Origin of the sequence: Oceaniferula flava, assembly GCF_016811075.1 — a bacterium.
Taxonomy (GTDB): Bacteria; Verrucomicrobiota; Verrucomicrobiia; order Verrucomicrobiales; family Akkermansiaceae; genus Oceaniferula; species Oceaniferula flava.
This window is the reverse complement of the sequence record NZ_JAFBGL010000002.1, coordinates 1-57,671: the sequence shown is the minus strand read 5'-3', so window position 1 is coordinate 57,671 and position 57,671 is coordinate 1. Positions and strand designations below refer to the sequence as shown.

General features: G+C 55.5%; 43 protein-coding genes, 1 tRNA gene and 1 pseudogene (1 of these 45 running past the window's edge). 14 read left to right on the top strand and 31 right to left on the bottom strand.

Annotated elements, in window-relative coordinates:
- The 3 genes in view from JO972_RS03325 to JO972_RS03315 are tightly spaced (at most 12 nt apart) and all read left to right on the top strand, a layout consistent with a single transcriptional unit that may run on beyond the window.
- Positions 1 to 593 carry the 3' portion of a hypothetical protein gene (locus JO972_RS03325; RefSeq protein ID WP_309488583.1) on the top strand. It extends 172 nt beyond the left edge of the window, so 593 of the gene's 765 nt are visible here — the last part of the coding sequence; its start codon lies off the left edge, out of view; its stop codon occupies positions 591 to 593.
- A gap of 12 nt (positions 594 to 605) precedes the next feature.
- Positions 606 to 1,319, top strand: coding sequence for a hypothetical protein (locus JO972_RS03320; protein ID WP_309488582.1), 714 nt, complete (start codon positions 606 to 608; stop codon positions 1,317 to 1,319).
- On the top strand, positions 1,316 to 4,564 hold the full coding sequence (locus JO972_RS03315; RefSeq protein WP_309488581.1) for a VIT domain-containing protein: 3,249 nt from the start codon (positions 1,316 to 1,318) through the stop codon (positions 4,562 to 4,564). The genes JO972_RS03320 and JO972_RS03315 overlap by 4 nt, the downstream gene beginning before the upstream one ends.
- Here the strand turns inward: JO972_RS03315 and JO972_RS03310 are convergent, their stop codons facing one another.
- A complete protein-coding gene (locus JO972_RS03310) occupies positions 4,565 to 5,428 on the bottom strand; it encodes an MYG1 family protein (protein WP_309488580.1) in 864 nt (287 codons plus the stop codon). It lies immediately after the preceding gene.
- A gap of 102 nt (positions 5,429 to 5,530) precedes the next feature.
- On the opposite strand from JO972_RS03310, the gene JO972_RS03305 reads away from it, so the two are divergent.
- Positions 5,531 to 7,012 carry a pentapeptide repeat-containing protein gene (locus JO972_RS03305; protein WP_309488579.1) on the top strand — a complete coding sequence of 494 codons (1,482 nt, stop codon included), beginning with the start codon at positions 5,531 to 5,533 and terminating at the stop codon, positions 7,010 to 7,012.
- A gap of 13 nt (positions 7,013 to 7,025) precedes the next feature.
- On the opposite strand, the gene JO972_RS03300 is transcribed toward JO972_RS03305, so the two are convergent.
- From JO972_RS03300 to JO972_RS03215, 18 genes are all read right to left on the bottom strand, one after another.
- Entirely contained in the window at positions 7,026 to 8,603 is a 1,578-nt protein-coding gene (locus JO972_RS03300; RefSeq protein WP_309488578.1) for a glycogen synthase, read from the bottom strand.
- Between the two features lie 170 nt (positions 8,604 to 8,773).
- Positions 8,774 to 9,868, bottom strand: a complete 1,095-nt coding sequence (locus JO972_RS03295; RefSeq protein ID WP_309488577.1) for a transglutaminase-like domain-containing protein — start codon at positions 9,866 to 9,868, stop codon at positions 8,774 to 8,776.
- A 110-nt stretch (positions 9,869 to 9,978) separates the two neighbouring features.
- On the bottom strand, positions 9,979 to 10,752 hold the full coding sequence (locus JO972_RS03290) for a cytochrome c oxidase subunit II (protein WP_309488576.1): 774 nt from the start codon (positions 10,750 to 10,752) through the stop codon (positions 9,979 to 9,981).
- A gap of 63 nt (positions 10,753 to 10,815) precedes the next feature.
- Complete coding sequence (locus JO972_RS03285) at positions 10,816 to 11,007, bottom strand: hypothetical protein (protein WP_309488575.1); 192 nt, start codon at positions 11,005 to 11,007, stop codon at positions 10,816 to 10,818.
- A gap of 28 nt (positions 11,008 to 11,035) precedes the next feature.
- On the bottom strand, positions 11,036 to 11,230 hold the full coding sequence (locus tag JO972_RS03280; protein ID WP_309488574.1) for a hypothetical protein: 195 nt from the start codon (positions 11,228 to 11,230) through the stop codon (positions 11,036 to 11,038).
- Positions 11,231 to 11,270: 40 nt separating this feature from the next.
- The gene (locus JO972_RS03275; protein ID WP_309488573.1) at positions 11,271 to 11,609 is read right to left on the bottom strand and encodes a cytochrome C oxidase subunit IV family protein; all 339 of its coding nucleotides are present in this window, start codon (positions 11,607 to 11,609) and stop codon (positions 11,271 to 11,273) included.
- A gap of 71 nt (positions 11,610 to 11,680) precedes the next feature.
- Positions 11,681 to 13,276 carry a cytochrome c oxidase subunit 3 gene (locus JO972_RS03270; RefSeq protein WP_309488572.1) on the bottom strand — a complete coding sequence of 532 codons (1,596 nt, stop codon included), beginning with the start codon at positions 13,274 to 13,276 and terminating at the stop codon, positions 11,681 to 11,683.
- A gap of 37 nt (positions 13,277 to 13,313) precedes the next feature.
- Positions 13,314 to 15,161, bottom strand: a complete 1,848-nt coding sequence (locus JO972_RS03265) for a cytochrome c oxidase subunit I (RefSeq protein ID WP_309488571.1) — start codon at positions 15,159 to 15,161, stop codon at positions 13,314 to 13,316.
- Positions 15,162 to 15,223: 62 nt separating this feature from the next.
- On the bottom strand, positions 15,224 to 15,961 hold the full coding sequence (locus tag JO972_RS03260; RefSeq protein ID WP_309488570.1) for a c-type cytochrome: 738 nt from the start codon (positions 15,959 to 15,961) through the stop codon (positions 15,224 to 15,226).
- A 44-nt stretch (positions 15,962 to 16,005) separates the two neighbouring features.
- Positions 16,006 to 16,740, bottom strand: a complete 735-nt coding sequence (locus JO972_RS03255) for a cbb3-type cytochrome c oxidase subunit II (RefSeq protein ID WP_309488569.1) — start codon at positions 16,738 to 16,740, stop codon at positions 16,006 to 16,008.
- Between the two features lie 44 nt (positions 16,741 to 16,784).
- Complete coding sequence (locus JO972_RS03250) at positions 16,785 to 18,278, bottom strand: cbb3-type cytochrome c oxidase subunit I (RefSeq protein WP_309488568.1); 1,494 nt, start codon at positions 18,276 to 18,278, stop codon at positions 16,785 to 16,787.
- Between the two features lie 33 nt (positions 18,279 to 18,311).
- Entirely contained in the window at positions 18,312 to 19,184 is an 873-nt protein-coding gene (locus JO972_RS03245; RefSeq protein WP_309488567.1) for a c-type cytochrome, read from the bottom strand.
- A 45-nt stretch (positions 19,185 to 19,229) separates the two neighbouring features.
- Entirely contained in the window at positions 19,230 to 20,579 is a 1,350-nt protein-coding gene (locus JO972_RS03240; protein WP_309488566.1) for a hypothetical protein, read from the bottom strand.
- A gap of 33 nt (positions 20,580 to 20,612) precedes the next feature.
- On the bottom strand, positions 20,613 to 21,233 hold the full coding sequence (locus JO972_RS03235; RefSeq protein WP_309488565.1) for a c-type cytochrome: 621 nt from the start codon (positions 21,231 to 21,233) through the stop codon (positions 20,613 to 20,615).
- 115 nt (positions 21,234 to 21,348) lie between these two features.
- Positions 21,349 to 21,900, bottom strand: a complete 552-nt coding sequence (locus tag JO972_RS03230) for a DUF3341 domain-containing protein (protein ID WP_309488564.1) — start codon at positions 21,898 to 21,900, stop codon at positions 21,349 to 21,351.
- 59 nt (positions 21,901 to 21,959) lie between these two features.
- Positions 21,960 to 23,423, bottom strand: coding sequence for an NrfD/PsrC family molybdoenzyme membrane anchor subunit (nrfD, locus tag JO972_RS03225; protein WP_309488563.1), 1,464 nt, complete (start codon positions 23,421 to 23,423; stop codon positions 21,960 to 21,962).
- Between the two features lie 45 nt (positions 23,424 to 23,468).
- Positions 23,469 to 26,903: a TAT-variant-translocated molybdopterin oxidoreductase gene (locus tag JO972_RS03220; RefSeq protein ID WP_309488562.1), complete on the bottom strand. Its 3,435-nt coding sequence runs from the start codon at positions 26,901 to 26,903 to the stop codon at positions 23,469 to 23,471.
- Positions 26,904 to 26,942: 39 nt separating this feature from the next.
- Positions 26,943 to 27,566 carry a cytochrome c3 family protein gene (locus tag JO972_RS03215; RefSeq protein WP_309488561.1) on the bottom strand — a complete coding sequence of 208 codons (624 nt, stop codon included), beginning with the start codon at positions 27,564 to 27,566 and terminating at the stop codon, positions 26,943 to 26,945.
- Between the two features lie 491 nt (positions 27,567 to 28,057).
- On the opposite strand from JO972_RS03215, the gene JO972_RS03210 reads away from it, so the two are divergent.
- From JO972_RS03210 to JO972_RS03185, 6 genes are all read left to right on the top strand, one after another.
- Positions 28,058 to 28,888 (top strand): glycosyltransferase family 2 protein, encoded by an 831-nt coding sequence (locus JO972_RS03210; RefSeq protein ID WP_309488560.1) that lies wholly within the window; start codon positions 28,058 to 28,060, stop codon positions 28,886 to 28,888.
- Positions 28,889 to 28,901: 13 nt separating this feature from the next.
- Positions 28,902 to 30,113 (top strand): glycosyltransferase, encoded by a 1,212-nt coding sequence (locus JO972_RS03205; protein WP_309488559.1) that lies wholly within the window; start codon positions 28,902 to 28,904, stop codon positions 30,111 to 30,113.
- Positions 30,114 to 30,150: 37 nt separating this feature from the next.
- The gene (locus JO972_RS03200) at positions 30,151 to 31,290 is read left to right on the top strand and encodes a TlpA family protein disulfide reductase (RefSeq protein WP_309488558.1); all 1,140 of its coding nucleotides are present in this window, start codon (positions 30,151 to 30,153) and stop codon (positions 31,288 to 31,290) included.
- A 215-nt stretch (positions 31,291 to 31,505) separates the two neighbouring features.
- Entirely contained in the window at positions 31,506 to 32,255 is a 750-nt protein-coding gene (locus JO972_RS03195) for a PEP-CTERM sorting domain-containing protein (protein WP_309488557.1), read from the top strand.
- A 184-nt stretch (positions 32,256 to 32,439) separates the two neighbouring features.
- A complete protein-coding gene (locus tag JO972_RS03190) occupies positions 32,440 to 35,742 on the top strand; it encodes a sialate O-acetylesterase (RefSeq protein WP_309488556.1) in 3,303 nt (1,100 codons plus the stop codon).
- Positions 35,743 to 35,797: 55 nt separating this feature from the next.
- Positions 35,798 to 37,384 carry a Na+/H+ antiporter NhaC family protein gene (locus tag JO972_RS03185; RefSeq protein WP_309488555.1) on the top strand — a complete coding sequence of 529 codons (1,587 nt, stop codon included), beginning with the start codon at positions 35,798 to 35,800 and terminating at the stop codon, positions 37,382 to 37,384.
- Here the strand turns inward: JO972_RS03185 and JO972_RS03180 are convergent.
- The 3 genes from JO972_RS03180 to JO972_RS03170 all read right to left on the bottom strand — a co-directional run bounded on the left by JO972_RS03180 (position 37,307) and on the right by JO972_RS03170 (position 40,405).
- Positions 37,307 to 38,623: an MFS transporter gene (locus JO972_RS03180; protein WP_309488554.1), complete on the bottom strand. Its 1,317-nt coding sequence runs from the start codon at positions 38,621 to 38,623 to the stop codon at positions 37,307 to 37,309. The two genes, JO972_RS03185 and JO972_RS03180, sit on opposite strands and share 78 nt — an antisense overlap.
- 70 nt (positions 38,624 to 38,693) lie before the next feature.
- Entirely contained in the window at positions 38,694 to 39,665 is a 972-nt protein-coding gene (locus JO972_RS03175; protein WP_309488553.1) for a YihY/virulence factor BrkB family protein, read from the bottom strand.
- A gap of 92 nt (positions 39,666 to 39,757) precedes the next feature.
- On the bottom strand, positions 39,758 to 40,405 hold the full coding sequence (locus JO972_RS03170; protein WP_309488552.1) for a DUF2959 domain-containing protein: 648 nt from the start codon (positions 40,403 to 40,405) through the stop codon (positions 39,758 to 39,760).
- Between the two features lie 148 nt (positions 40,406 to 40,553).
- Here JO972_RS03170 and JO972_RS03165 point away from each other — a divergent pair, with 148 nt between their 5' ends.
- Both JO972_RS03165 and JO972_RS03160 read left to right on the top strand, forming a co-directional pair.
- Positions 40,554 to 42,635 carry a sensor histidine kinase gene (locus tag JO972_RS03165; protein ID WP_309488551.1) on the top strand — a complete coding sequence of 694 codons (2,082 nt, stop codon included), beginning with the start codon at positions 40,554 to 40,556 and terminating at the stop codon, positions 42,633 to 42,635.
- Positions 42,628 to 43,293: a response regulator gene (locus JO972_RS03160; protein ID WP_309488550.1), complete on the top strand. Its 666-nt coding sequence runs from the start codon at positions 42,628 to 42,630 to the stop codon at positions 43,291 to 43,293. The genes JO972_RS03165 and JO972_RS03160 overlap by 8 nt, the downstream gene beginning before the upstream one ends.
- Before the next feature lie 80 nt (positions 43,294 to 43,373).
- Here JO972_RS03160 and JO972_RS03155 read toward each other — a convergent pair whose 3' ends face one another.
- Positions 43,374 to 44,168 carry a PEP-CTERM sorting domain-containing protein gene (locus JO972_RS03155; RefSeq protein WP_309488549.1) on the bottom strand — a complete coding sequence of 265 codons (795 nt, stop codon included), beginning with the start codon at positions 44,166 to 44,168 and terminating at the stop codon, positions 43,374 to 43,376.
- A 374-nt stretch (positions 44,169 to 44,542) separates the two neighbouring features.
- Here JO972_RS03155 and JO972_RS03150 point away from each other — a divergent pair, with 374 nt between their 5' ends.
- A complete protein-coding gene (locus JO972_RS03150; protein ID WP_309488548.1) occupies positions 44,543 to 48,127 on the top strand; it encodes a hypothetical protein in 3,585 nt (1,194 codons plus the stop codon).
- A gap of 52 nt (positions 48,128 to 48,179) precedes the next feature.
- Complete coding sequence (locus tag JO972_RS03145) at positions 48,180 to 48,914, top strand: hypothetical protein (protein WP_309488547.1); 735 nt, start codon at positions 48,180 to 48,182, stop codon at positions 48,912 to 48,914.
- A gap of 75 nt (positions 48,915 to 48,989) precedes the next feature.
- Here the strand turns inward: JO972_RS03145 and JO972_RS03140 are convergent, their stop codons facing one another.
- The 8 genes and pseudogenes from JO972_RS03140 to JO972_RS03105 all read right to left on the bottom strand — a co-directional run.
- Positions 48,990 to 49,790 carry a glycosyl hydrolase gene (locus JO972_RS03140; protein WP_309488546.1) on the bottom strand — a complete coding sequence of 267 codons (801 nt, stop codon included), beginning with the start codon at positions 49,788 to 49,790 and terminating at the stop codon, positions 48,990 to 48,992.
- A 52-nt stretch (positions 49,791 to 49,842) separates the two neighbouring features.
- Positions 49,843 to 51,876 carry a serine/threonine-protein kinase gene (locus JO972_RS03135; RefSeq protein WP_309488545.1) on the bottom strand — a complete coding sequence of 678 codons (2,034 nt, stop codon included), beginning with the start codon at positions 51,874 to 51,876 and terminating at the stop codon, positions 49,843 to 49,845.
- Positions 51,876 to 52,535: an RNA polymerase sigma factor gene (locus JO972_RS03130; RefSeq protein ID WP_309488544.1), complete on the bottom strand. Its 660-nt coding sequence runs from the start codon at positions 52,533 to 52,535 to the stop codon at positions 51,876 to 51,878. Before JO972_RS03130 ends, JO972_RS03135 begins: the two co-directional genes overlap by 1 nt.
- A gap of 96 nt (positions 52,536 to 52,631) precedes the next feature.
- The gene (locus JO972_RS03125) at positions 52,632 to 53,234 is read right to left on the bottom strand and encodes a DUF1287 domain-containing protein (protein ID WP_425498275.1); all 603 of its coding nucleotides are present in this window, start codon (positions 53,232 to 53,234) and stop codon (positions 52,632 to 52,634) included.
- 532 nt (positions 53,235 to 53,766) lie between these two features.
- A tRNA-Tyr gene (locus JO972_RS03120) sits at positions 53,767 to 53,852 on the bottom strand.
- A 519-nt stretch (positions 53,853 to 54,371) separates the two neighbouring features.
- The gene (locus JO972_RS03115) at positions 54,372 to 55,838 is read right to left on the bottom strand and encodes a sugar transferase (RefSeq protein WP_309488542.1); all 1,467 of its coding nucleotides are present in this window, start codon (positions 55,836 to 55,838) and stop codon (positions 54,372 to 54,374) included.
- 215 nt (positions 55,839 to 56,053) lie between these two features.
- On the bottom strand, positions 56,054 to 56,845 hold the full coding sequence (locus JO972_RS03110; protein WP_309488541.1) for a glycosyltransferase family 2 protein: 792 nt from the start codon (positions 56,843 to 56,845) through the stop codon (positions 56,054 to 56,056).
- Between the two features lie 343 nt (positions 56,846 to 57,188).
- A pseudogene (locus JO972_RS03105) lies at positions 57,189 to 57,671 on the bottom strand (adenylyltransferase/cytidyltransferase family protein); the annotation flags it as partial.

Below are 57,671 nucleotides of genomic sequence, written 5' to 3'. Positions count from 1 at the left end.
CCGTGATGTCAGATGCCACCGCTAGCAAAGGCGACACCGTTCTGCGTCAGGCCGTCGCCAAGCTGATGCAAAGCGGCAAGGCCAAGCTCATCGAGAACCAGATGTTAGTCGCCCGCAGTGGAGAGAAGGCGACCGTAGAATCGATCCGTGAGTTCATCTACCCCACCGAATACGAGCCACCAGAACTTCCCAACACCATCAAGATCGAAAAAGGTGCTGAGAGTAAAATCGCCAGCAAAGAGTTCGCCACCGGCCCCACCCCCACGGCCTTCGAGACCCGCAACCTCGGCTCAACCTTGGAAATCGAACCGACCATTGGCGACAGCAACAAAACCATCGACGTCCGGCTCTCCCCAGAAATCACCTATCATGTGGAAAATACAGTCTGGAGCGAGTGGAAGGACAAACATGGGGAATCCAACATCATGATGCCCGTTATTTATACGTTAAGGGTTAACACAGCGGTCACCCTCGCTAATGGAAAACCCACACTCATCGCGGCGCTATCACCCAAGGACGACAAAGGAGTGACCGATACCTCACGGAAGGTCCTCGTCTTTCTCAAAGCTGACGTGCTGGTAATCGGGCGCTAACAACCTCTCGCAATGAGATCGTTCCTAACAGCCACTCTGCTCATTCTAACACTAGCGCAGCCGCTGGTGGCGGATGTGTCAGGCTCTAGAAATGTGCGATTGCAGACGGAATGGATCGAGATCCAGCGAGACACCTTAGCCCAGCTCACCTCTGGAAAAGGCGGCCTTGGCAAAAACCTCCACGCCGCTGTGCAGCCACTGATCGCGAACAAACAAGCCAAGATGGTGCATAGCTCGCTGGTTCTCGCACGTTCCGGCCAACGCTGCACGATCCAATCCGCGCGCGAAATCATCTCCCCGACCGAGATCACAGGAAGTGGGCTCAGTGGCTCGATAACCCAAGAAGACATCAAGAAGTTCAACCGCTCGCTCAGAGCGGTCCGGCCCCACCCTCTGGCATTTGAGACTCGCAACGTCGGCTGCATTGTAGAAATGGAGCCCACGCTAGGAGAACATCACAAGATCATTGATCTCTACTTCGATATTCGGTGGATTCAAATGCCCAGCATCTACCGCTGGGTCACGCACAAGGATCAGTGGGGACAAGCAGACATCAAACGCCCGATCTTCTACACCTTGCGCAGCCGCAGCGCTCTCACACTTTACAATGGGCATTCGCAATTCGTCTGTAGCTTCAATGCGATGAACGCCGAAGGCAAAGCCGACCCAGCCCGGCTGTTATTGTTATTCGTCAAGGCCAGCGCCCAGCTTTTACCAAACCCATGAAATCTCTCAGCCTTTTCTTTTTCCTAGCTCTGCTACTCGCATCCGCCCAAGCAGCCACGCCGAAGATGTGGGTGAAAACCGGGGGAAATCGGATACCGCTACGCATCGACACCATCAAGGCGGATGTCACCATCACCGGCAGCATTGCCGAGACTGTTCTAACACTTCGCTTCCGCAATGAAACAAACCGCATGCAGGAAGGCGAGTTTGTCATGCCGCTGCCAGAAGGATCGACCGTTTCCCAATATGCCCTCGAAGTAAACGGTGCACTGCGTGATGGCGTGGCGGTGGAGAAAAAGCAGGCACGGCACGCCTATGAGACGATCAAGCGGCAGATGATCGATCCGGGCATCGTCGAACGCGAGGCGGGAAACATCTACCGCACCAAGGTCTTCCCTATTCCAGCGAAGGGAACGAAGCTAGTAAGGATCGCTTACATCGAGCACCTAACAGAGCATCAAGGAAAGCTCCACTACAGCCTGCCCACCGATTACCCAGGTTTGATCAATGACTTCCGCTGCACCATCCAACACAATGGAGAAGCGAGCATCAAGGCGCCCGGCCTAAGTTTCAAAGCCACGGCACGAAATTCCTCGCAAGCCTCTGCGACGAACCAAATACTCCCCAAGACCATCGCCGTCACCTGTCCACAAAACGCTGGTTCAAGAGCGTGGTTAGAGAGGCACGGAAATCGTTCCTATTTTCTGATCAACACTGCCAAACCAGCGGATATCAAAGAGAGAAAACGTATCGCACCCAAACACATCAACCTCATCTGGGATGCGTCCGAATCCCGCAGCTACCAGCCGCTGAAACAGCAGTTGGAAATCCTCGACCGATACTTCAAAAAGATCCCCAACACCCGAGTCACCCTGCAAATTTTGCGCAACACCCTGCAAGACGGCGGAACGTATCAGATCAAGGAGTCAGATTGGAAAAGGCTCAGAACCACGCTGGAAAACATCCTCTACGATGGCGCCACTCACTACCCCTCGGTGGCCCAGCTCCAGAAAGAGGCGGACCTGACTCTGCTGTTCACCGATGGCGACTTCGCCCAGAACCTGACGCTCAACACCCAGCAGAACAGCTTCATTTTCCACTCATCGAACGTCTCAAACATCAACCCGGTGGCTCGCAATGGACTGGTGGAAACCATCAACTGGCAGAACTTACCGATCGAAAAAGTAATTCACCAGATGACCCATACGCAGTTCAAGATGCAGCCGCTGAAGCTGCCCAGTCTGACCGTGATCGCCAAGCAGGTGAACGATCGGCAAATCTTGTTAGGCCGCTGCGATGGTGAGCCAACCGACTTCACTGTCAGCTACCGGAATGCCAATCGAGAAACGATCCGCCAGAACGTATCAACCTCTACCAACAGACTCGATGGAACCTCACTGATCAAACGTTTCTGGGCGCAGGAACAGTTGGGGGTTCTGGAGAGAAGCTCAGGTGATCAGAAAAGAATCATCGCCCACTGCCGCGAACACGGGCTAGTCAGTGATCACACCTCGCTGATTGTGTTAGAACGATTCCGTGACTACGTGCGCTTCAATATCCCGCCGCCAGAACCGGAGATCAAAGCGCGCTGGAAAATCGCACGTAAAAAGTTCAATACTAAAACACCGAGCCCAGAGGAGCATAACGACCGCATCAATGCCCAGTGGTATGCTCGGCTCAGTTGGTATCAGAAGACCTACAGCTGGTTCAGCGAAAGTATGATGGCGTGTGCGCAGCAAACGTCGATCTGGATGAATGCCGTGGACCAGGTTTTTGCGAAATCCGACCTCGATCTCCAAACCTACGCGGTGATCGAAACATGGCAGCGGAAAACCAAAGCGCTCGCCGCCGCCGATCAAGAGCTCAAGTCAGGCAAGGGTTATGACGACTGGAATAAGCAGCAGATCCAGCTGATGAAGGACTGGGACAAGTTTTCCAAACTTCAGCCAAAACGGAAACCCGGCCAGCCACTCGCGATTTCCGTGCGCGGCCTAGTGCTCAACCCGGACACCTATCGTAGCGATGAGCCACTCACTCTGAAACAATCGCTCGATCTTGCCGGAGGTCCCAGCTACCTTGGTTCGCTGCAATACGTCAGCCTCTACCGCAATGCCGGGGTGCTGACTTACAATCTCCTGAGCGAGCAATACCGTGATGTTACCCTGAAACCAGGTGACATGATTGTGGTGGAGCCAGAACCCTATGATTCATCTGGAGATGTGGATCCCTTTTTCGCCGGTGATGACAGCCCTAAGGTCGACCCTCGTAAAGCCCCCGCCGTCACTCAGAAACAACCTCGATACACCACACTAGGCGGCGGAGCTGGTGCCGATCCATTTGGTGGAGGAAAATCGACAGCCAGTGATGCCGATGACATGGCGATCAAGATCACCCGCCCCGTAGCAGCCGAGCTCAACACCGAGGCGATGAAGCGCTTTGAGCAGTCGTTGCAAAGTCGTGAAGATGCACAGCGCGCCTATGCGGCTTTGAAAGAGAAGCAGGAATACACCCGCTCATTCTACATTGATGCCGCCCGCATTCTCGCCAAGCACGGCCACACAGATCTAGCCGAGCAAGTGCTTTCCAACATCATGGAAAACCGATCCAGCTCCGACAGCATGGACCGAGCCTTCGCTTACTGGCTTGGTGACATCGGCCTTCTCAAGCCGGCACTCGCAAAACTGATGGAATTGAGGAAATCCGACCCAAGCAATGCCATCAACCAGCTCGATGTCATCCGCTACCGGCACCAGCTGGAGCCAACATGGGACGCCGCCACGGCTTACCACGACCTCACTTTTCTCACCAGCACAAGGGCGACACAAGAACCTCGAATCCTGGCACTCACCGAGCGCAATGCCTACAGTTCAGCGACTCAAAAAAAGACCTATCAGAAACACACTCAAAACCTGAGCACGGACCTGCGCTGCGTGATCTACTGCGCCGACCCATCAGTGAAGTTTTCTACCACCACCGATGAACCGGACAGTAATAGAACAACGCGCTGGAGTGACTCCAGACAGGGTGGCAAGATTTCAGTTTACCCAGGCATGCATGAATACATGCTGAAACGTGCGATGCCGGGGACCTACACGATTAAGTGTAACGCGAGGCAGCCTGTGACAGTCCAGGTTGCGCTCTACAGCCACTGGGGAAAGCCTGAACAAAGCTGTCAGTGGAGCACTATTTTGTTAGGCCGTGAGGATACCACTGCTGCGGAATACACGCTGGAGTTCAAGCGTTAATTATCCCCAAGCACCGGCCAGTTGCTCTTGCAGTCGAGGCACCTCGGTGGCGCTGGTTTTGCAAAGGAAGCCACTGTTGTGCGCGAAATGCACATCGGCATCTTCCTCGATGCGGGTGAAATCCAGCTTCGGGTGGTCGTTGAAACGAGCCAGACCAAAACCCTCGCCGCGACTGTCCGGGTAGACCATGGCGGCAATTTCTTGATCCAGATTGTTGACCAGAATGTAACGCGCGAGGCCGCTGGAGGCATCGTCGAGCGGGTCGTCCAATCGTGGGAAATAAAGCGCACTGAAGGTCTCGTCACCGGAGTCAATCTCCCAGCGCTGCACATGCTGGCCGACGGTATCGAGTCGCGTTCTGACATCGCGAAGGTATTCTAACAAATCACCGCCGATCATTTTCATCAGCTCGTAAATCACTTCACCAGGTTGATGTTTTTCCGCTTGGGCGAAACGGCGCAGCACGGTGATATCGATGGGTGAATTCATTTTGGAAATCACCTCGCGCTCGACGCCCAGCCACTCGGCGGTCTTTTTCGGTCCGCGGGTATCAAACCACTCGGCCGGCTCCAACCAATCGCAGAACATCTTGGCGTCCTCGTAAATCCCGAGATGCTGCAGCACCAGGGTGAGGGCACAGGTCGGTGGATAGTCGCGCGGGAACTGGTGGTGATCGAAGTTACTATTCTCCGGCTCATGCACATGCCCGACGTCCACCACGGCCACGCTGGGGTCTTTCAACTCCTCCTCGCAGGGATCTTTGCGGTAGATCGGCACGTTGTGCTCAGCGACTAACAGACTACACGCCAAAAAGTCGTCCTTATGCGCCCCTCCAGGGTGGGTGATGATGGAGTTGATGTTCATGGGGCGTGCATAGGGAGGATGGGCAGGTGTGTCCATCATAACCCCACAGAGTGCAGTCGATTGGAGCTGCAATGTCGGCGGCAGGCATTAGACTGCAGCACCATGCGCTGGCTCTCTTCCCTCATTCTATGGCTCCTACTGCAGGCGAGCGCTCCCCTCCACGCGGCCATTCCACGGGCAGACATCGTTGCTTACGTCACTGCTGAGAGGGCAGCGGAGCGCGTGCCGGACATCACCGGACATTTTGGCAACGACCTCTGGGGCAGCGATTTTTCCAAACTCAATCTGGCTGGCGTGGATTTCAGCCATGCTGATTTGGGCGACTGCAAGTTCCACGATAGTGACCTGAGAAAAAGCACTTTTAGCTCCGCGCATCTCTATCTTGCCGAGTTCTTCGATACCGACTTGAGGGGCGCTGACTTTATAGGATGTAGCTTAGACCGTTGCCATTTTGACCGAGCCGATCTCCGAGAGAGTCTTGGGTTTGGACTCGATTTTGTGATGGGAGTGACGGCCAAAGGAGCCAACTTATCCGGCCTCAGCTTCGCACGATGCGATCTCGCCTCCACCGACTTCTCGGGCGCCGATCTCAGTCGCTGTGACTTCACCTTGGCCAATGGCGTTGGTGCCAAGTTCACCGGAGCGAATTGGTCGGGTGTCATGGCGAAGGAATTCTTCGTGCTTGGTGCCCGCGGGCTGACGCAGGCGGATTTGGACACGCTGGATCAAGCGGGTGCGATCGCCTCCGCAACCTCGATGCAGGCAGCGGTCGACCGAGGTGTCAGCTTCGTGGGGAGAAAACTCGACGGGGCGCAGCTGAATGACCTCAACCTCGAGGGGGTGGATTTCTCAGATTGCGACCTTCGAGGCGCCAATTTCACCAACTCCAAGCTCAAGCATGCGCAATTCGTTCGCAGCGAGCTTGCCTTTGCCCAGTTCCATCATGCCTCGATGCAGCAGGCCAATTTCACCGAGGCTCATGCCCATGGGGTCAATTTCAGCCACGCCGACCTGACGGCGGCCGAGTTCAGGCACGCCAACGTTTCCTACGCGCACTTTAAGGGCTCCCAGCTCACTGGAGCACGGTTTGTTAGGGCGAAGGTCGAGCGCAGTAACTTTGAATCCGCCGTCGGCAGCCCCACTCCCCCGCTCGCCAAGCTGCAAGAGAAGTCCGGATATGCAGTCCATCAGCTCCGAATCCAACTACTGGACGCCGTCCTCGCTATAGCGCCGCTGCTCGGGCTGCTGGCGTTCATCATCATGATCATCGCAGCGGTCGCGATGTGGAAAAACCCCGCCCTACACCCGTGGACCAAATTCTTAATCCTGATAAGCTTTGTGAACCTGCTGGCAGCTCCCTTGCTTGCGGTCGCCGTCATGAGCAGCGCGGCAATTGCCGTCAGCCTGCTGGCCTTTCTGGGCACCGGCAGCATCGTCTGCACGGTGGGCATCCTCCTCGGCATCAGTCGCCTTGCTCAGGGGCAGAAAAAACCTGAGTGGCCGAGCATCATCTTTTTTGCCGCATCGCCATTTCCAGGCATCGGCATCGGCGCCGTTCTCCTGAATGCCCTGGCCTCGGTCTGACCATCGACGAGCCTTAGCCTCCTACTTTGCAACCTAACATCGTCTCGTATCGATTGATGTAGGCGGCCGCGGTGGTGGTGTGATTGAAGCGGGTGGCGGATTCGCGCATGATGCGTGCGAGCACATGCTGCTTCTCCTCGTAAGACCGTTTGAAGAAACCAATCGCTTCGTTGATGCCCCAGCGCAGACCTTCCGGGCTGTAGTGCTGGAAGCGGAAGCCATTGCCCTGGCTGCAGTCCTGGTGCAAATGCTCCACCGTATCGTGGATGCCACCGGTATCGTGGGCCACCGAGAGTGTGCCGTATTTCGGACTCACCATCTGCGGCAGTCCGCAGGGTTCGAAGCGTGAGGGCATGATCATGAAGTCAGCTCCGGCGTAACCGAGACGTGAAAGGTCCTCGTCAAAATCAACCACCGCCACGCGCCCAGCCAGTCCGTGCATCTTCACGATGTTTTCAAAATGCGTCTTGAAAGTTCCGTTGGCGATGATGGCGACTTGCAGATCGACATCAGAGTAGTCGGCCACCGTTTGGTAAAGGATATCAGCAAACAGCTGGCATCCTTTTTGCATGGGATCGAGTCGCGATGGCCAGAACAGCACGGGAGCGTTCGGGTTCACGTTTAGCCCGGTGGCTTCCTGCAGTCGACGCTTGTTCGCTGCCTTCCCCTCCATGACGTTTTCAGCGCTGTATTTGAACGCAAGCGAGTCGTCCGTCAAAGGATCATAAGAAACGTCAGGGGCGTTCAAGATGCCACTCGCACAGCCGGCGTAGTGTTTGTTCGCGAGCTCGTTTTTGATCGAGTCAGGTACAAAGTCGTGACGCCCCTCCACCACTTCGTAGAGGAAGGTTTCACTGACGGTGTTGACGTGGTCGGAGGCAAAGATCCCCGAAGCTAACAGATCAGTCGGGTTATGGATGCGTGATTCTTCGTAGGAGTATGGCGGGCGTTCGAAAAAGAGATGTTCCCAGAACTCAGCGGCGTCAATGCCGCGATCCTCGATCTCGGCCATGGTGACTTTTTCCGTGTGGATGTTATGAAGGGTGATCAGGCTGGGGATGTCGAAACGCTTGGCCACGGCTGGGATTAGCCCCGTCATCCAGTCGTTACAGTGGATCAAATCAGGCCGAACCTGCGGGATGATGTGATTGATCACCTCACGCTGGAATGCGAGTGAGACGCGCAAGTTCTCATCGGCATAAATTTGATCCCGGTGATAGAACACCCGGTCCTCTGCCAAGTGAATCCGCTCCTTTCCCAAGTTCTCCCGCACCCGACTGTATTCCCGGTCGTGGTGAGCTTGGACGTCCATATTAAACATCCGGCGATAGTTCGGCAGAGCGACGTGCACGTCTGCCCCCTGGTCATAGAGAGCACTGACCAGTGATGCAGAAACGTCGGCCATCCCTCCGGCCTTGGCGTGCATCCGCTGAGCCATATTCCCCATCCCTTCTGGCAAGTAAGTAATCTCCGGCGTGACCACAAGAATCGTCGGCTTCTTGCTGTCGGACTCGACAGCTTCGCCATTGGCTGCAGCGGCCATCTGCTTTTCTAACTCACGTTCGCTGCGAAGGTTTTCTTGGGTGCTCATTGTTTTTCAGGGATTACTACTCATAGGTTTAACCGTTGGCTTACTTCCTAGCAAGAAAGATGTAGCCCATAATCATAGGAATCAGTAATTGTAGGCATATCGATGCAATTCTTGTTCCATCATCAGATTAATTTTACACAGCTCAAGCTAACAGTCCTCTTAATTGACACTTACTTCACTTGCCAAGTTCCTGTGCTAACATGTCCTGTCAACGCCCCCTCACCTCGCACCCAGAAGGTCACATCCTGTAGCCAAGTTAAGTCGTTCATCCCAAAATACTCACTAACAACACGGAGCCTAGGATCCACATGCATGGTGATGAAATCACCGGGGTCTCGACCAAAAAATATCAGCTTGTCCGGTGTTTCGCCGTCAAGGACTGCTGAGGCAAGATCGACTGGAATCCACCCTACACCTTGAGCAAAGAACTCTGCTTTTACGTGTGATTGGAAATACGGCACACCTCCCACTTTTTCACCCTTCACCGCGGACTTTGCCCATCGACCGACCAGACTCCGCGCAGGGATGCCCTGCGCACGCAATGTGGCGACAAAGAGATTGGAAAGGCCTCCACAGTCAGACTTTCCAGATCGACAGACTGCTATCAGGCTTCGATCCAACTTACTGTCGGCTTGGTAGCGGAACTTGCTAGCAAGCCCTTGGAAAACGCGCCGTGCCAGGTCGATTTCGCCTTCATCCGACTTCCTAACAAAACCGTTTTTATGAATCCAATCTTGGAACTCTTCTGACGTATAATCGCCAAGTGGACTGGGTCTAAGGAACAGCTTGCGTTGCAGATCACTCAGAGTAACATCAGCTTTCGCAATCTTGCTTTTATCAACCCGTAAACTGCGCGCATACAGTTGGGCCCCATAGTAAATTTTCACACCTGCCGTGTTTTGGGTGTGTTTGCCCGCCTTTAGATTGATGACGAGAATCTTTCTTCGAAGAGCACTCAGTTCAGAGCCTCGATCTGCCTTGGGAGAACTGCGCACGTAGTGGACTTGCTGACTGGGAAGGTCTGGAGGCCAAGGGGCGATGAACTCCCAGTGACTTGCCTGAAGTTCCGGTGCCATCACCATGTAAAAAAGCGTCGTATCCACACGCTTTGTAGCTCTGCGGTCAATCTCATAACCTACATTCAGGCCACCAGCGACCTTTGGCAGTCGATCAATGGTCTCGAGTTCTGCGGGAGTCAGGACATCGTCGCTCGCTGACAAGCCAGAGTTAAAGGCTAAAACTCCAGCGATGAGGCAATGAAACACAGATAGACGCACAGCGTCATCTTAAGGCACGAAGCTTGAGAACAGGGAGCAAAAAAAGAGCAGTTGGAAAACCAACTGCTCTTCTGTAAAATTGATGGTGCTTAACGATGTTACTTTTGCTTTTTCGCAAGCTCTTCGTCACTCCGCTTCTTGGCCCACTCGTAGTATTCCTTGGCGTTAATAACTTCCATGCTGCCTTTCATGTCGGCGTGTTTCTCACCGCAAAGCTGAGCACAGACGACGTAAGTTTCCAGCTCCTTGACGGGCTTGAACCACATTGGAATTTCCTTACCGGGAATGCAATCCTGCTGAATACGCATCGGCACGATGGCAAAGTTGTGAATCACATCCTTGGAGGTAACCTGCAGAATACAGTCGCGGCCCACGGGCAACCTAAGTGCAGACGTAGAGATGAAGTCATCATCGCCATTAGGATCTTCAGGATCGATGCCCAGTGAGTTGTCACCTGTAATCAGAGTGTTGTCTGTGCGTCCGAAGACACCATCGTTACCAGGGTAGTGATAGGTCCAGCTGTATTGCTGACCAACTACGCGAACGCGCGGAGCATTGGGGTCGTTGGCAACGACACGCTCAAATTTATCGGTGCGTTCAGCCCAGAGAGGGAAAGCAAAACCAAGCAGGAACACAGCCTCTACCACAACCACACCGATTTCAATGTGCGTGGAAACGTGGTTTTTCACCCCAGCATAGGAAGATTTGGGGTTACGCTTGTGCCAGAACTTAAAGAGAGCGATCACGAAGAACGTGGACCAACCAACGAAGAGAACTAACATCAACCAAGTGATCACAGAGTTCATCTGATCGACTTGCTCGCCGTGTTGGGAGTAGTTTTCGGGCAATCCGAAATAATCTAAAATAGACATAGTGTATGTGGAATTAGGAAGCTGGGATGAGAAAAGAAGTTATCCACTGGCACGAAGGGCCAGTTAATCGGAGAGTGCAGGGTCGAGGTTCTCGCGTTCGCGGATCGCCATGCGACGGATGAAGAAAATGATCGTGATCAACATGGGAACGATGATCAGCAGCATGACGAGCATCGCGTAGCCGGCGGCCACGGAGTCAAGGTGGTCAGGGCCGTTGCCCATACAGACAGCGCATGCAATGGTAGTCAGAGTCATTGGATAAATAGGTTGGTTTGAAGGATGATTAGATCTTCTGAGCTTTGCGGTAAAAACTCACGCCGTAAAGCGGGAGCACCACAGCGGCGAGGGCACAACTACCACCGAATACTTGCAGGCCGAGCGAAGTGCTGGTCTCAAGCACGAATGCCCAAAGCGCGACGAACACACAAAGCAGAGTGGCGATGGTGATGAAGAGGATGTGAAAACCTTTGATGGACATTGTTACGGGTAGTTGTGGGTTGTGAGGCGAATTCAGAAGCTTAGTAGCCGAAAAATGCCTTGAATTGGATGGGGTCAGTGAAGGCGAAACCGGTCAGAGCCATCAGCACGACGGCGAACAGCATGCTGCCTCCAAAGATCCAGTAAACCATGGATTTTTCATGGTTAAGGTGCATGAAGATCAGCGCCACTAAAGTAGCCTTGAATGTGGCAATGAGCAAACCGATTACCATATCCGCTGTGCCGAATCCGCGTGAACCGAAGTCGAGCCACTCAATCTTGGCAACGGCCACGGTGAGGATGGTGCAGACAAAGAGGACAGCGGCTACGATCTTGTAGCTCTTTAGGTGTTTCTTGATTTCTTCAGGAGAGTCAGCCATTTTTTTAGTAATTAGAAAGTTGGAATTGGAAATGAGATGGATTGCGCATCGCATTGCGATGCGCTCGTGGATTACATCAAGTAGAGGATTGGGAAGAGGAAGATCCATACCAGATCCACAAAGTGCCAGAACAGGCCTCCAACTTCCACTCGGTTAGCCAACCACTCAGGATTGGAATCATACATCTTACGTCCGAAGAACATGTAGTAACCGAGAACGAAGGCACCAATGAGCACGTGGATACCGTGCAAGCCAGTGATGGTGAAGTAAGTGGCGTAGTAGGTGTTCCAACGTGGTGTGAACAGGGATTCGAAACGAACTTGTTCGCGAGGAACCACCACTTCTGGGTAGTGCACCTTCTTGTGGTTCGGGCCGGTGAATCCTTCGACGTCGCCAGGGAATAGCTTCTCGATCTCGTGGTGACCCATCGCTTCGAGGTCGGCGATTGTCTTATCGGCGGTGCCGGCGATTTCCTGCCAGTTGACGCGGTAGAGGTCGTTTTCGGTAGGTTCTTTACCGTGCTCTTCGAGGTATTCTTTGAGCTTGGCAACCACCACCAGGTGCTTGTCCCAGACAGGCTTGATGGACTCCTGCTTGAGCAACCATGAATTCTTGATGGCGAGCTCAGGGTCGATACCTTTTTCCTCGGCCTTCATCACCGTGTGACGGAAGTCGATGCCATCGACGTGCAGAGTGATCGAGCTGTCAGCGGTCGTGCCCATGATCACCGTTTGATCTTTCAAGTTTAGGGTGCCTTTTTCACCTGCCTTCGGCTGGCTGAGCTTGCCCCAGTATGGATTGACAGAGATCTCAACAGGTTCGTTGCTCGCGACGAAGGTGAGCTTGGGAGTGACGCGCAGGTAATCATCTTTGTGCGCTTCCTTGAACTTCTTCATCTGCTCGGAGACAAAGGCTTTTTTCTCTTTGTCCCAGTAGCGTTTGTCCTTGAGGTTGGCTTCTTGCTTGGCAGCTTTCCAAGCACCGCGGTTGGCTTCGATGTCGAGGTTGCTGTTATTGGCCACGGCGTCGAGGAAGTCTTCCTTCGCCTGATCAATGATGTCCTTGCTGATCGGAGTGCCTTTTTCCAAGACCGTTTCGTCGTTCAGAACCACATCGTCGCTGAGGACAAATTGGTCGCCGTATTGCTCACCAAGGTTTTCGTAGTAGATATCATCCACACGACGCAGGTCGATGACGACTTGCTCTGCTTTGATGTTCAGGTTTTTGGTAACCTTCTTATCGGCGTCATCACCATGCCCCTGAGGGTGAGCGTGACCTTCGATAACGGTGTAGTCATCCAAGCGCACCGCTTGGTGATGGAACTTGGCATTGTATTCGAAACCTTTCAGCACCAAGAACAGGAAAGCACAGATAAGGGTGATTCCCATGTAAATCTGGAACTTGCCCCACTGCCGTAATTTCAACGACACCCAGGCAAAGACCACCGTGACCGAAGATGCAATCAGGATGAAAGTGTTAATCAGACCGGGCAGCACAGGCAGTGTCCGCTCAGGCCATGGGTAGTCAGCGTAAATACGCAGGAACACATAGCCGGAAAACAGGCCACCGAAGAGCATCACCTCGGATGCGAGGAACAGCCAGATACCGATTTTGGAGTTAGTCAGCCCGGTATCCTTCCGGGGTTCTACAATGTAGGGAATTTCCATGAGAAAGTTTGCTAGAGTGTTAGAAAATGTTGAATGATTAGTTGCTGCCCTCTTCGGTGCTGTCGACAGGCTTCTTCCACTGCGGGTAGAAGTCTTCTTCGACCTCAGGGCGGGCGAATTCGTAGGAACCGCGGTAGCACACAGGCTCTTCGAGGAAGTTGCCGTGGCCCGGAGGCGTTGGTGTTGCCCACTCCAAGGAACAGGCGTCCCAAGGGTTGTCGCTAGTCACCTTGAGGCCGAACTTGATCGATCCGAACAGGTTGATGATGAAAGGAATCTGGGCAGCGGCGAGCAGCCATGCGGACCAGGACATCATGATGTTCAGGTCGAGGTGCTCAGCCACGGTGCGACCGAAAACATTCACGCTCTCAGGATCAGCCGTCAGGTAAGCGTCACCACCGTTATACCAACGACGGTGGAAGCCGGCCATACCTTGAATCAGCATTGGGAAGAACAAGGTGTTCATCAGGATCAATGAGGGCCAGAAGTGCAGGTGGTTCAGCGTCCGGCTCATGAAGCGACCGGTAATCTTCGGATACCAGTGGTGAATACCAGCGAAGAATCCAAACAGAATTCCGGGTGCTACCACGTAGTGGAAGTGACCGATCACGTAGTAAGTATCGTGCAAGTGCAGATCCACCAGGTTGAATGCCAGCGGCAGACCGGTGAGACCACCGATACCGAACATTGGAAGGAACGCACAGGCCCAGAGCATGGGAGAGGTGAAGCGGATCGATCCACCCCAAAGTGAAATCAGCAGGCAGGTCAGCAGGATCACCGACGGGATGGAAATTAGCGTCGTCGTGGTCTGGAAGAAGGTGGAAATGGCGGGTCCCATTCCAGTCATATACATGTGGTGAGCCCAAACGATAAAGGAGAGGAAGCCGAGAACCAGCACACCGTAGACCATGGACTTGTAGCCCCAGATTGGACGGCGGGTGTTGACAGGAATGATTTCCGCCACACAGGCAATCGCAGGAAGCAGCAGAACGTATACCTCAGGGTGACCCAAGAACCAGAACAAGTGCTGGTAAAGCAGTGGGCTACCACCACCGGAAGCATCGGCAAGACCGATTTGCTGATGGTAGAGGCCGGATGGCTGGAAGAAGCTGGAGCCGAACATCCGATCGACCACCTGCATGATCCCGGCAACTTCAAGTGGCGGGAAGGAAAGCAGCAGCAGGAAGGCTGTCACCAGCATCGCCCACACCAGGAATGGCATGCGCATCCAAGTAAGACCTTTGGCGCGAAGGTTGATAATGGTGGTGATGAAGTTCACCGAACCGAGCAGTGAGGAGGAGATCAGCATCACGAGGCCCATGAGCCACTGTGTCTGACCTGTCCAGAACTGGTGCGGGTATTGTGAATCCGCGAAGAATGCCAGCGGCGGGTAGTTGGTCCAACCGGATTTGGCAGCGCCAGACTCCATGAAGAACGATGCACACATCATCAGGCCACCCACGAGATACATCCAGTAACTCGCCATGTTCAGTTTAGGGAAGGCCATATCGGGCGCACCGATTTGCAGAGGTGTGACGTAGTTACCGAAGGCACCGAAACCGAGAGGCACAATACCGAGGAAAACCATGATGGTTCCGTGCATGGCACCGAACATGTTGTATGTTTCACCGGGAAGCTTGCCTTCAACGAGCCACTGCGCTTTCCAATCTTCAGTGAACAACCAGCTCATCCAGACAGGAAGAGGCTCGTTCGGATATGCAATGCTCCAGCGCATCACCATCATCAGATAGAATCCGAACAGAAGGAATGCCAACGCGGTGATACCGTATTGGATACCAATCATCTTGTGATCGGTGGAGAAGACGTATTTCTGGATAAATCCAGGGTTGTGGTGATCGTGATGATCGTCGTGGTGATCGCTCATGGCCTTAGCTTAGATGGGTCGGGGTGATATTTTGAAAATTGAAAAAATCGAGAGAAAAATGACTATTCAGCCGCTACAGGCTCGAATGTTTTGGGATCGACGAGAGTATTGGGATCCATCGGCTCACCTTTGAGATCGCGGTTATACTTCTCGTTGAGTTCAGCAGCTGTAACCTGTCCGCCGCCACGTTCTTTCGAGGTGGCAAGTGCATCCTCGGCCATTTCGATGGTGATCAGAGTATCACTCTCGTGGCCGAAGTTGTTGCGCAGGTAGTTGAGCAAACCGGCGAGGTCTTGGGCACTGAGGCCGTCACCTTGTGCGGGCATGTTGCCGTTGTATTCCTTACCAGCCACTGTGATAGGGCCTTTACAACCATTCAAGATGATCATCGCAGGACGCAGGCTTGGTCCGCTGATCCACTCGGAATCGACGAAGGGAGGAATGTCGCCGCTACCGCCACCGTCGTTACCGTGACAGCCTTTGCAGGACACACTCTTCTTCTCACCAAGTTTGGAGAATGCGAGGATGGCGGGTTTTGGAACCACCTTGCCTGCACCATCACCTTCTGGAGCCTGGCGGCTGTAGCCGCTCTGCACAACGTCGTTGTAGTTGAAAAGGCTACCGCTGAACAGCACACCGCCACCGATGAGCACGATGATGGCACTTCCGAGGATGACCCAGAGCGAAATCGGCTCTGCGCCTTCGGTCAGCATGTGGTTCTCACGGCTGACTGCAGCGGCATCGGTGATGACACTGGTGGTTTCGTCCAGATCCGGAGTATGGGAATGTTGGTCTGACATGATATGAAATTAGATAAAAGGGAACTCAGTTCGTAGCGGTGAAATTACTCGGCGTCCTCAGCCGACTCGACGGGGGCGTTGTTCATGCTGGCAGGAACCACATCGTCGCGGCGAAGCGACATCAGGTAACTGGCCAAAACCAGGGCGTCTTCCTTAGGCACGATTTCTTCACCGTCTTCGGTTTTTTCACGAAGGGCAAGCACATTGCCTTGGCCAACGACAGGAGATTTCTTGAACATCTGATGCTGGGCTTGGCAGTTGGACCAGTCCATGTTCATTAGCTCACCGCCCTCACCCACGCGCAGCTTGTTGTTGCGGGGATTGTAAAGGTGCTCCATCAGCCATTGTTCCGCGCTGAGGTTCGTTGCGGCGGCGTATTTTTCAATCCGGTAAGCGACGTTGCTCAGATCTGGCCCCATGCGCATCAGACCGATCTGTGCGTATTTTTCACCAGCGTAATCAAAGTAAGTGGTTTCACGACGTGAATCGTTGCCGTCGGAATCAACCACACCTGCCATGTCGTCGCGCCAGATTTGACGACCCGCATAGGTGGGGCGGATCAGCTGGGTGTGACAGGCGTAGCAGCCGTTCGAGGCATAGATCTCGGCACCATTGAGCACGCGGCCGGAGCGCTTGTGCTGGTAATAAGGAGCATCCTCCTCGTTGTTCATTTTCACTGGTGACAGGTTGTTCATTTTTGCCGTGGGGATAGCAATCACGAACATCCACGCCATGCCGAAGCTAAGGCACATGCCGATAAGGAAAGATTTGAATGTCATGGTGGGAAAGTATTCAGTTGAAAGTATTCAGGTTTCAGTTGCCGTTACGCTTTGGCGCTTTCGAGTTCTTCGATGTCGCCTTCAGGTCCGTGCGGTCCGAGAGCGGAATGTTCGCGGCGGAGCAGGGTTGGGTGGGAGCTGCGGCGACCCAGACGGAGCCACATCAGAGCGAGGTGGACAAAGAAGAAGAAGTTCGCGTAGAGCACAAAGCACCAGGCCACGGTCATTCCCACGGTGAATGGGAAGGTGTTAGCCACCGCTTGAATCCATGGTTGCGTGTAATTCTCTTGAGCGGCGCCTTGCTGGAAGCCACCGAGCAGGGTGCAGAACAGAAAGATGAAGAGCACACCGTAGATAGAGAACCAGAAGTGGGTGCGGATCAGGCGACGTGAAAGCCACTCGCGGCGAGTGATGCGGGGGACGATGAAGTAGATCGCACCGAACATGCACATGCTGAAGAATCCGTAGATCGCGAGCACATCATAGCCGTAGCCGGCGATGGTGAACTGGGTGAAGCGCATGGCGGAAGGATGCGCCAAGATCAGGCTGGCGAATGCGAGCAAGAGCATGCCGAAGACACCAGCGATGCTGAAGCGCAGCGATGGGCTGTAGGCGACAGTTTCCTGCTGTCCGGAGGCGGTTTTCAGGATGTTCACCCCAGCGGCCAGCAGTGGCACACCCACGAGCATGGTCGCGGCGGCGCCGACGTATTGCAGGAACACGGGGATCGGAGAACCCATCATGGTCTGCATACCAGCCCAGGGAGCGACGATGGCCAAAGCCCAGAAGCCGCCGATAGAATAGGAGTAGTTGTAGATAGCGCGACCACTCACCTTCGCGGAGATGTAGTAAGCGCTCGCAATCGCGATCGGTGTGAAGAACAGGAAGATCAGCGCATGGCGGAACCAACCGTTGATGGCAGCGGCCATGAGTGGGTGCACATCGAAGACGTTGACGTAGAGGTTAGCAGTCAGGAAGACCCATGGGAACCAGATGATGGCGCCCAAGAGATACCACTGGGAGATGTAGACGTGGTTGTTTTTGCGGCAGCGGAAGGCAACGATCGACCAAACGGCGATCACGGCATAGGCGGCGAGCATGACTGGCCAGACGAAAGTAGGGAACTGCATCCAGTGTTTGCCGGTTCCGTGACCTGCGAGAATGCCGATAGTGCCGATCAGCACGCAGAGGTTCCAGATGTGACCGGCGGTGAGGATGGTTCCGGCATTTTTACTCGGTTGGCGAGCAAAGCGTGCCATCAGCCAGATCATCACACCAAATCCTGCCTGCGCACCCCAGCCGTAGATCAGGGTGTTGATGTGAGCAGGAAACGAGCGACCGTATTGGAAAATACCACACTCACCGAGGAAGGTGGGGCTGTGGGTCTTGGCGGAGGCGATGATGCCGAGCACCAGGGACACGGCCAACCAGGCGGCGCCGCTGGTGAAGAAGAACATCACAGGGTGGCGCAGCGAGCGATCAATCTCAACACGCATTTGAGCGTCTTTGGCAGGTGAAATCTGACTTGGGTTAGACATGATTTTAAATTCTAGGGAAAAATATGATGGGTGTTACTTGCTGCCAGCGATCCACTCGGCGAGGACCTTGATCTCTTCTTCGCTGACGTTTGCCATGATGGCTGTCATCGTAGCGGCCTGACCGTTGGTGCGGGCGCCGGATTTGAAGGCTTTGAGTTGATCGATGAGATACTGTGGGTTCTGGCCTTTCAGCTTGGCGTAGCCAGGCTGCAGCGGCTTGTCGGCATCGGCACCGTGACAGGAAGCACAGAGCTTGGCGGTGAACAACTGCTTACCAGCGTCGTCGGCGTGCTTGACGTCGGGAGTGTCCAGGCTGGCCAACCAAGCAACGATGTTATTGGTCTCGTCATCGCTCAGGTTTGCGCCCATCAGGGTGGCGGTCATCACTGCGCTCTGACCACTCTTGCGAGAGCCATCGTGGAAGGCCTTCATTTGAGCAAGCAAATAAACGGAGTCCTGACCGGCCAGTTTAGGGTAGTTCGGTGTCAGCGGTGTGTTGGCATCGGCACCGTGGCAGGTGAAGCAGTTTTTGCTCTGCCAAAGTTCCTTGCCCTTGGCGATGTCACCGCCGGGAGCTTTGGTCATCGGCTTTGCCTCACCAGATGAGACAGGAGCTTTTTTCAGATCGGCACTGATGTCGTCAAACACTTCGGAGGGTGGCACCTGCTCGGTTTTCCCCTCTTCCAGCACCTTGCGTTCGAGCATGGTGGCTTGGTTTTCGGCAACGGTCTCTTTGACATCGAGACGCTGCTCCTTGAGCACCTGCTCGACACCGGCAGAACTACCGGACCAGCAAACTACGATGGCGGACAGAAGCCCGAAGAGACCGAAGACGGCCAAGCCCAACCAGAAGGTGCTGAAGCGGCGCAGCGGGGTGTCGCGATGGTTATATGACTGAGTAGACATGTCTGAAATGATGGATGAAAACGTGACGCTGTAGGGTCGTCAGGGTTAGTTGAAAAGGTTGGCGGATTCGAGAATTCGCGGATCGCGGTTCGGGTAGAGGCTGGTTTTGGTCAGCGAACGGAGATAGAAGAAGGCGAAGAAGGATCCCACTGTGATGAAGGCGAGCAGGTCCAGCCAGATCACGCTACCGGTTGGCATCAGTTGCGCTCCGTGTTCACCGTTGATGGTGAGCGATGGTCCACGCTCGGGTGCCACCATGATGTAGTGGTCGAGGGCATGCAGGATGAACAGGTAGATGGTGATCGGAATCATCAGGCCGGGCTTCTTCTTCACGTCGGAACGGATCAGGAAAAGGAAGGGCAGCGCGAAGTGGCCGAAGACCAGGGCGATGCTGGCGATGTTCCAGTTTCCAGTGTTACGCAGGATGAAGTAGCTGGTTTCCTCAGTGATGTTGGCATACCAGATCAGGAAGAACTGGGAGAAGGAAACGTAGGCCCAGAAAACCACGAAGGCGAAGGTGAGCTTACCCATGATGTGGTGGTGCTCAGGGCTCATGATCTGCTGCATGTAGCCAGCGCGACGCAGCACGATGGTGGTGAGAATCAGCAGGGCCATGCCATTCAGCACGCAACCGGCGAAGAAGGCGACACCATACATGGTGGAGAACCACTTGTAGTCGAGGGCCTTGATCAGATCGAAGGCGAGGAAGGTGGCAGTGAGGGCGAAGATGATCAGCATCCAGGAACTACGACGACGAGCTTTCTTCAAGCGGCTGCTGTCTGGGTTCGGATCGTTGTCCTGATCGACGGAAAGTTTTCTGAGGTAATACATCGCACCACCGAGGCCGACGAAGTAGAACACCATGCGACCAAGCCAGAATGGCAGGTTCATGTAGAAGTGCTTGGCGTAGAGCAAGTGATCGAACTGGCCGTGACCGTGGTGCAGGGCATCCTTGGCGGAACCATACATGCCGACACCGTCAAATCCGCGGTGAATGTTCATCCACTCGAACAAGTGCTGCTGCACGGAGGGGAACAGGAAAGGAATGGCGATGATGCCCATCCAAGGGAAGACACAGGCGAGGTGCTCCATCAAACGGCGAACCGACACCCCCCAACCGGAGTTGGAAACGTGGTGCAGCAGCAGCCAGAAACAGCCGCCGAGCGTGAGGCTCACGAAGAAGGCAAAAGCAAACAACCAGGAGTAGGCGTAACGTCCGGCTACGGTATCGGCCGCTTCACCCTTATAGGGGTTGTTCAAAAGCAGCAGGCAGATGCTGACAATGATACCGACCAAGGCAACGATGCCGCAAACCATGATGGGCTTAGCCAGTTTGCCTTTAGCGATATGTTCCCCATCGGCGGGGATGTCTTTGGATGTGATAAAGTGACCCATGGTGAATGGAGTGATTGGAAAATGAAGAGAGATTTATTGTTCGACGGAGACTTGGCGGGCGGCTTGCAGGGCGCGCACGTAGGCCACGATGGCCCAGCGGTCTTCCACAGGAATGTTGTAGCCGTAGCCACTCATCAGGCCTTGGCCGTGAGTGATGGTGTGGAACATCTTGCCGTCAGGGTATTCGGAACGAGGGAAGTCGGCGAGGTTACGGGTGGCGGGGATGCCGATGACAGCGACAGTGCCTTTACCGTTGCCGGACTCACCGTGGCAGGGCATGCAGGACACTTTGTAACGCTCCTCGCCGTGGCGCAGGAAGGCGTCGAGATTGTCATCGTTCAGACCGAGCTCTTCAGGCATGCCGTCGCCGTAGGATCCGTCGAGTTCGCCGGTGTGCAGGTAGCTAGTGCTGTTGCCGAAGCTGTGACCCGATCCGTCAGGCTCGAACCCGCGAGGGACGGTGCCAGCGACCGGTTGACGTGCGCTCATGCCATCGGCGAAAAATGCGCTGGCAGTCTGAGTCTTGATCTTATCCTGGTCGTCCATGTCCGGGAACATGCGCAATGGCGTGCCACTGAACATCTGGCCACGGAAACCAAAGAAGCTGATGACGAGAACGACGATCAGGGCGAATGTTAGGAAAAAGTATCTCATGCGATGAGTTGTTTTTTAGAGCGGGCAACCGGTGAAGCAGGAAGCTGATGCTTTCCGCTCAGACTGGGTCGTCCGTGGTTGAAAATTGGGTGGTGACGGTTGAAATGTTGAGTTTCTAGGACGCTGGTTCTTCGACGAGTTCCAGGTTGGTGCCGCCGGCATCTTCCAGCAGGCTCTTGGTTTCCTCGGTGGAGAAACGGGCGTCGCGAGCTTCGATAGCGATGAAAAAGCCATCATCGGTGGCACGTTGGAACTGACGGCTTTCGAACAGCGGGTGGTTCAGACGAGGAAGACCCATCAGAGCCAGAAGACCAAAGAGCGTGGTGAAACCGGAGAACAGAATCGTCAGCTCAAACATGATCGGGAAGAACGCCGCTGTGGTGAAGATGTTTGCAGGCTTGGCCTGAACCACGGTCGGATAGATCGCTACCTGAGTGGTGTAAGCAAGCGTGAAGCCAGTCAAAATACCCAGAGTTCCACCGAAGAACACAAGGTAAGGCAGGATGGATTTTTTCATGCCCATCGCTTTGTCCAGTCCGTGGATCGGATAGGGCGAATAGCAATCCCACTTTTTATGCCCGGCATCGCGCACTTTCTCCGCAGCCTTATAGAGGGCGGATGCACTTTCGAACTCGGCCAGGTAGCCGTAAACGCGTTTAACTGTCATATCGGAAATCGGAATTGTGAAGTTGGGAAATGGGGTGCGGCCCGGAGGCCGCGAATGGATTAGGACTGGAGCTCGTGCTGGTAAGCGGCTTCGGATTCGGCACCGCGGTCATCGAGGGCCTCCTTGTCGTCGTGGTGAGGATCACTCTGTGGCAGCGTCCATTTCACCTCGGCGATGTTAATGCAAGGCAAGAAGCGAAGGAACAGCAGGAAGAGAGTGAGGAACATACCGATGGTGCCCACGAAGGTGAGAATATCCACCCAGCTCGGGTTGTAGTATTTCCAGTCACCGGGGAACCACATCCGTGGCAGGGTGGTGACAATGATCACGAAACGTTCGAACCACATGCCGACGTTCACGCACATACACACGGCCATGACAATCCAGAGGTTCTCTCGGCAGTATTTGAACCAGAACACCTGCGGTGAAAGCACGTTACAGGACATCATCGCCAGATAGGCCCACCAGTATGGACCGGCGATCCGGTAGAAGAAGGCGGCACCCTCGTATTTGGCACCCGAGTAGAAGGCCACGAAGAGCTCCATCAGGTAGGCGTAACCAACGATGGTTCCGGTCAGCAGGATGATCTTGGACATGTTCTCGATGTGTTTCATCGTGATCATGTCGTGCAGGCCGTAGATGTAACGGGCTGGAATCATGATGGTCAGCACCATGGCAAAACCACCGAACACCGCACCCGCCACAAAGTAAGGAGGGAAAATGGTGGTGTGCCAGCCTGGCACCACGGAGGTCGCGAAGTCAAAGGACACCACGGAGTGCACCGAGAGCACGAGCGGGGTGGAAAGTGCTGCGAGCAGCAGGTAAGCCACCTCGTAGTGACTCCACTGGCGGTTACCGCCACGCCATCCAAGGGAGAAGATCCCGTAGAGAAGACGGCGGAGACCTGGCTTACAACGGTCACGGATGGTGGCCAAATCAGGAACCATGCCGAGATACCAGAAGATCAGGGAGATGGTGAAGTAGGTGGAAACGGCGAACACGTCCCACAGCAGGGGCGACTTAAAGTTCTGCCAGATGGCGTTGGCGTTGGGGATGGGGGCGAGGAACCAGACCATCCAGACACGACCGACGTGGAACATCGGGTAAATACCGGCACAGCAGACGGCAAAAATCGTCATCGCTTCCGCCGCTCGGTTAATCGACGTCCGCCAATTCTGACGAGTCAGGAAAAGAATCGCCGAAATCAGCGTTCCGGCGTGACCGATACCAATCCAGAACACGAAGTTCACAATCGGCCAACCCCACATCGTGCGGTTGCTGTTACCCCAGACACCGACACCGGTGGATACGAGGTAGAACAGGCCACCACCGACACCAATCATGGCGATCAGCACGCTGGGGAGGAAAAGAATCCACCAGATCGCTGGTTGTTTATTTTCAAGAATACCGCAGATACGCTCGGTGATCCAATTGTAGGAACGATTGTTGAGAATCAGCTTCTCACGCTCCATGACTGGAATCACGGGCTTATTTGGGTCTTTATCAATGGTGGTTTCCGCCATGTTACTAGTTGGAATTTAGAGTTTGAAACTTAAAGAGGTGGGCACTTAGTGCATCGTGATGGTCGCGCGGCCGATACCTTTGGCATTGGGCATCTTCGGATTCGGGTTCTTGACGCGAGCCAGGTAAGTGGTGCGCGGCTTGGTGCCGATGTAGTTGAGCACGGAGTAGTTGCGCTTGGAATCGCGGGCACGCATGACGCGGGCTTTGTCGCCATCGAGCATGTTGCCGAAGCTAATCGAGTTCGCCGGGCAGGCGTCCTGACATGCGGTGCGCACGCTGTCGACTTTCGGACGAAGTTCCTCAGGAGACATTTTGACATCCACGGATGATCCGCCAAGTGCTGTCGCTTTGTCTTTGGTATTGGCTTTCACCTTACCTTTGGCCGATTGGATACGCTGCACGCAGTAGGTGCATTTTTCCATCACCCCACGCATCCGGACGGAAACGTTCGGGTTGCGCTGCAGGTGCGGTGCTTCACCCACGGCCTTCTTGCCGCCAGGTCCTTTGTAGAGGTTTTTCTCGATCAGCGGGTTGCGCTTGTTGTAATCGAAGAAGTTGAAACGACGTGCTTTGTATGGGCAGTTGTTCGCGCAGTAGCGGGTGCCGATGCAGCGGTTGTAAGCCATGGTGTTCAGGCCGTCTTCGGAGTGGACGGTGGCGTTCACCGGGCAAACGGTCTCACAAGGAGCGGCTTCACAGTGCTGACATGCCACAGGCTGTGGAATCATCTCAGGGTTGTTCTCATCGAGAACCGGGTTGTGATGATCGTCGAGAATCTTGTTGCCTTTGTCATCGTAGGTCTCGGTGGCGGCGAAGTAGCGATCCATGCGGATCCAGTGCATTTCGCGGCCCATGGCCACCTGCTGTTTACCGACCACTGGGATGTTGTTCTCAGCCTGGCAGGCGATGAGACAGGCGTTACAGCCGGTGCAGTTGTTCAGATCGATGGTCATCGCCCATTGTTGGCGATCGTCGAAGAGGTGCTTGTCAGCAGCGGCTTTGTCGTGCCAGGTATCCGAGCCCTTAGGTTTGTAGAGCGAGATATTCTCGGGCATGTGGGAGTCCATGCCTTGCTTCGGCACGCTTTCCATTTGCTCCTCGAAGCTCCTACCGTGCTCACCATCGGTAGGCAGGGTGGAAATTTCACGTGCGAGCGCCCGGCCATACATGGCGTGGTGCTCCTGAGTCATCGCGAGTGGGTATTTCTTACCGGTCTCTTCGACTTTGGCACCGGAGACGAGGTAAGGAGTCTCGGCGGTGCGCAGGCTGTAGGCATTGAAGCCGTTATTAACGCTGACAACAGAAACGTGGGACTCGTTGACCGGGTCGATACCGAGTTCGTTGTCTTTGTCGTAACCCTGACCGTAACCGAGAGAAATGGAGATGACGTGATCGGCGTGACCGAAGGCCACCATCACGGGGACTTCGAGCTCGGCGCCGTTGACGCTGACTTTCACCATGGGGTTGGCGTGGTTTTGTCCCTCGCCAGTGACTTCATCCACACCGGCATTTTCAGCGGTCCAGATGCCGTAAACCTTACCCTTAGGCTGCAGTTTGAGAATGGTGTCATACACACCCATTTCCTTGGCGGTGGCGGGTGAAACCATGGCGACGTTGTCCCAGCAGACTTTGCTGATTGGGTCGGGTGCCTCTTGCAGCCAGGAGTTGTTGGCGTAGCGGCCGTCGTAGAGTGATCCGTCGGTGGCGAAAACCACTTCGTAGTCGCCAGCGCTTGGTGCTTTCGGCACGGTCACGGCAACAGTTCCCCCACCCTTCTCGGTGGCGGCTGGGTAGCTGGACTTTTTCCAGAACCCGTCACGCAGCAGCTGCATCCAGCTGGCGTCGGACTCGTCAGCGATGCCGGCAAAGGTCTTGCGGACAGCATCGTAGGCTGGTGAGGATTTTCCACCGTCGGCTTCAGGATCGAAGAGTTCGCCGGTAAGCAGAAGGTTGATGAGGTCGAGCTCGGAAACGCCATTGTAAAGTGGCAGAATCATTGGCTGCACCACGGTGTAGGTGCCGAGAGCGGTGCGGGAATCGCCCCAGCTTTCGAGGTAGTGAGCGGCAGGGATGTGCCAGTCGGCCGCGTGGGCAGTAGCATCGGTGCGCAGGCCGAGGTGAACCAGCTTGGCATTCTTGGCGGCGTCGGCAAATCCGGCGGCGTCGTAAACGGGGTTCGCAGGAGTCAGCAGGATGACGGTGTCGAGCTCCTTGCCGTTGAGCGATTTGACCAGTTCGTCCATGTTGCCGTAGCCGGCCTTCTCGGTGATGACGGGCTTGAGGGTCTTGCCGTAGTTGTTGAGCGCGCTGTTGATCGCCACGCAGATCTTGTGCAGATCGGCGCTCTGGCGAGTTCCGGCGAGCACGGCGGACTTGCCTTTGTTGGCTTTGAGATCGTTGGCACACTCGGTGGCCCATTTGATTTCGGTCTCGGAAAGTTGGTAGTCGCCGCTGACAGTGACCTTGGCACCGCAGACTTCGGCAATCTTGGCAGCGATCGCCACCACCTGGCTTGGAGCCTTGCGCAAACGGTGATCGGCCATACCGCCGGTGAGGCTGAAGCCACCTTCGACGATGTAGAGGCGGTTCATTCCCTCAGGCTTGGCGTCCTGATCATAGCCGCGACCTTCGATGAAGCGGTTTTTGTAGAAGCCACTAACTGGGCCTTGCTTGTCGAGCTCGAGGAAATCGCTGTCGAGAGAGAGGATCACCTTGGCATCGGAGAAATCGGCCACCACGTCAGCACCGGAGCCAAAGGACTCAGCATTGACCTGCTTGCGGGCTTCACCGGTGAGCGGCTCGTAGCTGAAGAAGCGGGCTGCGCCGTATTTGGCTTTCAGTTCCTTGACCAGACGGCTGCGTGTGGGTGATTCGTCTTCACCGAAAACGAAGGCCACCTTGCTGTTAGCGGTGACCAGTTCGCCCAGAGCCTTGGTGAGCTCGGCGCGGGTTTTCTTTTCGCCACCTGCGAGGATGTCACGCGAGCGAGCGGGATCATACATGTCGAGGATGGACGCCTGGATGAAGGTGTCGGTTCCGCCGGCTTTGTCGTGACGCTTGTTCGGCTCGATCTTGGTCGGACGGTTTTCGTGGGTCGTAACCACGAGAGAGGCCGCACCATGCGACTGAGGCATTGATGTGGCATAGTAAACAGGTTTGCCGGGAATGCTCCACTCAGGAGAATCGGCGAAGGGAACAATCAGCTTCTCCGGACGGCGACAAGCGGCCAAGCCCATACCGGCGATCGCGGAGGATGCCCCCATCAGCTTGACGAAGGAACGACGTGACATCTCACGCTCTTCTTCCGTCTCCATCTGGGCGGCGCCGTCGAGAAACTCGCGGTCCAGGGCCTCATCGAAACGGGCTTCGCCCTCTTTTTCGCCGAGGCTACGCCAGATCTTGCTGCCGTCCTGCTTGTTCAGGGTTTTCGGCTCGTTGACGGGCAGTCTGCCCGGCAGGTTGGTCTTCCGATTGCTCATGTGCTTGATGGGAAAAGGTGAAATTGATTAGGAAAAAAATTAACGGTGACAGGTGAAACAGCTGTCTTTCGGATGGATGTTCCAGTTGGTCTTCAACAGGCTACCCAGCTTCTCTTGGGCTTCTTCGGCGGAGTCGCCTTCTTCAAACCCGATCTGCTCTTTCAGCTCATCCTTGTCAGCGAGGTAAGTGAGTACGTTGTAGTCGAGATTGTAAACTTGCTCCAGTGGGCGGAGGTGCTTCTCAGGGGCGCGGTGGCAATCGAGACAGAAAGCCATGCTGAGATCCTTGGCGTGATGCACCTTCTCCATGTGGTTTACCTGACCGTGACAGCTCTGGCAGGAAACCCCACGGTTCACGTGAGCGGAGTGATCGAAGTAAACGTAGTCAGGAGACTTGTGAATGCGCACCCACTCGATGGGCTTCTTCACAGCACCTTCAATGGGGGCGTGATCTTTATCCACTCCCATCGCTGCGCGCAGCGGCCCGAGCTTGTCCGAACCCTTGGCAACATGCTCGTGGCAGTTCCAGCAGGTATTCGCAGTCGGCACACCAGCACTTGGCGACTTATCCACAGAGCTGTGGCAGTAGCGGCAGTCAATACCTAGCTGATTTGCATGCAAATCATGATCGTAGGCAATCGGCTGATCAGGTTGGTAGCCCACGCGCTGGGCTTTAGGGGTAGCATAGTACGAGAAGGCTGCTGTGAGCCCTAATACTACAAATATAACACATACCGCTATCTTAAGCGGTAGCAAATTGGTCCATCGCGGGAAAAAATTAGCCATGTCGTCGCGCCGCTTCTACTCCTTGTGAAATAATTCACAAGCATAATTTGCTCAAAAGAATTTGACGATTTGCTTTCACGCGAATCCGCCCCCACAGCAAAGCGCCTAAGACACTGAAAACCAGCGCAAAAAAGTGGCCACCGATTAACCCTATCATCTTTTCCCTCTGCCGCTTCGAGCTACTCAGCAACCCCATTTTCCACCTCTTTCATGTCCGAGGACGGGTCGAATCGCCCTCATCCCGACCACCTCCACTGCCACCTTCCCCACCCATCGAAGAAGGTTACGAGAAGGTCACCTTAAAGCACTCCTCTGCAAGTTACTGAACACGATAGACTACGTCAAAAGCACGTCTTCTACCCGCATCCATGAAAACCAGCATCATCCTCAGCACCTACAAACAACCGAAGTGGCTCCGCAAAACCTTGCTCGGCTATGTTCACCAGGACACTCACAACTTCGAAATCGTCATCGCCGACGATGGATCAGGTGAGGAAACCCGGAAGGTGATCGAGCATTTCCAACACAGCGCCCCCTTCGCTATCAAACACGTCTGGCACGACGACGATGGCTTCCGCAAGTCCACCATCCTCAACAAGGCCATTCTCTTTTCCGAAGGAGATTACCTGATTTTCAGCGATGGCGACTGCATCCCACGCCACGACTTCGTTTCCACCCACCTCGACGCTGCGCAGCCGGGGCACTTCATCTCGGGGGGATACTGCAAACTCCCGCTCGACCTCAGTCGGGCGATCACCGAGGAAGACATCCGCAGCGGTCGTTGTTTTCAATCCCGCTGGCTCGGGACGCGCGGGTTTCACAAGCTCGACAGCATGATGAAAATCGGCCTGCACAAACCCTTGTCCCGACTCGCCGACGGCATCACCCCGACCAAGGCCACTTGGAATGGCTGCAATGCCTCCGGCTGGACCCAAGACATCCTCGCAGTGAACGGTCACGACGAATCAATGCAATACGGCGGCCAGGACCGCGAGATGGGCGAGCGCCTGATGAACCTTGGCGTCCAGGCCAAGCAGTTCCGCCACCGCGCGGTGCTGCTGCACCTCGATCACCCGCGCGGCTACAAAACCCCGGAGAGCATTCGGAAAAACCTCGCTGTGCGCGCCGCCACCCGCAGCAGCGGCTCCACCTGGACACCACGCGGCATCGTCAAATCCGCCCGCAAGTCTGCCATCTAAGCCCATTAAAACCATGATCCCGGAACTTCTTCATCAAGCGCAACGCGGCATCCACTGCCTGCGCGGCTACGTGCACCCACGGATGATTGCCTCGTATTTCGAGCTGCGCGACCGACCTCTCCCCGAGGACTCCTCGCGACGTAATCTGGCGGTCTACGATTTCCATCACATCGATATCGACAATGTCATGGGCCGCTACCTCTTCCACCTGGTGCGCGACTTCTTCTCGCTTGGCTATTACCCCGCCTACACCGATCGGTTCAAGTTCCTCGCCAGCGTGCATCGCAAGCGCTACAAGCGCCTGTTGCTCGATATTCCCTTCCATACGGTGCCCAAGAATCAGCTGCCCGATCGAGACTTCATCTACATCACCGACCACCCCACCAAAGCACCGACCAATGCCGAGGCGATCATCCGGATCAGCTATGATAAACGTCGAAAATCGGACACCAGCGAGTTCGAGTTCCCTTTTTTCGTCCATCCGGCGGTCACCGTGAGCAATTATTTCCCACCGCGCCCGGACACCTCCAGCGCCCGCGACATCCGCCTCTTTTTCGCCGGCAACACCCGCTCCAAGCAATATTCGAAGGGCAATGTGCGAGGCAAATTTAACATGATGCCGCGCAACGAAGTGCTGGAGATCACCAAGGCGCACTTTGGAGCAGTCGATTGCAAAGACGTCGCCTGTGAGCAAGACCTGCGGACGCCATCGGATCATTTTTTTCAATGTGTGGAATCCAGCCGTCATCGCATTCCCAGCAATGAGTGGCTACCCATATTGAGCCGGGCCGACTTCTTTCTCTGCTGCCCGGGCGTCGCCATGCCACTCTGCCACAACCTGATCGAAAGCCTCGCCTGTGGCACCATCCCCATCATCGAATACGGCCACTTCCTCGATCCGCACCTGGTGCATGGCGAGAACTGCCTGACCTTCCACGATCGGGCGTCGCTCAAGCGCGCCCTCGATCTCGCCAGCGTCATGCCACCTGCCGCAGTGCGCATCATGCGGGAGAATGCTCTCGACTACTACCACCGCCACCTGGCCGAAGGCCGCTTCGCGGAAAAGCTGCTGACCGCGGGGCAGCCGGAGTCGACCGTGCTACTGAACGCCTACCGGATACCGCGTCCTTCCCCTTCATCGGCTGAAGCATTACATGCCACCCGCCAACCGACCCATGCCGCTTCAAAGCCAAGTCAGCTCGTCCCCAGCACGTCCCTCCTTTAACCTTCTCAAGCGCTGTGTGTCTGTTTATGAAGAATACATGAACATAAAAAACCACCGCCTCGCTGCGTTCGCCTCTTTGGCATTCGGATTCGCGGCAGCGAATACCCTCCTCCCCACCGCTTACGCCCAGGCCCCTCAAGCCGCCCAACTGAAGGTCGGCGATGCCCTACCGGCCGACGCCCTGGCTGATGTCACCTGGGTGCAGGGCACTCCCGTGGCTCAGCTGAACGAGCCGGGGAAAGTTTACATGCTGGAATGCTGGGCCACCTGGTGCGGTCCATGCATCGCCGCCATCCCCCACGTCAACGCCCTGCACGGCAAATACGCCGACAAAGGACTGGTCATCATCGGCATGAACGTCTGGGAGGACGGACTGGAAAAGGCGCAGAAATTCGTCGCGAAAAAAGGCGACGCCATGGCCTACCGCGTGGCCTTTTCCGGAGGACGGAAGTCACCCTTTGCCGACAAGGTCATGAAACCCGCCGGCGTGACTGGCATCCCCCGCGCGCTGGTGGTCAAGGACGGCAAACTGGTGCTGAGCATTCACCCTCGCCAGATCGATGACGCCTTGGTTGAAAGCCTGCTCGACAACAGCTTCGACCCTCAGGCATTTGCTCTGCAGCAGCAAGACGCCGCTCAACGCAAAGCCGCTTTCACCGCCAAGCTGCGCCCGCTGCAACGCGCCGGCGATTGGGAAGGTGTGAAAAAGCTCGCCGCCACTCTGGACGACAGCGAATCGATCAAATTCAGCCTCACCCTGCACGCCGACCTCGCGACCAACAACTGGCCCGCCCTGATCGCCACCCGCAAAGACATTCAGAACAATCGTTACAAGGGACGCTACAACACCCACATGATCGATGTTTCCGTAGCCCGCGAAGGCGCTTTAAGCGAGGAAGCGAAAAGCTACGCTGACATCGCACTGGCCGACTACGCGGTGCCTAATGCCGATGACAAACCGGCCAAGCGCACCGAACACCACTTCACCAAAGCCCGCCTGCTCTACATGGCTGGCGATGTGGCTAGCAGCAAAAAAGAGCTCGCCTTGGCGAAAGAATCGATCGCCAAAATCGATAATCAGGGTTCTGCGAAATACTACACCACCGTAGTCGGCAACGCGATCAAGGCCGTGGACCAGGGATCATTTCCCGACTACCGCAAGTTGCTACGACCGTAAGGGAGGGCCCCATCGGCAGACAGATATTGATTTTTTCCGCCGCTGAAATATGTCGCCACGGCGACCTTATGAGAAAAAATCATCTAAATGGTGAATCGGTGTATAGATTCGCCAGCACCCAGCGTGTATGGATAAGAAGCAGAGGTTTTTGACCTCTCGATGAACCTGTTGTCAGGGGAAAGCCCTCCCCTGACAGATCAACACCATCACTTATCATGAAATCCAAGAATACCACAATACTCTCGCTCGCACTGGCGACAGCCCTCACCACGACGGCCACCCATGCCGCTGTTGTTTTACAGTATGACAGTCTCTTACCAGCTTCCGACGGATCTGATTCGGCTCTAAGCATCGTCGGAACCACCGATGCCAGTTTCGTCTCAGCCCCCGCCAGTAACAGCGTTCTAGGCAGCAATGTCGCGGGCGGGTTTGTCCATGGCAGCCAAAACCAAGTCGACGGTGCAGGCGACCAAAACGACATGCTCTTCCGCTTTGGTAGCAACGCAGGCGGCAGTGGCGTGCTCTCTGGCACGGTCAGCGACTCTCTCGCAGCCGGTGCTTACATCCAATTTAGTTTCACCGCCGCCCAAGACCTCACCCTCGACCAGCTATCCTTCAAACTGTTCAATAACTCCAATAACAGCAATAGCTACTCCGCACGCGAGGCCGGGCTCTTTGTCGACATTGACGGGAGCGGTTATTCGCAATTCGGATCAACCTTCGATAGCGCGACGAATAATGGCAACCAGGGCACTGTGACCTTTAATGACAATGTCGCCGTCTCCAGTGGTGAAGTGGTGACCTACCGACTCGCGTTCACCGATCGAACCCGCACCAACAACGACCTTCAGGCCGCCACCCGCATTGGCGACGTGCAAATCTCAGCCGTGCCCATTCCCGAGCCCTCATCGGCAGCCCTGCTCGGCCTGAGCGGCCTGGCTTTCATCCTCCGCCGACGGAGATAGTAACACAGATCTTGCAAACACAAGAGCACACACACAACACTAACGGCTGGTCTGCTTCGTGCGGCCAGCCGTTTTTTTAGCCTCTATCTTGGTTCACTTCGTGCTAGCGTCCTTGCACACACAATTTCATATGAGACAACTTTTTGCCTGTTCCCTTAGCCTCGCTTTCTTCGCGAGCCACGCCTTGGCCCAATCCGTTTCCAGCTCCTCCGCTGCCCCGACCACTGACATCATCGCATCGATCTCCGGTGGCAGCACCGAAAGCACGATCTTCTCCGAGGCAGCAAACTCGAACCACGCCCGTGGCCAGTTGTTCTCGCTACCCAACGGCAGCGGCAGCGCTTATCAGATCGATGCCATCACGGTGAAGAAAAGCGGCACCCAGGCGTTCAGTAACGACACACTCACGCTTCGCATTTTCCGAGGCAGTCAGGCACAGTGGGACAACGGAACGGGCCACACAACCAGCATTGATGGAGATGACTACTACGTCGGCACCACAGCTACCCCGCTGCGCAGTGAAACATTCACCCTGAACGCCTCTATTTCCGATAACCATTACGTCACCTTCACCCTCGCTACCCCTCTGGTCGTCAGCGAGGGCAGCGACTTTGGCTTTTTCATGACCTACGACCAAGGTGGCAGCACTCAAGATCGATTCCGCTACCGTGAAGGCAACAGTGGTGGTCGAACATCCATCACCACCAGCAGTCACAGCACCTCAGCCCGAAACTTCGTTTACTTCGTCAAAGGCAGCCCGATCACCCCGACAGGAACGGTCACAGCCTCGTCCAGCGCTCCGAGCACCGGTGTCATCGCCTCCTCGGCGACTGGCAGCACCGACACCTCACTCTACGATGAAGACGCAGATGCCAATCACGCGCGCGGCCAGCTGTTCGCCCTAGCTGACGGCAGCGGCACCGCCTACGAGATTTCCAGTATCACGGTGAAAAAAAGCAGCACTCAAAGCTTCTCCAATGATCTGCTCACCCTGCGCCTGTTCGAGGGCAGCGAGGCGGACTGGGATAGCGGCAGCGGCCACTCCACGGCCACCGATGGCGACGACTACTATGTCGACACCGCCGTCGACCCGGTGCACAGCGAAACCTTCACTCTCAACGGCAGCTACAGCGATGGCGACTACATCACCTTCCAACTCAGCAGCCCGGTCACGGTCAAAGAAAATACCGATTTCGGCTTTCTTATGACCTACGAACAAGTGGGCGGCAGTCAAAACCGATTCCGCCACTATGAAGACACCAGCGGCGGCGGACGTATTTCCGTTACCACCAGCAGTCACGCCATATCCTCGTCACGCAGGGTCGTTCATTACGTGCAAGGCTCCCCGGCAGGTGATGTTAACCCGACTCTCGTCCTCGCCTCCCCCTTTCAAGACCGAATGGTGCTGCAACGCGGCAAAGCGGTGAAGGTGTGGGGCACGGCCGACCCGAATGCCAGCGTCTCCGCCAGCATCAATGGCTCAACGGTCGATGGCACCGCCGATGCCACGGGAAACTGGCAGCTCAGCCTGCCCTCCCAGACTGCCGGCGGACCTTACAGTCTCGTGGTCACCAGCGGTAGCACCACTCGAACTATCAACGATGTTCTAATCGGCGATGTCTGGTTCTGCTTCGGCCAGTCAAACATGGTCTACACCCTGAACCAGATGAACTCATGGGCCGATGCCTACACGACGGCGATCGCAGCCAACGACAACATCCGCTGCCTGAAAATCGATCAAGACGGGTCACTCACCGAAGAGGAAAGCGCTGGCATGAGCTGGCTGGCCAACTCGTCCGCCGGCACATGGACCGCCGTGGGCTCGATCTTCGCGCACGATCTGCACGCAGCCACCAATGTGCCTGTCGCCATCATCTGGGCCGCTTGGGGCAGTAGCTCGATCGAGGGATGGCTGCCGCAAGAACTCACTGGTGAGCTTCCCCACTTTGACGACATGATGCAGCTCTATCAGAGCATCAGCGAGTATCGCAGCGGCGACACCGTCGCGGACCGGGCGGAAAACCTGGGCTACTCGTCCAACGTCGACGCCATCAGCGGCATCATCGCCAACGGCTGGTCATCGGGGAACAATGACGCTGATATTTTCATGCGCACGCGCCCCAATATTCTCTACAACAAAATGGTTCACCCGGTGCGAAATTACGGCATCTCTGGCTTCATCTGGTATCAAGGTGAAGCCAATACCGGCGCTCCGGATTATTCCCTCTACAGTTTTGCTCTGCCTAAATTGGTCAGAGAATACCGTGAACGCTTCGGCCAGGGAGACATCCCCTTTTTAGGCGTGCAGCTCCCCTCATACAACGGAACCTACTGGCCATGGTTCCGGGAATCCCAAGACCAGCTTCTAACGCTGAATAACAGCTATGTTGCGGTGAATATCGATACGGGGATCTCTGGAAACATTCACCCTACTGATACCAGTAAGGAAAAAACAGGCGGCCGCCTCGCCCTGTTGGCACGCAAATACGCCCTGGGCGAATCCATCGTCGCCGAGAGCCCACGCTTCGAGGCCATCGCAATCACTGGAAATCAGGTGACCATCAGCTTCAGCCATGCCGACGGCTTGACCACCGACAACGGCCTTGCCCCCGCGGAGTTCGAGATCGCCGGTTCGGACCAGGTGTTTCACGCCGCGACCACTTCTTCGATCAGTGGCAGCGACGTCATTCTCAGCTCCACCAATGTCGCATCGCCCGTGGCCGTGCGCTACGCCTGGAGCCCGGCACCGGTCAATGATGTCAACCTCTACAATGGCGCCGGTTTACCTGCCGCCCCCTTCCGCACCGATTCCTGGCCGTTGCCCGGCATCGGTGCCAAGACACCTCTGAGCGTGGACGACGCATACGAGCTCGCCATGAACACCACCCTGAATGTTGCCGCAGGTGGCGTGCTGGAAAATGATATCGATCTCAATCACGACCCCCTGACCGCCACCCTGGTCAGTGACGTCAGTCACGGCACACTTGCCCTGCAAGCGGACGGTTCGTTCAGCTACACCCCGCACAGCGGCTTCGCTGGCACCGATAGCTTCACCTACCAGTGTTCCAACGGAGGACTGACCTCGGAGACCGCTACGGTCACCCTCAGCGTGACTGGCGTCCAGACAAGCTACTACGGCTGGCGGAGCGGCATCGCCTGGGGAAGTGGCGACGACCCCAGCATCGCCGGCGACCCGGACCACGACGGCATTGAAAACTTCCTCGAGTTCGCCCTCGGTCTCGACCCTCTGGTGGCCAATGCCAGTGGCCTCCCCACCCTCGCCCCCAGCGGCAGTGATTACCTCTACGATTTCAACAACGCTCAAGAAGGAGTGCTCTATCAGGTGCTGATCTCCACCGACATGACAAGTTGGAGCGACCCCGCTTTTGCCGAACTCACCAGCAGTGATTCCACCCCGGTTGCCATCCCTGCAAGCATGGCTGCTGAGGGAAAAATGTTTGTCCGCCTGAAAGTCAGCGAGGAATGATCGGGCCGCGCTTCTTGGTTTGCGCTCTGGCTTACGGCGGTGCAATATCGGGGCCGTGAACCATGTCCGCCGCTCCGGAGTCGCCCTACTGGCCTCCATCCTTCTTGTTAGCTCGCTGATCTCTGCCTTTGCCAGTGGGTCGGCTCTTGCCTTTGTCTGGCCGGCCGTGGTGGCGCTGGCGACTATTCTTCTGCTGCGACAAGCGGTGCTGGGGCTGGTGGCTGGTAGCTTCGCCGGCTGTGTGCTGCTCACCGACGGTCACTGGGGAAATGCAACCCTAGCCCTGGTGCAAGACCACTTTTTCCCATCAATGCAAGGCCCTTGGCGAGTGGGTGCCATTCTGTTCACTCTGATCCTTGGAGCCTTCACGGTGGTGATCGAACGGGGCGGCGGGTTTGAATCGGTGGCGAACAAACTGCTGGGGAAACATGCGGCCGATCCGCGCCGCCGACTCGAAACCGCCACCGGCTTGTTAGGCGTGCTCTGCTTCTTCGATGGCCTGGCCAACAGCCTTCTGTTAGGACGGATCACCCGCCCCTTGGCCGACCGCATCGGTGTCGCTCGCGCGAAGATGGCTTACTTGGTGGACAGCACCAGCAGCTCAATTGCCTGCATCGCCTTCATCTCCACCTGGATCGCCACCCAGCTGAGTCTGATCCAGCAATCCATCGATGGCCGAGGCATCTCCGAGTCCGCCTACGCGCTCTTTTTCCAATCGATCCCGCAGAATTTCTACTGCCTCTTCACCCTCATCCTCGCCGCCCTCGTCGTCTGGCGGCGCTGGGATTTCGGCCCGATGAAAAAGGCCAAGTCCACTCCGCACGAAACAAGCAGTGAGGTGGCCGACAGCACATCCTCCATCTGGATTGCCCTCGCTCCCATCATCATTCTTTCCATCAGCATCGTCTCCCTATTTTACCTTTGGGAAACCCGACCTCTCTGGCCCGTCACCAGCGACAAGCTCTCCACCGCCTTCAGCGGCAATGCCGGTCCCTACGCGCTCACCCTGGGCAGCGTGATCGGTCTGTTAGCCGCTTGTTTTTTCTTCCCGCGGAAACGGCAACCCGAACTGGCCACCGCCGTCAGCGAGGGCGCGGCCAGCATGTTAGGGCCGCTGCTTATTCTGGTGAGCGCCTGGACCTTTGGCTCGATCCTCGGTGAGCTCGGCACCGCAAAGTGGCTGGCCAGTTCGATGAGCGGAGCTTTTCCGGTCGATTATTTCCCCGCCGCCATCTTCATCACCGGAGCGGCGATCAGTTTTCTCACCGGCAGTTCCTGGGGCACCATGGCGTTGCTGATGCCGCTGGCCCTACCCGCGTATCTCGACCTCGCACCCGACCAGCCGGTGCTGCTTTCCGCGGTCATCGGCGCGGTCTTCAGTGGTGCGGTCTTTGGCGATCACTGCAGCCCCTTCAGCGATACCACCATCGTCTCAGCCTTCGCCTGCGGCATCACTGCGCAGGAGCACGTGGTCACTCAGCTGCCTTACGCCCTGCTTGCGGCGGCGGTGGCTTTGGGCGTTGGGTTCTGTGGTTTGGCGCTGGGACTGCCCGCTTGGTTATTGTTAGGCATCGGCACCCTGCTGCTGGGCGGACTTGCGAGCGCCGCGACTCGCCACAAACCAAAGCCCGATTCCGACTAGCAGAACTAGAGGCAGCATCTTAATCGCCTCGCCAAAATCGACGTGATTCAATCGCAACGCAAACACTCCGGAGAAGAGACCATAGCCGATGTTCAGGGTGAGATTGTTGACACTGAGAATCGACGCCCGTTGCTCCGAGGGCGTGTCCCGGTTGATGTAGCGGCTCATTAGAAAGCCCACGTGAATCAGGGTCAGCATGATCACAAAGGTAGCGGCAATACCTCCCCCATTCTGCAGCCATGAAACTCCAGCCAGACCAGCGACTCCGATACCTCCGGCAATCAGCATATTCACCCGCGGCGCGAACTTGCGCACCAGCGGTTTGACATAAAACGGAACCACCACGCCGGCCAGCGACATGCCTGCACCGATGATGCCAAAGCTGTATTCCGGAAGCTCGATCCAACGGAAATACTCACTCTGCAGGGTGACAAAAGTGCGGGTGATGGCATCGATCAGCACCGCGGCCACGATCAAGGCGGCAATCCATTTGGTCTTCAGCACCCAGCCGGCAGCAGCCAGCATGCCGCGCCCGACATCCACCACCGAAGTCCGTTGACCCGCTTGTTTTTTGGAAATCCCGAGGTCGGTCAGGCGGAAGGCGAGCAGCACGCAAACACAGGCGGAAACAAAACAAAGAATCACCGGCAGCTTCAGACTGATGGTGCGGGGGAAGTCTCCGAAGATGGCAATCATCCCTTCATGGTCGAAGACAAAACCTCCCACCAGCATTGCCAAAACCCCACCGAGCGATCGCCAGCGCATCACGGCCACCAAGGTGTCGTCCCACCGGTGCTCGATCTTGCCCGCATCGTCTGTGAGTAGCTTGAGCGAATCATAAGCCAGTGCCTCGTCCGCGCCACTGGCCGCCGCCTCCGCCAGTCCACTGAGCACTCGGTTCACCGCGCAGATGGCAAAGAGCCCCCAGCCGCCGTGCTGCGGAGCCACAATCAGCAGCAGCATTTCCACCGCCATGCTCAGCGCGGAGAAGATCACCAGCTTGCGCCGACCCACCAGGTCCGCCAGCACACCAGACGGCACTTCGAAAATCACAATCGTCAGGGCCCAGATCGCGTTCAGCCAGAGGAACTGCGCCATGGTTAGGCCGAGGTCGGTGAAAAACACCGCGAACACCGGGTAGTAAAAGCGCGCGTTAAAGAAGGCGCGGAACCAGACAAAAAGCCGCAGGTTTCTTTCTAGTAATTCCTGATTCGGAGTGGATGCATGAGAACCTGCCATGCCCACAGCCCTGCCAGAATCTGGCGCGATGCCAAACCATTTCATTTCCCGACACGGGAAAAACGCCCTCCTAGCTCGACGTCTGCTTCATCGGGCCACCCGGTTCATCATCGGGCACCACCTGAGTTTCCAGCAGTCGAGCCGTTTCAAGTCGGGCTTCTTCCAGCTCTCTCTCAATCCGTCGTTCCTCGGTCCGCCTACTGCGCGCCAGCTCGGCCGCGAGTTCTGCACCGTAGAGGAAAGTCTGCATCGCAAAATAAATCCAAAACAGCACCAGCACGAGGGTCAGGGCACTGCCGTAAAAGCTTCCCACATCGGTGTGTTGCAGGAACTGGGCGAGGCCGACTTTTAGCCCGACCAGCAGCACGCCACTGGCACAGCCTCCGATCAGCGCTTCCTTGAACTTGGGAGGTCGCACCGGAAGCAGTCGCATCGCCACAGCCGCTAAAAAGGCAAGGCCAGCAAAGGAAATTACCGGCGACACCGCCGAGGCAATTCGCAGCAGCAAGGGCGAGTCATTGAGCGAGTTCACCAGCACCCCCATCATGGTCTCGAACACCACCGCCGAAGCAATAAAGATGCCCAAAGCCACTAACATAATCAGCGCAATCAACCGCCCCGCAAGCCCTGAAAGCGCAGCCTTGCGCCCCTTTCTGCGAGGTGAGCCAAAGACCTTTCCCAAAGATTTTCGCAGCTCGGCAATCACCTTGGTGGCGGCGAAGAAGAGCAGCAGACCACCCACCACCGGCGAGATCGCGGAGCCCGCCCACTGGATGTCGGTTTTCAGGATCTGGGCGAAGTAGCCGTGCACCGTGGCGCCGGCCACCTTGTCCGCCTCGGTCAGTAAGATCCGGGTAGCCGTTTGTTCATCGACGAAGATCGAGGCGATCGACACCCCGACTAACAAAATCGGAACCAGCGAGATCAGTGAGTAAAATGCCAAGGCCGCGGCTTCATCTGCATGTTTCCGCCGCCACCACTTCACCGCGGCCACATACAGCAACCGCGCCCAAAGAGTGACAAACTGTTGGAACTTCTCCATTGGCACTTCCAACCCTAACCGATGTCCGACAAATTGCCAGACTGGATGAAGTCGGCGAGACTTTGGTTCGCGGCAGTGAGAAAAAATCCCCCTTACGGCTGCTCGAGCTGCTTGATGAAGGTATCGGCCTCAGCGATGGCAGCCTCCATTTCACGGATCAATCGATCCACTTCGATGCGGGTGGTTTTCACCTGACCCTCGAGCGAGGCAATAGCGCGGGCGTTGAGGTTGTGTTTCAGGAAGAGGTTATGATCGCGGAACTTGCGCAGCACCGGGTCCAGCGATTTTTCCGCACGGCGCATGGCGGCCATGAGGCGGGTGTAGCGCTCTTGGGCGGCCTTGAGCTGTCGGCTAGACTCGGCCTTAAACTCGACATTTTCATACTGCTTGATCTCCTTCTTCCACTCCTTGAAGAGCGCCTTGGAAACGTTCTCCACATCGTCGTGGCGTGCCTTCACCTCGGCGGCTTGCTTTTCGGCCGACAGATACGCCTTGTTCACGCGGCGGTATTGCTTTTCCAGATTTCCACCTTTGAACCCCGTCACTGCCGAGAACTCATCGAGGGCGGAGTTGAACACCTCCTTCGCCTTCTGCTCGCTGCTGCGGGCTTTTTTCACCCGGGTAATCATGATGTCTCGCTTGTGGAAACCCACTTTTTCCATCGCTCCGTAATAAACTCCGGAACAGGACGATAAGAGAAGGACGCAGGGAATGATCGAGCTGAGTAAGATGAGGCGCATGATGCACATAGGATTCCGACTCATCAGCCCTGAGTCAATGCTTTCCCTTCTGACCCCGGGCATCACATTTTCGAGGAAGGCTGATTGATGGTTGTCTTGTCGTATTTGAAACACCAAGATTGAGACTTCCGCTACCTTCGTGGTCCGTATGTCTACCCGCCTTGCCCTTTTCCTACTCACCCTTGCCACGTTCACGGCTGGGGCTCAGAGCTTGCGCTTGGAAAGAGAGTCGTTCCCGCACAGCCCCGAGGACATTGAACATCATGCCGATCGATACACTGAACCAAGTCTGATCCCTGCGAAAAGTGTCGCGGCCCTGAAGCAGCAAGCTAGCTGGCTACGCCGAGAGCTCAGCAGGTTTCCTCCATCGGAAACACAAACCTCTCCGCCACGCGAGACGTTTGGCTACCTCAGTGCACGTCATCCGGTTTCCATTCCAGATGCGGATTTTGAAGAGTGGATCAAGCTTCAGCTTCATACAGATTTGTCGCTTAGCATTGAAGCCATCGCTCTGGTCCCAGCCTGCTACCCGGCATTTTCGCTCAAGCATCATTACGGCTTCCCCCGGCGTTTTAAAATCGAGGTGTTTAGTGCGGAAGCACCCGAGCAGGCGGTCACAGTGGTCGACTGGACTCAGCAGGATTTTCCAGACCCCGGACTGTCACCAGTGATATTCACCATGCCGGCAATGAAGGTGCAAAACATCATCCTCACGGTAACGCGGGGAGCGCTCGATGGGGAGACGCAGTTTTTTGCTCTCGACGAGCTGATGGTCTTCCGCGCCGGAAATAACATCGGACTCCCATCCAAACATAGCCTGACCGCATCAAGCTCTACCGAGCTCGATACCTTTTGGAGTTTAAACTATTTAGTCGATCGCAAACAGCACCTCGGCAAGTTCCAGCATGCCGCTCAGCAAACACCCGATTTTATCCGCTATTTCCCCAAAAACAGCGAGATCACAGAGCCACCTGAAATCTTGATCGATCTGGGACAAAGCGAAAGCCTGGGGCGGGTCGAGCTCTACGCCGCAACGCTGCCCGAGCTCCCGATCCCAGCCTTGGCGATGCCCACGACCTACCGGATCGATCTCCTCAATCACCTCGGTGAGGGTGGCTTGATCAAGTCCACCACCATCCAAGCGCCATTGATCCAAAAGATGCGCTGGCATCCGCTCTATTCGCACAACGCCCGTTACCTCCGAATCACCACCACCGAACTCCCGCAATATCGTGGTCGCCCGATCCTGGCCCTCGGTGAAATTCGAGTTCTTGGTGACGAAGGCCCCAACCGCGTCAACCTGGCCAAGGGGAAGAGCATCAAACTTACACACGCGCCGAGCAACAGCCTTGGATCCGATCCGCGCCTGCTTGTAGACGGTCTGACCAATGGCCGAGAAATTGTGCCGGAAAAGCAATACATCGAACAGCTGGCAAAGCGGCAATTAGTCGAGAATGCCATGGCGAATGTTGAGAAAAGCCTGGTCGTTGCCCAAATCACACGCACCCAGCGCTATTGGACGCTCGGTATCACCGCGGCCACTATCATTCTCTTTGCCATTCTCCTCTGGATCATTCACCTCAGATCCTCGAAAAATCGCGCAGTCCGTGAGGTTCAGAAGCAGATCTCAGCCGATCTGCACGATGACATCAGCGGCAACCTTGGCACCATTTCCATGATCACCAGCCGCCTGCAGAATCAGGCTGACCCCGATTTAACCGAAGAGAAATTACGCGAAATCAGACATCTCGCTCAGGAGAGCTTTGTTTCGCTCAAAGAAATCATCTGGCACACCGAAACCGGAGTGATCCGCATTTCAGACCTACTGGAACAAATCAAGCGCACCTCCCAGAGCATCCTCTCTGAGTGCCGCGTCAGTTATGACTTTCCCAGCGAATATGAGAACTCCATCGTGCCGGTAGCCACCCGCAGGAATATTACCCTGCTGGTTAAGGAAACCCTCTATAATTGCTCGAAATACGCCAAAGCCACCACCATGGTCATCCGCGCTGAAATCATCGACAGCCAGCTGCAAATTTCCATGCGTGACGATGGCTGCGGCTTTGATCCCCACTGCGAAACCTCGGCCAATAGCGGCTCAGGGCGCGGCTTGTCGAACATGGAACAACGAGCTAAGCTTCTAGGAGCCGAGTTAATCGTCCAATCTGCCCCGAACGAGGGAACTTGCGTGATACTCAGCACGCCCATCCACCATTCGTCTCATGCCTAACACCTACCGAGATACTCCCGCTCCTGTCGCCCTCTGGCTGATCGAGGACAATGCTGCCTTCCGCTCGAACCTGGCGGAAATGCTGAACTCGACCGATCACATCGAGTGCTCACGTGATTTTTCATCCTGTGAAGAAGCTCTGGAATCGCTGCCACAGTGCGAGGAAAAACCTCAAGCTATGTTGATCGATATCTCCCTCCCGGGCATGAGTGGCATCGAAGGCCTGAAACATATTCTGGATATCGCACCCGAAATTAAATGTATTGTGCTCACCGGCTCGGACAAGCAACAGGATGTCTTCGATGCCATCTGCGCCGGCGCCGACGGCTATTTGCTCAAGAACACCAGCATGGATCAGATTGTGCACAGTATTCAAGACGTCATGGAAGGTGGGGCCTCACTGGACCCGCAGGTCGCATCCATCGTCCTCAACGCCTTCCCCAAAACCAACGCTCTTCCGAAGGAACACGACCTTACCGAGAGGGAAATCGAAGTGCTCAAACACCTCGCCGACGGCTTAATTATCAAGGAAATCTCGGACCTGCTCCAGCTTTCCCCACACACCGTAAAATTCCACGTCGCCAACACCTACAAAAAACTCAACGTCCAGTCCCAGGCCGGAGCTGTGGCCAAGGGAATTCGCAAGGGCATCATCTGATCGCACCCCACCAGGTCAAATTACAGGGCCCCAAAAAAGGCCGCTCCCGAAGGAACGGCCTTGATTGAAATAAGGAACGTCTACTTGCGACGTCTAAGGATCAAAGCCAGTCCACCAAGTCCGAGAAGGGCGGCGGAAGATGGTTCAGGGATAGGATCACCATTAACGGAAATGCTGCCGATACGAGTAGCTGCTTGGAATCCATTGGAGAATTCCTCTTCTGTGAATGCTAATCGAACTTCTACTGTATCAGCCGCGTCGATAAATAATGTGTCAGTGAACACATTGGTGCGTGGAGCATTGTTAAGTAACGAGAAATCACTTCCAAACTGATTGAATGTCCCCCCATTCACACTGACAAACGCCCCGGCGGTTTGGGCTCCATGTCTTCCAGTTCCATTGTTGGGATCCGAAATTGCTGAAAGTTCAGTCAGGTTGAATGCTTGTGCTGCTGTAAACGTGAAGAAAATAAAGTTCCCTCCAGCAAGTGAATCAGCAGTTGTACCAGTTAGGCCCCCATTCGGATTTATTTCAAAAGTGACATCAGAGAATGTCAATCCTCCTTGCGCACCTACCGTTGTCGTATTGGTCTGGGTGGGAGTCCCGCCATTGACGGTAGTGGCGTCAGGTGGGGTTGCTCCAGGGTAGGAAGCCACCGAACCCACACCTTGAACCGAAGTTCCATCATTTCCGATGTGGCTTAACGGCGAGCTGATGAAGGCTGCATCAACGTTATAAGTTACTAAGTGGCCTACACCACTATTGTTTTGAGGAGGGTTTGAGCCACTATCATACTGAAGTAGCAATGCCGCCTGAGACGATGCTGATATCGCTACTGAAAGCAGGCTGACGCTTAATAATGTGTGTGTTTTCATAAGTTATGATGTGGATGAATGTCTTTTCTACTCGATGGTACAAATCAAACAATTGTGTGATTATTAAAAACTAGCAGCAAATCCTCATTTCGGCTACCTAGCCAATGAGCTAGTTTACTAGATGCCATGAAATCAATTAGCGCATTTCACTGAGGACCTGTTTTACCCGCGCTGAACTCATCTGATTGAGCTCAAATCATTGATTTGACTCACTTCAGACCGCTCTAAATGCAGTTCAGAGTATAAACTTAATGAAAAACATTCATTTCCGTGTAAAGATGTTAGCGATCGGCGTGTTTATGAATATACTGAGAATATACATCTGTGATTTCTCATCTTTTTTTCATCAGTCAAATCGACCCCATCACATCATTATGAAGATTCGTCTCCACAACGCACCCACCCAGGCCAGAGGTTTTGCCCTGATTGCCACCATCTCCGTGATGGTCTTGCTCACCCTCATCGCCTTGGCGATGCTCAGCCTTAGCACCTTGGAAATCCGTGCCGGTCGTCATGCCGATGCCCAGGCGGAAGCCCAGGCGAATGCCCGCATGGCCTTACAAATCGCCCTCGGCCAGCTGCAGAGCACTCTCGGCCCTGACGCCCGCGCCACCGCCAACGCTTCCATTCTTGATACCGATCCCAGCAGCAGCGAGATCAATGGCGTGCTGCACCCGCATTGGCTGGGTGTCTACCCCACGGTCAACCCAAACAGCCCGGATGACAGCTTGATCGATCCACGCTCACTGCGTGACTGGAGTTTGGAAAACATGGAATGGTTGGTTTCCAATGCCGATAACACAACCGCCCTGGACCCCACAGCGAATATCAATGGCGACGTGGTCACCCTCGGTCAGTTTATCAAAGACGCCTCCGTGGTCATCCCTCAAGACGCCGATAGCCTCGCAGCCACTCAGCTGACCAAGGCTCAAGCCGGCTTGGTGAAGGTGGAGGATAACTCCGGCCGCTACGCTTGGTGGATCGGTGATGAAAGCATGAAGGCCCGCGTGAACACCCTGGCTTCCATCGATGGCTCGGATGTGCTCGCCGGCAGCTCGGTGGACGCTGATGACCAGCGCCAAAGCAGCTACCAAGTAACCCAAAGCACCAACTTTTCCAGCCAACTTCCCACGTATAAGGAAACCCCTGAGAAGCTTTTCAAGCTGGTGACTCATAACCAGCTCGAGCGCCTCGGTGATGAGGCCTCCGACTCTTCATGGAAAAGCTGGAGCCGCCTGAATCAGGACAAGTTCACCCCCTACTCCCTCTCGCTGCCGGTGGATGTGGTTAATGGTAAACTGAAGCAGGATCTCACCGCCTACCTGAAGGGTTCCTACACCGGTCACGATAAAAAATCGATGATCGACAGCCGCTTCTCGATCAGCGCCGATCGCACTCCAACCTTCGACCTCCTCAAGCAGTGGGCCAATCTGGTCGATGACCCGACCGAACCCCAAGACGTGGTCGCCGCAAACTACGATTCCTCGAATCCATCCCACGGCCTATACCCCGTGATCACCCAGGGAGCCGTTGCCATGCAGCACTCTTATGAAATCACCGGAACCAAGACCTTCAATCCGGTCACCATGATTATGCCTCAGTTCCAGCTGTGGAACCCACACAACGTGCCACTCAAGGCCCAGGACTACATCGTTCAAATTGGCTACCAGTTCCGCTGGTGGATGCAAACCGGCCTTCGTAACACCGATAAAGCGACGTATAACACCAACCCAGTTTGGCATTCGTGGGAGCAAAACAACGGCCACACCCCGCTGCCTCCACACAAACCGGCAGACAACGAGGACATCGACTACCAGGACAACAAACGCTTCTTCACCTTTGTCATTAAAAACCAGGCATTCGAGCCCGGCGAATCGCTGCTTTTCCACGCCAAACCGCCTTCGTCCGGATCGATCTCCGGCGTGCCTTACAACATCAACTCAAATGCCGATACCGACATCCTGAAAAACTACTCCAACGACGCCGACCTCAACCTGCTGGTCAACGAAGGCAACTTGGACGAATTTTTCTACCTCGTCAGCCCATCGGTAGGCACCCTCGACGCCAGCTCGAACGCAAACTTGACCTCCAAGTTGAAAACCGAGCCCAATTTCCGCTCGGACAAAACCGGCTCCGGTGCAAGCGATGATGAAGATCTCGACATGCACCTCAACCTCTACTCGGTGGAAAACGGAAACCCGACGCTGCTGCACGCGATCAAAAAACCGCAGCGCAATGAACGCTTCGGAAACTGGCAGCGCTCCACCTATCCTCTGAGCAGCTACCTCGATGGATCCCGTCTCGCCTCAGACACCTACGACTACAAGAGCGCACTGATCAACTTCGGCTCCTCGATGCTGGTGAGTAATTTCGATATCTTCGTCGGTGGTTCCAACATGAACAAACCGCCCAAAGCCGGTCAGCCGCACTCCATGCTCAGCTACTGGAACGTCCGAAATCAGCAGAGCTTTTCCGGCTCGGACAATTGGCCAAGCGGCTCTGTCGAAGCCACTGAGTGGAAAAATGCCTTCTCATTCCGCTCCGTAAATACCTTCAAAGCAACTTGGGAATCCACCGATAACTTGTATGGCAATCTCTCCACCGATCGCCTCGGTGGCTGGCACCGCTCACAGGTGCCCAACATGGCATACCCCTTCTTTGATTACCCCACCGGAGACTACGGCCCGCTTTCCCTGGGGAGCTTCCAGCACGCCGATCTCTCGGTTTACTCCTGGCAGCCTACCTACGCCTTCGGCAACGCCCAGGCACCGCCACGTTTCGATCGCTCCGAGTTCAAGTCCAGCTCGCAGCAGGATCTCTACGACATTTCCTACCTGCTCAATGCTTCCACCTGGGACAGCTACTACCTCAGCACCATTCCTCAGAGCGGCGAAACTCTTGAGCCCGGCATGCGCCTGCCAAATAGCCGTCAATACCTCACCAGCATCGGCAACGATGGTGAATTCGATAGTTCCATCCTCACCAATGCCGATGGTTTCGACCTCTCCGCTTCCAGTGTGATGGTGCACGGTGGCTTCAACGTCAACTCCACCTCGGTGACCGCCTGGAAGGCCTTCCTCTCAGGCGCACTGGGACAAAGCGTGGAAACGCTGCACAGCTCGACCGATAGTAACACCGCCGACGCCGCCGCCATGGGCCGCTTTCTCGCCCCACTGGTGGAAGAGCCTAACGATGTTCCAGAAGACCGCAGCGCCAACACGGACTTCTCCGAGGTGAACAGCTGGGCTGCGACCCGCACCTTGAACAGCACGGAAATCGACACTCTGGCGAACCGCATTGTCGAGGAGGTGAAGCTCCGTGGCCCGTTCCTTTCCTTGGGTGACTTTGTCAATCGTCGCCTCGAGCCCGACAGCGATGTCACCGGCGATGAGCGGGTCTACCAGGAAGTGCTCGGCACCCTGCAAGCTGCCATCAACAAGGCCACCACAGAAGACCAACAGATCAACTATCACTACTACGCCGCCGAATCCAGCTCCGGCACGAAGATGACGATCAAGCCCAGCCAAGACTGGAGCGGTAGCAGCATGAACTTCAGCGTCTCATCCGATGCTCAGGAAGCCATGTTCGGTGCTCCAAAATCTGTGATCGATAGCGACGGAGGACTGATCCACAGCTACGCACCCAACTTCATCTCGCAAGCCGACGTGCTCAGCAAGATCGGCCCAAGCATCACCGTGCGTGGCGATACCTTTGTGATCCGCGCCTACGGCGACTCGATCGATCCCACCACCGGCGAGGTGCAAGCCAGAGCATGGTGTGAAGCGGTGGTGCAGCGCAGCGCCAAACCTGTCGGTTGGGACGGCAGCAACTCGAAGCTCGTCCAGCCACAAGCGCTGAATGAGACGGGCTTTGGTCGCCGTTTTAATGTCATGAGTTTCCGTTGGCTCAATGAGAAAGATGTGATGCCATTCGGTGACGATGACTCCATCGTCAACTAAGCTGCTAATGGCTACCCTTCACCATTGATCAACCACCTCACCCAGACTTCTTATGATTTCCCGCATTCTCATCCCGCTGTTGGCGCTCTGCTTCGCCAGCTCCGCAGCTATTGCCCAAGACAAAATAACAGATCCCAACCAGCTGCCACCTCTGCCAACACCACAGGCTGAAGATCTCGTCTGCAAGTGTGTCACCACCTTCCAGCTGAAAAAGGACGATGTCTTCTTCCTCAAGGTTGGTGAGAATTATTATCAGATCGAGCTCTACGGTGAAACCGTCTCGCAGCCTCTCCCCGTCCGCGGCGCGAGAACCTTCACGCTCTACAAGCAGGTCACGGACGAGGAAGGAAAGGTCACCTACAAGCCAGCCGTCCAGCAGGCATTGTCCGGCACCGGTAAATCTCATCTCGTGATCTTGAAACGCAAGGATGCCAAATCCCCAATCACCAGCGCCGGACTGAACCTGAGCAGCTCGTCGATGCCAGCGAACAACATCTACTTCTACAACGAGAGCACCGCCCCACTCGGGCTGCAGGTCAATACCACCAAGACCGTGGTCCAGCCGTTCAGCAAGTTCACCTACCCTTTCGTCAACACCACACGGAATACCTACACCTCTGCGAAGGTGATCATGCGCTATAAGGGGGAAAATAAAATCATGTCGAGCAAGCGCCTCCGCCTCGTGCCCGGCCGCCGGATCATTCTGATTGCCTTCCCCAGTGTTGCCCGCGCCAAGCTGGGATCCACTCCCCTGCGCATGCTTGCGATCCAGGACATGCCGAAGTAAGTGCGGGAGTCGCACGTGAGGCTGCCCCCACCGCTCCGATTCGCCTATTTGCCAGACGTCGAAAATGCGAGCCCCTTAGATCGCCTGAAGTGCCAGACCGATCTCAGAGAGTGAGCCGTCGGCCTTCCAGATCGACCCCGGCTGGCCCTTCGGCTTGTTGAAGTAGGCGTAGCGCTCTACCCGACGGTGTCGCTCGAGCACCCTGAAGGCTTTGATGGCGAAGTCCGCCATCTCCTTGTGGCTACCACTCCAGCCGTTGAACTCGGTCAGCCAGATCGGTAGACGATACTTTTTGTAAAGGTCATCCAGCCACTGGTCGAATCGTTTGACGTCCGTGCCGCTATACCAATGGATCGCGAGGAAATCGACTTTCATCTTCTTCCGCTTCGCCCCTTTCATGAAGGCCTCCAACCATTGATTGCCACCCTGGTCATTGGAGACTGCCGGGCTGCCGAGACGAAGATTTTTTTCAATCGCCAGCTGCTCCAGCTTCGGCCAGTGCTTGAGCCCCTCTTCCACGCTCAGGTCGCCCTGTTTTTTGCGTTCCGGCTCGTTGTATCCTAACAAGTGAGTGATGTTTTCCTGCGCCCGGATGACGTCGAAGGTTTGCTTCCCCAGATTCTTCCTACCCTTGATCATCGGCACGAACTCAGGTCCCCCGGCTCCGCCTGAGCGGCCGCTCCGTGTCCAGTTGTAATACCAGTGAGGCAGCACTTGGCGATGGGCCGTGGCATTGCCGCCACTCCATCCTTTTTTCACCGATGGCTCATCGCGGCTCAAGCCGGTGGCCAGCTGCGGTGCCGCACAGCCTGAGGCCATCAGGCTGGCAGTTTTCAGAAATTGGCGGCGTGTTTTCTGTGAGGATGCGTGAATCATAAGACAGCTAAGATTAGCATTAAGCAGGCACTCGGAGCAGATCAGAACTGTGTCATTCCTCCCTAGTGTCATGCACTCTAACGGTGACATGAGCCGGCAGTTGATCCAGCTGTAACCGACCAAATTGTCCGGGGCGCACGATCAGCACCCGCAGCGATTTCATCGTGGCCAAGGGCGCCAAGTTCTTTGCTGGCATCTTGCTGATGTCCAGCACCTCGACCCCTAAGCCGCGCAGCTGTCGGTAGTCATGCAGCATCGGCGTGGCGAGCTCTAGCGAGCGTATAGGCAGCAGGCGCAGCACACTGCGTGCGTTCTTACTCGGATTCGTAGCCGATACCCGAGGCCGGAAAAGCGTGGTGAGCATATTCCCACTCAGTTTTAAATGACGCTGCCTGGCATCGTATTCGAATCTTGTGCTCAGCCACTTTGGGTTCGAGAGCTGAAGAAAGGCACGGATGATCCTTGTTCGCTCCTCCAGCGACGACCGCTTGAGGCTATCGTAGGTCACCATTTTCTCAATCAGCGGTGCCCGGTTCCGCCCTTTGAATTCCATGATTTTCCCCATCAGTCGAATGAAGGCCTCTGGCGGCAGGAGTCCATCTTCTTTCCGGACGAGTGGTGCAAACTCGGGGATGACATCACGCAGCTCTTGCTGGTCTCCCGTGCGCATCTTGTAGTAAATTTCCGCTTCGACAAACCGCTGGGTCAGGAAATACAGATAGGCTTTTAACGTCCAGGCTCGGTTGCTTTTTTCTTGGGAAACCTTCAGCCGCTCGTCGAGCTTATCCATCGCTCTCTGGATCGCCACTTCACCGATGCCTTCGTGCATGATGACATCCTCCATCAGCATCAGCGTGCCATCAAGGGTGTCGGCATCTTGGCTTTCTAACAAGGCCGCCGAGTATTCCTTTTCCTTGAGGTATTTGTTCAATGCCTGCTCAGCGCGGTCGCGCTCCTGTTCAGCCGTTGTCAGAGCGAGCGCTGTGGTGTCCAGCGCCTGGGCTGTGTTGTCGTAGCTGTCCTTGAGCTTCTGGGTGAAGAAAAATGCCACACCTAACAAGAAAATGGTGAATAGCAGCGTGATGGTGCTGGTGAGCTTATGCCGACGGTAAAACAGCCGCATCTCCCGCAGAAACCCGGCCTTTTCCGCCCCCACACTGAAGCCCATCAGGTGCCGGTTGACATCGGAGTGCATCATGTCGACCGAGAGATAGCGATCGTAGGGGCTCTCCGCGCAGGCTTTGTCCACGATCGCACTGATCGCCTTGGAACTAGCCGGCTTCGAGCTGCGGGCGTCCGGCGGCAGCAGCGTCACCAGCTCGTAGAGCATGCAGCCAAGCGCGTAGATGTCTGTCTGCGCGGACTTGGCCACCCGCGCACTCTCCTGCTCAGGTGCCATGTAGCCGGGAGTGCCTTTCACCGCGGGCTCTAACTGATCACCGTAGAGATCCGGATCTAACAATGCCTCGGCCGATTGCCGCTCGCTGTCACCCCGAACGATTTCCCCCATCCCCCAGTCGCAGACCTGCACTTCACCGAATGTGCCAATCTGGATGTTCTCCGGTTTCAGATCGAGGTGAAGAACATGCCGCGAGTGCGCGTAGGCCATGGCTTCGCAGATCTTGAGGAAGATCGAGAGTCGTTGGGAAACCGGGTAGCGATCGAGCTCTTTGTCCGCCCGTAGCTGACTGAGGATCTTGCGCAACGACAGTCCACGCTTGAACTCCATGGTGAAAAACGGACGCCCTTCGGCATCGATCCCCATGTCGAACAGTTTGATGATATTCGGGTGCTCCAGCCGTGCCGTGATGTGGGCTTCACGCAGGAAAGCATCGTAGCGCTCGGGAGCGAAATCGTTACGCGGTAGTGCAAGCGCCACCTCACGTTCGGTCTGCCGATCGTAAACCCGCAGCACCTGCTTCATCCCGCCCTGACCGATGAGTTCTTCGTTCTCGTAGCGGTTCTCAATTTTTTCCAACGCATGGTAAAGCGGGCATAGCGCCTCGGTCGCCCCCTCCGTCAGGTCGCCGGTGAGTTCATCCGCTTCGTCATAGAGACTGCGGTAGATGGATAAGCTATCAGACATCAGGCAGCGGGCACATGGCCAAACGATTCGAGATCATTTTTCAACTTCTGGATTTCCTTCAACAGCACCGCCTTCACCCGATGTTTGAGAATGTAAACGGTGTTCACCTTGATCCCCAACTCGGCGGAGATATCTTCCACAGATTTTCCAGCCAGTGAGAGGCGAAACACCTCCACCGCGTTGCCGGAAAAGACCGCAGTGGCTCGCTCCATCGCCAGGTCCACGACGTATTCCTGCCATTCCTGCTCCACCCGCTGATCCAGCTCCGGATCATCGCTGAGTTCCAGCGCCACTTCCTTGTGCTCGTCGTCCAGACTGGGACCGCTCGGTTTCCGCTGGTTCGAACGGATCTGGTTGATTGCCGTGTTCTTGATCAGACGGGCAAACCAGGTGCGGAATTTCGCCCGGTCCGGATCGCGATCGTAGGACTGCAGACCTTTCCACAGTGCCAGCGATACCTGCTGGCGGGCATCGTCGAGGTCCGCGCCACGAAAACCCATCGATTGCAGAACTTTGGCAATGAATGGGCTGTAGAACTTCAGTAGCTCCTCCCACGCCAAGTGGTCGCTACCGTCGCTGGCACGCTGTAGCAAACTGACCCGAGTACGCAGCGCATCCACCGAGTGAAGGGTCGATTGAGCAGCAGGTTCCGAATGCATATTAGAATGAGCCTAGTTCAGCTTGCTAATATTCCTAGCTAGAATCCTGAGAATGTGGAGCGTTCTTTTCGCTGCTTAATCGTAACATCCCCCCAGCTAGTTCACCCGATAATGCCCAGTCAGAGGAAACTCGAACAGCCGAGCCTCCTCACGCGCGCCTCCACCGATGTTATGGATCACCATTGGCACGCCGTCTGCATCGCTGACGTCACTAACAATCATGATATGTGGCAAGCGACCCGCTACCGTGCAGGTCACCAGATCGCCCGGTAAGTAGTCGGCCTTGTCCTTGCTCACCGGCAACGACCAGCCCTGGCGCTTGAAGTAGGTTTGCAAATTCGGCACCCGTCGGTGGTCGATGTTTTTGTCCGTCCGCTTCAGCCCCCAAATCTTCGGATACTTGGAAAAATGCGCCCGCATATCTTCGTGCACCCGCTGCTGCAGGTCGATCTTGCGTGCCTTGCGCAGCGCTCGGATCACCACATCGGTGCAAACTCCTTTGCTGATATCGATGTCGCCCATGGGATAAGCCAAACCGACGTAGGCCGGGTCATAGCTCGTGGTCTTGCCAATCTGGCTCCGCGCCGCATTCACAATGTCACTCACCCCCGATGGAGCCGACACGACCGACTCCTCCTGCCCACAACCGGAAGTAACCAGCAGGCAACAACACAATACCCAAGCAATCAATCCACGCATAAGTGATTCATACGCCACAAACACAATCAACATTTCACCCACCCGTAGCAAAGGGTTTGCACCCTTCGTCCTCTCACACCCCCATCACCCTCTCCCTCCGAAGCGTGCAAACGCCTCGCTACAAAAAAAGACCCGAAGCATTCGCTCCGGGTCTTTTAGGAAAATGGTGGGCAGGGCTGGATTGCCCTCGCCCGCTCAGGCTGTGCACATATCCTCGTTTCCTCCTCAGGAAACAAGCCCCCCCTAAAAGCGTGACACACGCCACTTCGTCGTGCGCTCGAACTACGTTCTCATCCAGCTCCAAAACATTTCACCCCAGCTCTAGTCAAAGAACTGGGGTGAGTAAAATGGTGGGCAGGGCTGGATTGATTCCGTTCCTCTCCATCTGTGCAATCATCTCCAATGCTCCTCCGCATTGAAACACCCTGAAAGCGTGACACACGCTACTTCGTCGTGCGCTCGAACCAAGGTTCTCATCCAGCTCTGCCCACAAAAAAAGACCCGAAGCATTCGCTCCGGGTCTTTATAAAAATGGTGGGCAGGGCTGGATTCGAACCAGCGTACTCATACGAGAGCAGATTTACAGTCTGCCGCCTTTAACCACTCGGCCACCTACCCATAATAATTGGATGTTTTTACCGCCTGCTGGTTAGTTCAGGAGGTGCCCCTTGGCAGGGCGGGGAGTTCTTACTTGTGAGGGGCATCACTGACAAGGGAAAAATGCTGCTTTTTCTCAGATCGGCAGATTTCCCTCATGTTTCTCCCCCAAATATGAGGAAGATTTAAGTGTTGAGTTTTGAATTCCAAGAGGCGGTAGGGAGGATTGCGTGCCCTGCCGAAGCTATGGCGAAGAAGGGGCCCCAATCCTCCGTTGGGAAACTCACTCTTTGCGATCGCTTTCTATCGCTCCTCCAGAGCTGGGGGCGCGAAGCATTAAGTGCTAAGTCTCAAATTCCAAGAGACAAAATTCGCCCAATTCGCAATATTTGCCTAGGGGCTATCTCCGCTGCGCTCCGGTTGCGGTCAAAAAAATCACTGAATCCTGAATCAGGGCGGCGGCGGACGGCGAGGAGCGGCGGATTGAGGCCAATCCGCCCTACCGTGTGGGCACGCAATCCTCCCTACCTTGACTCCCCACTACTGCCCCCGACCAAAGAGGACCATATACACGGTTTTCACCACGATGACCGCGTCGAGGATCATCGAGTGTTTGCGCACGTAGTAGAGGTCGTAGTTGAGTTTTTCCACGGTATCCTCGTCGTTGGCACCGTAGGAGTAGTTCACCTGGGCCCAGCCGGTGATGCCGGGTTTGACGGCGTGGCGGAAGTGGTAGTAGGGGAATCTTTGCTCGTAACCCTTGACCAGGTCCACCCACTCGGCGCGCGGACCGATCAGGCTGAGATCGCCTTTGAGCACGTTCCAGAATTGCGGCAGCTCGTCGATCCGGGTCTTGCGTAGGAAACCTCCGATCTTGGTCACGCGAGGGTCGTTTTTCTGCGTATACATCGATCCCGCTTCTTCCTCTGTGCGCACCGTCATACTACGGAACTTGTAGATATCGAAGGGCTCTTCACGGCGCCCGACCCGTTGCTGTTTGAAAATGATCGGTCCCGGACTGGTCAGCTTCACCAGGATCCCGACGACGATAAACACGGGAGCAAAAACAATCAGTCCGGTCAGCCCCACCATGATGTCACCAAAGCGTTTGATCCGCTCGTAGGTCTTATTGCGGTTGCAAAGGAACCCTTCTTCCAGCGCCCAGCTCATAGAAACTTTGCCAGGAGGCATGATTTTCATCTGCCCCATGAGATATGATTCATAAGAGCACACTTTGTGCCCAGAGAACTGAGCCACGGCGAGTCGTTTTTGGAAATCGGACGGAAGCTCTTCCAAAGGACAGGTCAGCACGTAGTTTTCGACATATTTACCACGCATGGACGACCGCAAACGGACCTCCCCTAGCGGCTCAATCATCGGCGAGCTGTCATCGCGGTTACAAAGTCGCTGCCCTTCCCGGTCGCCATGAGGGTCAAAAGTCATGACTTCACAGGTGGAATTACTGGCTTTCAATCGACGGTAAAGGTCCCGAGCCGACCACCCTGTTCCGATGATGCAGAGTGCGTTGCCTTTGCGGAAATGGTTTTTCACCTTACCCAGCCCCATTCGATAAAGAATCGAGCAGACAGGAAAAGCCACCATCGTAAGCGCCACCACACTACGCCCTGAGTTCATCTGGTAACCATAGGTGACGAAGGAATAGATGATGAAGAACACTCCAATGAAGGAAGCGATGGAAACAATAATGTGCTCGGAAACGAAGCGCACGCTCGTGGTGTTCGTCTTGTAGCTATAGCCGCCCACCATTGCGACCCCCAGCATGCTAATAGCTCCACATACCAGGAGCACTTTTCGGCTCATCGCATGCAGAAGTTCAGTGTCGTAGCGAAGCCAGCAGGCTAAACCGAAGATGGCTGAGATCAGCATCAGATCGGCTAAGACCATCATCACGGGATAGATATCGGCCATCAGACTACGACGGCGGTGTTTTTTCACCACTGCGGCATCATCGACATGACCATCGGCGAATACTGAGCCGATCGTCATCTCACTAGCAGGTAATACATTAACAGGTTCAGGGTCTACATGATCGATTCCAGATTCACGGTAATAAGGGGAAGGCATAGTTTTTACTCGGTAGAGAATTTATAGCGTTGTTGTTTAGGTTAGATACAGAAAGACTCCCATATCTAACAAAGTGTTTTGAAAAATACCACCAATGCGACATGCGCCGGTGTTATTTTATATAATCTCTAGATCTCTCAGGCTTTTGCCGCCGAGGGAATAAACTGCTTGAGCTTACGAAGGTTTTTCCACACTAGTGTGTGGGCATGACCGATGCGGTTGCAGCGGATAGCGTGCCAATCTTCGAGAGATTTTGTGAGTATATGTTTGAGACTACGGTTGCTGACACCGCCCACCCTCATCTTCACCAAGACCTCAGGATGATAGACGGGAGCAATGTCTAGTTTAGATAAAACTCTCATCATGAAGTCATAGTCAGCCGCGCAACTGAAGCCGGTGTTGAAGTATTCACCATTGTCCATTTTTGCTTGCTGATAGACGGAGCGTTTCAGGTAGAGTGAGGGGTGCGGAGGCATCCATCCCCACTTTAGATTTTTCCTGTCGTATTCACCTGAGACCCAATGACGGATGACCTTAAAGTCATCTTCAGATGATTCCTTCTGGGCAACGTATTGCAGATCGCCATACACCGCATCGGCACCGCTTTCCTCGAACTTAGCCGCAATGTTTTTCAAGACATCCGGATGCGCAAGAAAGTCGTCGGCATGAACAAATCCGATCACGTCCCCTGTGGCCATCGCCACGCCTTTGTTGAGGGCATCGTAAAGCCCGTCGTCAGGTTCAGAAACAAAGCGTATCTTAGGCAAGGTATCAGCCAACGTCGCCAACATTTCTACCGTGCCATCAGTGGAACCACCGTCCACCACGAGGTATTCCACACCATCATAGGATTGACCTAACACAGACTCCAAAGCAGAGCGCAACACAGGCCCAGGATTATAACAAATGGTGATGATGGAAAATTTCATGTGTTGATGGGAAATGGGAAGCTGGGATTGGGAAATGGGGGTTTGTGCTGCTGGGGAGACGGTGGATTTAAACTTCAAGTTTCAAACTCGAAATACCAATAAAACAAAAATCCGCAATCGGTAGGGCTGATTGCGTGCCCTGCGTAGCTTGGCGAAGAAGGGGCTCACGCCGCCGTTTCACGGTAGGGCAGATTGCGTGTCCTGCGTAGCACGACGAAGAAGGGGCCTCAATCCGCCGCTTCCCGCCGCCCCAGCGGTACTGATTCAGTATTCAGTTTATCAGTTGGCAGTGAGAGGAAGTTTGGTGGTTTTCAGTAGGCAGTAGGCAAGGAGCCAGCCCTCCTTAAACACAGTAGGGTTCGACAGCTTTCAGATCGGACGTAATTTCAAGTGCTTCCTGGCGGGCAGATTCTGATTCGAAGAGGTAGAGCGCGTAGCCTCCGTGGCCACCACCACTGTATTTCCTAGCAATGCTACCGGCAATTTCCGGCAGGGGTTCCATGCCTTCCTCGAGCTGCACTCCGTGGTAAACTTGGATGCCCTCGGCGAGCTTGTGAATGTCTTCGTTGAGGACACCCTCGCGTGCGAGGTGGCCGGAACGCTCGATGGTGGCGTAGTCGCGGTCGTCGTCGGCGAAGCTTGGGGTATCGTGTTCGCCCTGGGTCCAGAGGATGGCCATCTTGCCCGTGAGCATGTCGCCATTGCGTTTGAAATCGAGCACCGGCCGCTGGCCGCTGCGCCAGACACAAAGACCGGTTTCGCGGATCACGGCGGGGTCTTGCCAGCCGACGCCGAGGTCGAGTTCGGAGTCGACGCCGTCCTCACC

Bases quoted from the DNA above. Each gene is read 5' to 3' on its own strand.
- JO972_RS03320 (WP_309488582.1), top strand. From the start codon at position 606: ATGAGATCGTTCCTAACAGCCACTCTGCTCATTCTAACACTAGCGCAG.
- JO972_RS03315 (WP_309488581.1), top strand. From the start codon at position 1,316: ATGAAATCTCTCAGCCTTTTCTTTTTCCTAGCTCTGCTACTCGCATCC.
- JO972_RS03310 (WP_309488580.1), bottom strand. From the start codon at position 5,428: ATGAACATCAACTCCATCATCACCCACCCTGGAGGGGCGCATAAGGAC.
- JO972_RS03305 (WP_309488579.1), top strand. From the start codon at position 5,531: ATGCGCTGGCTCTCTTCCCTCATTCTATGGCTCCTACTGCAGGCGAGC.
- JO972_RS03300 (WP_309488578.1), bottom strand. From the start codon at position 8,603: ATGAGCACCCAAGAAAACCTTCGCAGCGAACGTGAGTTAGAAAAGCAG.
- JO972_RS03290 (WP_309488576.1), bottom strand. From the start codon at position 10,752: ATGTCTATTTTAGATTATTTCGGATTGCCCGAAAACTACTCCCAACAC.
- JO972_RS03285 (WP_309488575.1), bottom strand. From the start codon at position 11,007: ATGACTCTGACTACCATTGCATGCGCTGTCTGTATGGGCAACGGCCCT.
- JO972_RS03280 (WP_309488574.1), bottom strand. From the start codon at position 11,230: ATGTCCATCAAAGGTTTTCACATCCTCTTCATCACCATCGCCACTCTG.
- JO972_RS03275 (WP_309488573.1), bottom strand. From the start codon at position 11,609: ATGGCTGACTCTCCTGAAGAAATCAAGAAACACCTAAAGAGCTACAAG.
- JO972_RS03270 (WP_309488572.1), bottom strand. From the start codon at position 13,276: ATGGAAATTCCCTACATTGTAGAACCCCGGAAGGATACCGGGCTGACT.
- JO972_RS03265 (WP_309488571.1), bottom strand. From the start codon at position 15,161: ATGAGCGATCACCACGACGATCATCACGATCACCACAACCCTGGATTT.
- JO972_RS03260 (WP_309488570.1), bottom strand. From the start codon at position 15,961: ATGTCAGACCAACATTCCCATACTCCGGATCTGGACGAAACCACCAGT.
- JO972_RS03255 (WP_309488569.1), bottom strand. From the start codon at position 16,740: ATGACATTCAAATCTTTCCTTATCGGCATGTGCCTTAGCTTCGGCATG.
- JO972_RS03250 (WP_309488568.1), bottom strand. From the start codon at position 18,278: ATGTCTAACCCAAGTCAGATTTCACCTGCCAAAGACGCTCAAATGCGT.
- JO972_RS03245 (WP_309488567.1), bottom strand. From the start codon at position 19,184: ATGTCTACTCAGTCATATAACCATCGCGACACCCCGCTGCGCCGCTTC.
- JO972_RS03240 (WP_309488566.1), bottom strand. From the start codon at position 20,579: ATGGGTCACTTTATCACATCCAAAGACATCCCCGCCGATGGGGAACAT.
- JO972_RS03235 (WP_309488565.1), bottom strand. From the start codon at position 21,233: ATGAGATACTTTTTCCTAACATTCGCCCTGATCGTCGTTCTCGTCATC.
- JO972_RS03230 (WP_309488564.1), bottom strand. From the start codon at position 21,900: ATGACAGTTAAACGCGTTTACGGCTACCTGGCCGAGTTCGAAAGTGCA.
- nrfD (WP_309488563.1), bottom strand. From the start codon at position 23,423: ATGGCGGAAACCACCATTGATAAAGACCCAAATAAGCCCGTGATTCCA.
- JO972_RS03220 (WP_309488562.1), bottom strand. From the start codon at position 26,903: ATGAGCAATCGGAAGACCAACCTGCCGGGCAGACTGCCCGTCAACGAG.
- JO972_RS03210 (WP_309488560.1), top strand. From the start codon at position 28,058: ATGAAAACCAGCATCATCCTCAGCACCTACAAACAACCGAAGTGGCTC.
- JO972_RS03205 (WP_309488559.1), top strand. From the start codon at position 28,902: ATGATCCCGGAACTTCTTCATCAAGCGCAACGCGGCATCCACTGCCTG.
- JO972_RS03200 (WP_309488558.1), top strand. From the start codon at position 30,151: ATGAACATAAAAAACCACCGCCTCGCTGCGTTCGCCTCTTTGGCATTC.
- JO972_RS03195 (WP_309488557.1), top strand. From the start codon at position 31,506: ATGAAATCCAAGAATACCACAATACTCTCGCTCGCACTGGCGACAGCC.
- JO972_RS03180 (WP_309488554.1), bottom strand. From the start codon at position 38,623: ATGGCAGGTTCTCATGCATCCACTCCGAATCAGGAATTACTAGAAAGA.
- JO972_RS03175 (WP_309488553.1), bottom strand. From the start codon at position 39,665: ATGGAGAAGTTCCAACAGTTTGTCACTCTTTGGGCGCGGTTGCTGTAT.
- JO972_RS03170 (WP_309488552.1), bottom strand. From the start codon at position 40,405: ATGCGCCTCATCTTACTCAGCTCGATCATTCCCTGCGTCCTTCTCTTA.
- JO972_RS03165 (WP_309488551.1), top strand. From the start codon at position 40,554: ATGTCTACCCGCCTTGCCCTTTTCCTACTCACCCTTGCCACGTTCACG.
- JO972_RS03160 (WP_309488550.1), top strand. From the start codon at position 42,628: ATGCCTAACACCTACCGAGATACTCCCGCTCCTGTCGCCCTCTGGCTG.
- JO972_RS03155 (WP_309488549.1), bottom strand. From the start codon at position 44,168: ATGAAAACACACACATTATTAAGCGTCAGCCTGCTTTCAGTAGCGATA.
- JO972_RS03150 (WP_309488548.1), top strand. From the start codon at position 44,543: ATGAAGATTCGTCTCCACAACGCACCCACCCAGGCCAGAGGTTTTGCC.
- JO972_RS03145 (WP_309488547.1), top strand. From the start codon at position 48,180: ATGATTTCCCGCATTCTCATCCCGCTGTTGGCGCTCTGCTTCGCCAGC.
- JO972_RS03140 (WP_309488546.1), bottom strand. From the start codon at position 49,790: ATGATTCACGCATCCTCACAGAAAACACGCCGCCAATTTCTGAAAACT.
- JO972_RS03135 (WP_309488545.1), bottom strand. From the start codon at position 51,876: ATGTCTGATAGCTTATCCATCTACCGCAGTCTCTATGACGAAGCGGAT.
- JO972_RS03130 (WP_309488544.1), bottom strand. From the start codon at position 52,535: ATGCATTCGGAACCTGCTGCTCAATCGACCCTTCACTCGGTGGATGCG.
- JO972_RS03125 (WP_425498275.1), bottom strand. From the start codon at position 53,234: ATGCGTGGATTGATTGCTTGGGTATTGTGTTGTTGCCTGCTGGTTACT.
- JO972_RS03115 (WP_309488542.1), bottom strand. From the start codon at position 55,838: ATGACGATCGGCTCAGTATTCGCCGATGGTCATGTCGATGATGCCGCA.
- JO972_RS03110 (WP_309488541.1), bottom strand. From the start codon at position 56,845: ATGAAATTTTCCATCATCACCATTTGTTATAATCCTGGGCCTGTGTTG.